This window comes from Psychromonas marina (genome assembly GCF_030161115.1).
In the GTDB taxonomy this organism is placed as follows: domain Bacteria; phylum Pseudomonadota; class Gammaproteobacteria; order Enterobacterales; family Psychromonadaceae; genus Psychromonas; species Psychromonas marina.
In genome coordinates this window covers 480003-537062 of the sequence record NZ_BSPQ01000002.1, presented here as the reverse complement: position 1 = coordinate 537062, position 57060 = coordinate 480003, and the positions used below count along the sequence as shown (strand labels likewise).

64 protein-coding genes and 1 pseudogene (1 of these 65 cut by a window edge) are annotated in these 57060 nt (G+C 38.9%); 23 read left to right on the top strand and 42 right to left on the bottom strand.

Going from position 1 to position 57060, the window contains the following annotated elements:
* Nucleotides 1–134 carry the final stretch of a MarC family protein gene (locus tag QQK09_RS06655; RefSeq protein ID WP_284203332.1) on the top strand. Its footprint begins 466 nt before the window's first position, so only the last 134 of its 600 coding nucleotides appear in the window; its start codon lies off the left edge, out of view; the stop codon is at nt 132–134.
* Between the two features lie 69 nt (nt 135–203).
* Here QQK09_RS06655 and QQK09_RS06650 read toward each other — a convergent pair whose 3' ends face one another.
* A complete protein-coding gene (locus QQK09_RS06650; RefSeq protein WP_284203331.1) occupies nt 204–1016 on the bottom strand; it encodes an SDR family NAD(P)-dependent oxidoreductase in 813 nt (270 codons plus the stop codon).
* 512 nt (nt 1017–1528) lie between these two features.
* On the opposite strand from QQK09_RS06650, the gene QQK09_RS06645 reads away from it, so the two are divergent.
* Nucleotides 1529–1894, top strand: a complete 366-nt coding sequence (locus tag QQK09_RS06645) for a hypothetical protein (RefSeq protein ID WP_284203330.1) — start codon at nt 1529–1531, stop codon at nt 1892–1894.
* A gap of 194 nt (nt 1895–2088) precedes the next feature.
* On the opposite strand, the gene QQK09_RS06640 is transcribed toward QQK09_RS06645, so the two are convergent.
* Nucleotides 2089–2748, bottom strand: a complete 660-nt coding sequence (locus QQK09_RS06640; protein ID WP_284203329.1) for a ThuA domain-containing protein — start codon at nt 2746–2748, stop codon at nt 2089–2091.
* A 358-nt stretch (nt 2749–3106) separates the two neighbouring features.
* Between QQK09_RS06640 and QQK09_RS06635 the strand changes: the two genes are divergently transcribed.
* Nucleotides 3107–3859, top strand: coding sequence for a copper homeostasis protein CutC (locus QQK09_RS06635; protein ID WP_284203328.1), 753 nt, complete (start codon nt 3107–3109; stop codon nt 3857–3859).
* 258 nt (nt 3860–4117) lie between these two features.
* Here QQK09_RS06635 and QQK09_RS06630 read toward each other — a convergent pair whose 3' ends face one another.
* Both QQK09_RS06630 and QQK09_RS06625 read right to left on the bottom strand, forming a co-directional pair.
* Complete coding sequence (locus QQK09_RS06630; protein WP_284203327.1) at nt 4118–4369, bottom strand: DUF2498 family protein; 252 nt, start codon at nt 4367–4369, stop codon at nt 4118–4120.
* 758 nt (nt 4370–5127) lie between these two features.
* Nucleotides 5128–5325, bottom strand: a complete 198-nt coding sequence (locus QQK09_RS06625) for a hypothetical protein (RefSeq protein ID WP_284203326.1) — start codon at nt 5323–5325, stop codon at nt 5128–5130.
* A gap of 439 nt (nt 5326–5764) precedes the next feature.
* On the opposite strand from QQK09_RS06625, the gene QQK09_RS06620 reads away from it, so the two are divergent.
* On the top strand, nt 5765–6019 hold the full coding sequence (locus QQK09_RS06620; RefSeq protein WP_284203325.1) for a hypothetical protein: 255 nt from the start codon (nt 5765–5767) through the stop codon (nt 6017–6019).
* Between the two features lie 212 nt (nt 6020–6231).
* Here QQK09_RS06620 and QQK09_RS06615 read toward each other — a convergent pair whose 3' ends face one another.
* Nucleotides 6232–7152 carry a LysR family transcriptional regulator gene (locus QQK09_RS06615; protein WP_284203324.1) on the bottom strand — a complete coding sequence of 307 codons (921 nt, stop codon included), beginning with the start codon at nt 7150–7152 and terminating at the stop codon, nt 6232–6234.
* A 110-nt stretch (nt 7153–7262) separates the two neighbouring features.
* On the opposite strand from QQK09_RS06615, the gene QQK09_RS06610 reads away from it, so the two are divergent.
* The 3 genes from QQK09_RS06610 to QQK09_RS06600 all read left to right on the top strand — a co-directional run bounded on the left by QQK09_RS06610 (nt 7263) and on the right by QQK09_RS06600 (nt 10410).
* Nucleotides 7263–8399 carry a DSD1 family PLP-dependent enzyme gene (locus QQK09_RS06610; protein WP_284203323.1) on the top strand — a complete coding sequence of 379 codons (1137 nt, stop codon included), beginning with the start codon at nt 7263–7265 and terminating at the stop codon, nt 8397–8399.
* A 104-nt stretch (nt 8400–8503) separates the two neighbouring features.
* Complete coding sequence (locus tag QQK09_RS06605; protein ID WP_284203322.1) at nt 8504–9448, top strand: ornithine cyclodeaminase family protein; 945 nt, start codon at nt 8504–8506, stop codon at nt 9446–9448.
* Between the two features lie 194 nt (nt 9449–9642).
* Nucleotides 9643–10410 carry a carbohydrate deacetylase gene (locus QQK09_RS06600; RefSeq protein ID WP_284203321.1) on the top strand — a complete coding sequence of 256 codons (768 nt, stop codon included), beginning with the start codon at nt 9643–9645 and terminating at the stop codon, nt 10408–10410.
* Between the two features lie 82 nt (nt 10411–10492).
* Here QQK09_RS06600 and QQK09_RS06595 read toward each other — a convergent pair whose 3' ends face one another.
* The 6 genes from QQK09_RS06595 to QQK09_RS06570 form a co-directional block, all read right to left on the bottom strand.
* On the bottom strand, nt 10493–11098 hold the full coding sequence (locus tag QQK09_RS06595; protein ID WP_284203320.1) for a hypothetical protein: 606 nt from the start codon (nt 11096–11098) through the stop codon (nt 10493–10495).
* An 80-nt stretch (nt 11099–11178) separates the two neighbouring features.
* The gene (locus tag QQK09_RS06590) at nt 11179–11475 is read right to left on the bottom strand and encodes a hypothetical protein (protein ID WP_284203319.1); all 297 of its coding nucleotides are present in this window, start codon (nt 11473–11475) and stop codon (nt 11179–11181) included.
* A gap of 180 nt (nt 11476–11655) precedes the next feature.
* Nucleotides 11656–12261 (bottom strand): hypothetical protein, encoded by a 606-nt coding sequence (locus QQK09_RS06585; RefSeq protein WP_284203318.1) that lies wholly within the window; start codon nt 12259–12261, stop codon nt 11656–11658.
* Between the two features lie 96 nt (nt 12262–12357).
* Nucleotides 12358–13017, bottom strand: a complete 660-nt coding sequence (locus tag QQK09_RS06580) for a LysE family transporter (RefSeq protein WP_284203317.1) — start codon at nt 13015–13017, stop codon at nt 12358–12360.
* 97 nt (nt 13018–13114) lie between these two features.
* Complete coding sequence (locus QQK09_RS06575; protein ID WP_284203316.1) at nt 13115–13360, bottom strand: Rho-binding antiterminator; 246 nt, start codon at nt 13358–13360, stop codon at nt 13115–13117.
* 162 nt (nt 13361–13522) lie between these two features.
* On the bottom strand, nt 13523–14050 hold the full coding sequence (locus tag QQK09_RS06570) for a hypothetical protein (protein ID WP_284203315.1): 528 nt from the start codon (nt 14048–14050) through the stop codon (nt 13523–13525).
* A gap of 173 nt (nt 14051–14223) precedes the next feature.
* Between QQK09_RS06570 and QQK09_RS06565 the strand changes: the two genes are divergently transcribed.
* The gene (locus QQK09_RS06565) at nt 14224–14550 is read left to right on the top strand and encodes a winged helix-turn-helix transcriptional regulator (protein ID WP_284203314.1); all 327 of its coding nucleotides are present in this window, start codon (nt 14224–14226) and stop codon (nt 14548–14550) included.
* Between the two features lie 160 nt (nt 14551–14710).
* On the opposite strand, the gene QQK09_RS06560 is transcribed toward QQK09_RS06565, so the two are convergent.
* Together QQK09_RS06560 and QQK09_RS06555 are read right to left on the bottom strand one after the other, a co-directional pair.
* Nucleotides 14711–14857: a hypothetical protein gene (locus tag QQK09_RS06560; RefSeq protein WP_284203313.1), complete on the bottom strand. Its 147-nt coding sequence runs from the start codon at nt 14855–14857 to the stop codon at nt 14711–14713.
* Between the two features lie 175 nt (nt 14858–15032).
* Complete coding sequence (locus QQK09_RS06555; protein ID WP_284203312.1) at nt 15033–15317, bottom strand: hypothetical protein; 285 nt, start codon at nt 15315–15317, stop codon at nt 15033–15035.
* A gap of 120 nt (nt 15318–15437) precedes the next feature.
* On the opposite strand from QQK09_RS06555, the pseudogene QQK09_RS06550 reads away from it, so the two are divergent.
* Nucleotides 15438–15566 (top strand): annotated as a pseudogene (locus QQK09_RS06550) (IS110 family transposase); the annotation flags it as partial.
* A 210-nt stretch (nt 15567–15776) separates the two neighbouring features.
* Here QQK09_RS06550 and QQK09_RS06545 read toward each other — a convergent pair.
* From QQK09_RS06545 to QQK09_RS06500, 10 genes are all read right to left on the bottom strand, one after another.
* Complete coding sequence (locus QQK09_RS06545) at nt 15777–16193, bottom strand: GFA family protein (RefSeq protein ID WP_284203311.1); 417 nt, start codon at nt 16191–16193, stop codon at nt 15777–15779.
* Between the two features lie 122 nt (nt 16194–16315).
* Nucleotides 16316–16804: a GNAT family N-acetyltransferase gene (locus QQK09_RS06540; protein ID WP_284203310.1), complete on the bottom strand. Its 489-nt coding sequence runs from the start codon at nt 16802–16804 to the stop codon at nt 16316–16318.
* 151 nt (nt 16805–16955) lie between these two features.
* Nucleotides 16956–17441: a GNAT family N-acetyltransferase gene (locus tag QQK09_RS06535; RefSeq protein WP_284203309.1), complete on the bottom strand. Its 486-nt coding sequence runs from the start codon at nt 17439–17441 to the stop codon at nt 16956–16958.
* 117 nt (nt 17442–17558) lie between these two features.
* Complete coding sequence (locus QQK09_RS19360; RefSeq protein WP_284203308.1) at nt 17559–17849, bottom strand: excalibur calcium-binding domain-containing protein; 291 nt, start codon at nt 17847–17849, stop codon at nt 17559–17561.
* A 125-nt stretch (nt 17850–17974) separates the two neighbouring features.
* Nucleotides 17975–18436: a hypothetical protein gene (locus QQK09_RS06525; protein WP_284203307.1), complete on the bottom strand. Its 462-nt coding sequence runs from the start codon at nt 18434–18436 to the stop codon at nt 17975–17977.
* A 366-nt stretch (nt 18437–18802) separates the two neighbouring features.
* Entirely contained in the window at nt 18803–19159 is a 357-nt protein-coding gene (locus tag QQK09_RS06520; RefSeq protein WP_284203306.1) for a hypothetical protein, read from the bottom strand.
* A 341-nt stretch (nt 19160–19500) separates the two neighbouring features.
* Nucleotides 19501–20097, bottom strand: coding sequence for a hypothetical protein (locus QQK09_RS06515; RefSeq protein ID WP_284203305.1), 597 nt, complete (start codon nt 20095–20097; stop codon nt 19501–19503).
* 964 nt (nt 20098–21061) lie between these two features.
* Nucleotides 21062–22198 (bottom strand): DUF4238 domain-containing protein, encoded by a 1137-nt coding sequence (locus QQK09_RS06510; RefSeq protein WP_284203304.1) that lies wholly within the window; start codon nt 22196–22198, stop codon nt 21062–21064.
* 1004 nt (nt 22199–23202) lie between these two features.
* On the bottom strand, nt 23203–23781 hold the full coding sequence (locus QQK09_RS06505) for an ankyrin repeat domain-containing protein (protein WP_284203303.1): 579 nt from the start codon (nt 23779–23781) through the stop codon (nt 23203–23205).
* Between the two features lie 875 nt (nt 23782–24656).
* Nucleotides 24657–25439, bottom strand: coding sequence for a hypothetical protein (locus QQK09_RS06500; protein ID WP_284203302.1), 783 nt, complete (start codon nt 25437–25439; stop codon nt 24657–24659).
* 368 nt (nt 25440–25807) lie between these two features.
* Between QQK09_RS06500 and QQK09_RS06495 the strand changes: the two genes are divergently transcribed.
* Complete coding sequence (locus QQK09_RS06495) at nt 25808–26911, top strand: OmpP1/FadL family transporter (protein WP_284203301.1); 1104 nt, start codon at nt 25808–25810, stop codon at nt 26909–26911.
* 29 nt (nt 26912–26940) lie between these two features.
* On the opposite strand, the gene QQK09_RS06490 is transcribed toward QQK09_RS06495, so the two are convergent.
* Entirely contained in the window at nt 26941–27846 is a 906-nt protein-coding gene (locus tag QQK09_RS06490) for a LysR family transcriptional regulator (protein WP_284203300.1), read from the bottom strand.
* Nucleotides 27847–27977: 131 nt separating this feature from the next.
* On the opposite strand from QQK09_RS06490, the gene gntH reads away from it, so the two are divergent.
* The 3 genes from gntH to QQK09_RS06475 all read left to right on the top strand — a co-directional run bounded on the left by gntH (nt 27978) and on the right by QQK09_RS06475 (nt 30800).
* Nucleotides 27978–29603 (top strand): guanitoxin biosynthesis MBL fold metallo-hydrolase GntH, encoded by a 1626-nt coding sequence (gene gntH / locus QQK09_RS06485; protein ID WP_284203299.1) that lies wholly within the window; start codon nt 27978–27980, stop codon nt 29601–29603.
* A gap of 101 nt (nt 29604–29704) precedes the next feature.
* A complete protein-coding gene (locus tag QQK09_RS06480) occupies nt 29705–30232 on the top strand; it encodes a hypothetical protein (protein WP_284203298.1) in 528 nt (175 codons plus the stop codon).
* A gap of 82 nt (nt 30233–30314) precedes the next feature.
* A complete protein-coding gene (locus QQK09_RS06475; RefSeq protein ID WP_284203297.1) occupies nt 30315–30800 on the top strand; it encodes a hypothetical protein in 486 nt (161 codons plus the stop codon).
* Nucleotides 30801–30869: 69 nt separating this feature from the next.
* On the opposite strand, the gene QQK09_RS06470 is transcribed toward QQK09_RS06475, so the two are convergent.
* From QQK09_RS06470 to kduD (QQK09_RS06430), 9 genes are all read right to left on the bottom strand, one after another.
* Complete coding sequence (locus QQK09_RS06470) at nt 30870–30992, bottom strand: hypothetical protein (RefSeq protein ID WP_284203296.1); 123 nt, start codon at nt 30990–30992, stop codon at nt 30870–30872.
* 21 nt (nt 30993–31013) lie between these two features.
* Nucleotides 31014–31505, bottom strand: coding sequence for a hypothetical protein (locus tag QQK09_RS06465; protein ID WP_284203295.1), 492 nt, complete (start codon nt 31503–31505; stop codon nt 31014–31016).
* A gap of 489 nt (nt 31506–31994) precedes the next feature.
* Entirely contained in the window at nt 31995–33995 is a 2001-nt protein-coding gene (locus tag QQK09_RS06460) for a heparinase II/III domain-containing protein (RefSeq protein WP_284203294.1), read from the bottom strand.
* Nucleotides 33996–34008: 13 nt separating this feature from the next.
* On the bottom strand, nt 34009–35430 hold the full coding sequence (uxaC, locus tag QQK09_RS06455) for a glucuronate isomerase (RefSeq protein WP_284203293.1): 1422 nt from the start codon (nt 35428–35430) through the stop codon (nt 34009–34011).
* A 196-nt stretch (nt 35431–35626) separates the two neighbouring features.
* The gene (locus tag QQK09_RS06450; protein WP_284203292.1) at nt 35627–37399 is read right to left on the bottom strand and encodes a sodium:solute symporter family protein; all 1773 of its coding nucleotides are present in this window, start codon (nt 37397–37399) and stop codon (nt 35627–35629) included.
* Nucleotides 37400–38053: 654 nt separating this feature from the next.
* Nucleotides 38054–38695, bottom strand: coding sequence for an RpiB/LacA/LacB family sugar-phosphate isomerase (locus QQK09_RS06445; protein WP_284203291.1), 642 nt, complete (start codon nt 38693–38695; stop codon nt 38054–38056).
* Nucleotides 38696–38757: 62 nt separating this feature from the next.
* Nucleotides 38758–39078, bottom strand: a complete 321-nt coding sequence (locus tag QQK09_RS06440; protein WP_284203290.1) for a cupin domain-containing protein — start codon at nt 39076–39078, stop codon at nt 38758–38760.
* 21 nt (nt 39079–39099) lie between these two features.
* Nucleotides 39100–39621 carry a YgjV family protein gene (locus QQK09_RS06435; RefSeq protein WP_284203289.1) on the bottom strand — a complete coding sequence of 174 codons (522 nt, stop codon included), beginning with the start codon at nt 39619–39621 and terminating at the stop codon, nt 39100–39102.
* A 28-nt stretch (nt 39622–39649) separates the two neighbouring features.
* Nucleotides 39650–40411 (bottom strand): 2-dehydro-3-deoxy-D-gluconate 5-dehydrogenase KduD, encoded by a 762-nt coding sequence (gene kduD, locus QQK09_RS06430; RefSeq protein ID WP_284203288.1) that lies wholly within the window; start codon nt 40409–40411, stop codon nt 39650–39652.
* A 257-nt stretch (nt 40412–40668) separates the two neighbouring features.
* On the opposite strand from kduD (QQK09_RS06430), the gene kdgR reads away from it, so the two are divergent.
* On the top strand, nt 40669–41466 hold the full coding sequence (gene kdgR, locus QQK09_RS06425) for a DNA-binding transcriptional regulator KdgR (RefSeq protein ID WP_284203287.1): 798 nt from the start codon (nt 40669–40671) through the stop codon (nt 41464–41466).
* A 179-nt stretch (nt 41467–41645) separates the two neighbouring features.
* Here the strand turns inward: kdgR and QQK09_RS06420 are convergent, their stop codons facing one another.
* From QQK09_RS06420 to kduD (QQK09_RS06410), 3 genes are all read right to left on the bottom strand, one after another.
* Nucleotides 41646–42269 carry a bifunctional 4-hydroxy-2-oxoglutarate aldolase/2-dehydro-3-deoxy-phosphogluconate aldolase gene (locus QQK09_RS06420; protein WP_284203286.1) on the bottom strand — a complete coding sequence of 208 codons (624 nt, stop codon included), beginning with the start codon at nt 42267–42269 and terminating at the stop codon, nt 41646–41648.
* A gap of 11 nt (nt 42270–42280) precedes the next feature.
* Nucleotides 42281–43210, bottom strand: a complete 930-nt coding sequence (gene kdgK, locus QQK09_RS06415; protein WP_284203285.1) for a 2-dehydro-3-deoxygluconokinase — start codon at nt 43208–43210, stop codon at nt 42281–42283.
* Between the two features lie 142 nt (nt 43211–43352).
* Entirely contained in the window at nt 43353–44111 is a 759-nt protein-coding gene (kduD, locus tag QQK09_RS06410; protein ID WP_431312583.1) for a 2-dehydro-3-deoxy-D-gluconate 5-dehydrogenase KduD, read from the bottom strand.
* Nucleotides 44112–44738: 627 nt separating this feature from the next.
* Between kduD (QQK09_RS06410) and QQK09_RS06405 the strand changes: the two genes are divergently transcribed.
* The 4 genes from QQK09_RS06405 (at nt 44739) to QQK09_RS06390 (ending at nt 49367) form a co-directional block, all read left to right on the top strand.
* Nucleotides 44739–45833, top strand: a complete 1095-nt coding sequence (locus tag QQK09_RS06405) for an ABC transporter ATP-binding protein (RefSeq protein WP_284203283.1) — start codon at nt 44739–44741, stop codon at nt 45831–45833.
* Nucleotides 45834–45846: 13 nt separating this feature from the next.
* On the top strand, nt 45847–46806 hold the full coding sequence (locus QQK09_RS06400; protein ID WP_284203282.1) for an ABC transporter permease: 960 nt from the start codon (nt 45847–45849) through the stop codon (nt 46804–46806).
* 9 nt (nt 46807–46815) lie between these two features.
* A complete protein-coding gene (locus QQK09_RS06395; RefSeq protein ID WP_284203281.1) occupies nt 46816–47706 on the top strand; it encodes a carbohydrate ABC transporter permease in 891 nt (296 codons plus the stop codon).
* Between the two features lie 104 nt (nt 47707–47810).
* A complete protein-coding gene (locus QQK09_RS06390) occupies nt 47811–49367 on the top strand; it encodes an extracellular solute-binding protein (protein WP_284203280.1) in 1557 nt (518 codons plus the stop codon).
* Between the two features lie 98 nt (nt 49368–49465).
* Here the strand turns inward: QQK09_RS06390 and dinB are convergent, their stop codons facing one another.
* Entirely contained in the window at nt 49466–50521 is a 1056-nt protein-coding gene (dinB, locus tag QQK09_RS06385; protein ID WP_284203486.1) for a DNA polymerase IV, read from the bottom strand.
* A 378-nt stretch (nt 50522–50899) separates the two neighbouring features.
* Between dinB and QQK09_RS06380 the strand changes: the two genes are divergently transcribed.
* From QQK09_RS06380 to QQK09_RS06365, 4 genes are all read left to right on the top strand, one after another.
* The gene (locus QQK09_RS06380; RefSeq protein WP_284203279.1) at nt 50900–51256 is read left to right on the top strand and encodes a DUF2750 domain-containing protein; all 357 of its coding nucleotides are present in this window, start codon (nt 50900–50902) and stop codon (nt 51254–51256) included.
* Between the two features lie 169 nt (nt 51257–51425).
* Complete coding sequence (locus QQK09_RS06375; RefSeq protein ID WP_284203278.1) at nt 51426–51947, top strand: RNA methyltransferase; 522 nt, start codon at nt 51426–51428, stop codon at nt 51945–51947.
* 234 nt (nt 51948–52181) lie between these two features.
* Complete coding sequence (locus QQK09_RS06370; RefSeq protein WP_284203277.1) at nt 52182–52487, top strand: DUF496 family protein; 306 nt, start codon at nt 52182–52184, stop codon at nt 52485–52487.
* 158 nt (nt 52488–52645) lie between these two features.
* Entirely contained in the window at nt 52646–53407 is a 762-nt protein-coding gene (locus tag QQK09_RS06365; RefSeq protein WP_284203276.1) for a 4'-phosphopantetheinyl transferase family protein, read from the top strand.
* Here QQK09_RS06365 and QQK09_RS06360 read toward each other — a convergent pair.
* The 5 genes from QQK09_RS06360 to QQK09_RS06340 all read right to left on the bottom strand — a co-directional run bounded on the left by QQK09_RS06360 (nt 53397) and on the right by QQK09_RS06340 (nt 55898).
* Complete coding sequence (locus QQK09_RS06360) at nt 53397–53963, bottom strand: glutathione S-transferase family protein (protein WP_284203275.1); 567 nt, start codon at nt 53961–53963, stop codon at nt 53397–53399. The genes QQK09_RS06365 and QQK09_RS06360 overlap by 11 nt on opposite strands.
* A gap of 121 nt (nt 53964–54084) precedes the next feature.
* Nucleotides 54085–54375, bottom strand: coding sequence for a PilZ domain-containing protein (locus QQK09_RS06355; RefSeq protein ID WP_284203274.1), 291 nt, complete (start codon nt 54373–54375; stop codon nt 54085–54087).
* Nucleotides 54376–54469: 94 nt separating this feature from the next.
* Entirely contained in the window at nt 54470–54880 is a 411-nt protein-coding gene (locus tag QQK09_RS06350; RefSeq protein ID WP_284203273.1) for a thioesterase family protein, read from the bottom strand.
* Complete coding sequence (locus QQK09_RS06345) at nt 54877–55344, bottom strand: low molecular weight protein-tyrosine-phosphatase (RefSeq protein ID WP_284203272.1); 468 nt, start codon at nt 55342–55344, stop codon at nt 54877–54879. Before QQK09_RS06345 ends, QQK09_RS06350 begins: the two co-directional genes overlap by 4 nt.
* A complete protein-coding gene (locus tag QQK09_RS06340; RefSeq protein WP_284203271.1) occupies nt 55341–55898 on the bottom strand; it encodes an elongation factor P hydroxylase in 558 nt (185 codons plus the stop codon). The genes QQK09_RS06345 and QQK09_RS06340 overlap by 4 nt, the downstream gene beginning before the upstream one ends.
* 80 nt (nt 55899–55978) lie before the next feature.
* Between QQK09_RS06340 and pdxH the strand changes: the two genes are divergently transcribed.
* Entirely contained in the window at nt 55979–56632 is a 654-nt protein-coding gene (pdxH, locus tag QQK09_RS06335; RefSeq protein WP_284203270.1) for a pyridoxamine 5'-phosphate oxidase, read from the top strand.
* Nucleotides 56633–57060 lie beyond the last annotated feature (428 nt).

Sequence of the window (57060 nt, the reverse complement as noted above, 5' to 3'; positions counted from 1 at the left end):
TTGTCTCTAAAAATCTGAAAAAAATAATTGGTAAAACTGGCGATGAGATTTTAAAGCGCTTTTTAGGGGTGATTCTAGCAGCGTTAGCGATTCAATTTATCTACGATGGTATCAGTAATTTGATGCTTAAATAGGAATGAAGAGTTAGTTATTAGTCTGATTTTTACTAATAACTAACGGCTAACAACTCATTACTTCTCCCCCTACTTCTGGATTTGATACGCTAGTTTTCGAGTAATAAATCGGGGTAGCAGCTTAACTGCTATCACCCCGATTTTGTTCATTAATCCCGGTATCACTATCGCTTTACCTCTCTTTTTTAATGCGTAACTGACGACTGCTTTTTTGTCCATCACACGCAGTTTAAACACCAACGAATTGGACATCCTGGCAACCTCTGCAAATTCCGTTTTTGTCGCACCAGGACAGAGCGCACTGACCTGTATTTTTCCCTTTAACTCTTCATGTAATGCTTCTGAGAATGATAATACAAACGCTTTGCTTGCATAATAAAGCGCTAAATTTGGCCCTGCTTGAAAGGCAGCTGTTGAAGCGACATTAATAATAAAAGGCACTGCTTGGACACCTTGGGAATGAGGAATTTTATTGTTATGAACAGCAATTGACGTAGCCGTTAAATGTGGGATAAATGCGTGGCTAAGCATCGTTAATGCGTTGATATTAACCTGCAGCAATTCACGCTGTCTATTTGCTGGCAGCGCATAAAATTCACCTCTAATACCAAAACCCGCATTATTGATCAGCCCTGTCAGCTCAATTTTTTGCAACGAGACAAAATTAACCAATGTTGCCAAAGCATCCGCTTCATTAAGATCAACACTCAGCACTAAACAGCTGACGGAGGGATATTTAATGCTTATATTACGTTGTACTGTGCTTAGTCTTTCAGTGCGCCTTGCCACCAGCAATAAATTAAAACCCTGTTCAGCGAGTTGCCAAGCAAACTCCTCACCTAAACCAGCACTTGCACCGGTTATTAATACCGTATTTTTCATCTCGTCATTTTCCATTATTGGGACTAAATATTTAGTTAATCTATCCGTAGCATAATACCTACAGAATGCTGATTTAAGTGGTTCTGTTTAGCGATACTTTTAACAATAAAGATTATCATTTTTCAATGTGATTTTGCCACACTCAACTAACACTTGTGCCCTTATTAAGCGTTAGGTGTCATAAAAATTGTTCAGCGATACCGTATGACCTTCATCATTAAATTAACCCGAATCACTTCCCCTACCCATTAAAAATCAAGGTAAAAAACTGACCCCGCAATTTTTAGAAAACCAAGCACAATACCTTTCAATTTCCCCATCAACAAGAAACGATCCTCACTTACAAATCATGATTACACAAACTTACACAAACACTCATTTACAGAGAAAAACAATTGTATATGATGCCGAAAACAAGCTAGCGACAAGTAATGCCCCTGTTACTCAACCATCATAAGAATCATTAAAAGCAACCCCATCAAATCAATCACAAAAGTTAAACAGGATTTAAAATGAAAGCAATATTGGGTGGAAGCCTTTTTTTTAGTGTGATCCTATTTAATAATTATTGGGATAATAATTTGGAAAAAGTCGATGGCTGGATTGACACCATTACTCGTACACCAGATCGATACTTGCTTGGGGTAAACATGAGTAATGTAAGCCAGGAATACGCAAAACTCGATTTGAGTTATACAGAAAGTAAAACTTTAAGACAGTGTAGATTAAAGCAGGGTCTTGCTTCATCAAAAAGAAGGATTATTATGCAGAATAAAATCTGTAAAGCAATGAAAGTGTCCGAAATGAGAGGTGACAACTTCAGTGCTCAATATATCAGAAATTCAATTAGAACATATACAATGATGAGCGAAAAATAGACATCGCAACGTTGGCGTTTATGTTGTGAACAAGAATTACTTAAGATCTTTATTTTTCACTAGCAGCATAAATGAAACTAGCGATTATGAGCTATAAACCTGCAACGATCAATTTAAGCTTTGAGAGATGAAAGCTTAACTTGTTTCATTGTTGGCTTGCGTAACAGCGCTAACCTGCCTGTTATATTCCACTTCTATTGTTTTTGTGATGTCCACTTTACGGCATTAATCACCATGCGCTGAAACTCAGTGCAACTTACTTCTTGTACATCATGCCCAAGGCCTAGGTAGCAGACGCGCCCTAGTCCATAAGGCTTTGACCAAGCTATCGGACGCTTAAACCCTTGGTAGTCACTGTATAATAAGACATCGTAGGGTGGGTATGTTTCCATCAAATAGAGCTCAGATCTGAGCGTAAAGTGATCAACACCTGTCATGATCGGATGATCAACATTTTCAACTTTATACATATAATCATCAGTGACGGGATGGATCAAAAACCTTCCGCCTAACATATTGAGGTAAGCGCGAGAGTTCAAGAAATTAGCGCTGGCACCATGAATACCAACAAACCCTTTTGGATCACCTGTTGTCCCCCATGGGTTGCCAATAATAGCCTCAAGCAGTGCAGTTTCATGTGCTTTACTCAGGGTAAAATTCATCGCATTAGAAATGATAACATCATAAGGTTTAAGTTTATCATCAAGTAAATCGTCCAGATTTTTAGTAATGGTAATTGAAATATTAACTTCACTAAGAAAATGTTTAAAAACAGCCGAAATGGCATCGAAATCGTGATGAGGATCCTCAATGCCAGTGAGGAATAAAACGTTTATTGGCGAGTCATTTTTCATTCGTATCGTTAACCTATAGGATTATGCTGCAAAGTCCTGTGGATTTAATCACAGGGATGTTTACGAGCAACAACATTTGTACATAAAAGCATAACCCGTATGGCTACACCAAAACCAAGCCCCACTCTAGACGATAAAAAAATGAAATACAGAACACAAAGGCTGACTTTAAACAGTCGTCACAGTTGCCATTCTTTTTTGTTATTTTGTGCAGCAAACATTAATGGGTCAGTATATGACCACTGATAAGGAAAAAAGACAAAGTGGAGGTTAGTGTTGAACATCAACAAGAATATGATGTACTCTAATTTTATACGAATACAACGTTGTTCATTAAAACGGTAAAAAGGGTAAAAAATTGGATATACAAATTGAAGTATCAATCGGCAATATCGAGTCACTACACAGTGCAATCGCAGGAGGAGCAACACGTATTGAGCTTTGCTCCGCACTCGCGCTGGGCGGATTAACCCCCTGTTATGGAATGATGAAACTTGCAGGTGAAATTTCATCTGTTCCGGTCTATGCAATCATTCGTCCGCGACAAGGAGACTTCCTCTATAGTGAGGAAGAGATACAAATCATGCTGTATAGCATCAAGGCAGCGAAAGACACCGGTCTTCAAGGTGTAGTCCTTGGAGCATTAGATGCGCAAGGAAACATAGACATGCCAAACTCAAAACGTCTTTGTGACTATGCACATCAACTCGACCTTCCCGTGACATATCACCGCGCATTTGACCAATGCAACGACGCCAAGCAAGGTTTGGAAGATATCATAGCGCTAGGTTGCGAACGTATCCTCACCTCAGGGCTTGCTCCATCAGCACCAGAAGGTGTAAAGGTGCTAGCAGAATTGGTTCAACAAGCTGGTGAGCGTATCGCTATTATGCCCGGCGCTGGAGTCAATGCCAGCAATGCAAAAGAGATTATAAATAAAACTAATGTGACTGAACTGCATCTATCAGGAAAAACCACGCGAAACAGTAAAATGACGTTCATTACCGATAAAAACAAGATGGGATCATCAGACGTTGATGACTATCAACTCCCTGTTACCGATAAAGAGGCTATTTCAGCGATATTACGTATCGTTAATGGATCTGTTTAGTAACCTAAAATCTGGATAAGAAAACCCATATAACGCCACTATTTCCCAAGCCTTGCAAGCGAGTAAGCTCGCTTGCAGCGCAATAATGAGTAGGGATTTTCACCCGTTTTACTCAGCAATAATAGTCATGTACAAGGTGTACTGACTGAAGGGAAGTACTTTGGCTGTTGCGATCAATAAAAAGTAATTGAAGTGTTTGCAATATTCATATATCAATCAATTACCCTGAATTAGGGGGTGTTTTTTTGAATGCTATTTTCAGTCAATTAACGTGTATTTATTTGAAAAATGGTGACAAAGCCATTTGTATAAGTTAAAAGCGATCATACTCTTTGCTGTAGGTAAGCCATCTTTATCTAAAAATGATTCACCTTTAAAAGTAATAACACCATGTTGTGCTGCAACCTTCTCTACCTTAACACCTTCGATAAAATCTTCATGCTCTGGTAACTGTGCATTTGCTAACGCGATTATGTCAGCACTATTGATCTCTTGCTTGTCGTTGCTCATCTATTCATTCCTTATCATCATAATAATTGAGCAATATATTATCCTGAGTCACAGATAAATCGCAAGTTAAAGGGGTAGATATGATAGAGAATTTATCCGCAGTGTACTTATACCTATTACAGTAAATAGCCGATCTATTTTACTGATTAAAAAAACTGACTTCTGCGTTGTAAGTTTCGCAAAGGGAACAACCATAAAGAATTAAAGTCATTTATTTAATTCTCCGATAGAGGATTAACGTAGTTAATCTCTCGAAAGGCGTCAACTTTCGTCTTGAATTTAGCTGTATTTCCTGCGCAAAATTAAGATCACAGACTTAATGTAATTGGAATTAACGTGTAAGGGGCTCACTTGGTTAGCTTTTATCGTTTTACAAAAACAAAAGATAACGGCAATATTTCCTTATCTCGACCTGCTTTATTCCTAACCACAGCAGCAGAACATGGTGCTTCCTATCGGCTTTAAAACTATCAGCTTTAAAAATAGGCTAAATTGACTTGGCAATGGCGAGGCTTGTGTCGGGTATTTTTAGGGGAGTATGATCTATGTGTTTTTTCAAAAAAACTATTGAGTCGAATGTATAACTGATTTTGGGGATAAGGTGGTATTGAATGGTATTAAATCGCAGATAAAAAGTGCTAAGGCGCTTCGTTTTCCTTTGCGCCTTAGGAAGTGTACTCACTTCGGTGCAAAAACGCCTTACAAATTATAATTTGTGGCTAATATTCTTAGCCACCATGTTCATAGAAAGCTTGTTGCTATGACATTGCTTGATTACGTTTATCAATAATCTTTTGCGCATGTGCTACCACACCTTCCATTGAAAGCTCAGTAGCTAGATATCTGATACGGTACAGAGATATTAGTGGTAAATCTTCAATAGGCTGATCGAGTAAGGCTTTAAGCTGGTTTTGATCACTGTTCGGGTTGCTATCTTGGTTGTTTAAACCTGACATATTAAGTTGGTTCCTTGTATTATTGAATAATTGCCCCGAAGATGGGGTATAACGCGTGCTTTAGAAATACGACGGTGAGGTTAAATAAAATAGTCCGATTACGCACTACTCTTTAATATTTCCTCATACATCGCTTGTACTACGTAGATGTATTAATGTAAAAATAAACACCGCGTGTATGTGACTTTTAAAATAGACTGTCACTTTCTCAGCCAATTTTAGCTTACTACTACGAATAATCATAGCACGTAGTTGTGCTATATCTTGAAGTGACAATATCCATTACCGTTCAGAGCACCAAAATCTGGATTATGACGGAGTGATACGCAGCATTAAAGTAACCTAACTATTCGAATTCTGTTAATATTGCGCCTCAAAATTTGTGCGATTATTAACATCAGTTAACGCCATTATAACAATAATATTTAAGGATATAAAAATGGGATACAGTGACTTTGCAAATATTTTTTCAGAAAAGACAACCTATAAACCAGTTGAAACCTTCGCCGCAGAGCATCGTATCGATTTAGTTGAACTTAAAGCGACAACAACAGCTGTATATAAAGAAAGTGGAAAGATACCTGCTATCAAACATGTAAATGCATTCTTCGGGTTGGGTCGTCCACTTCCATTGTTATCAACCAAAAATTACGTTGAGGAAATCGAGTTATCTATTAGTGAGCAAGTCGAATAACATTGATCGATGCTTTAGCGAAAAATGTGTCGAGGAGTTCACTACAATAAGTTACGCCTAATTTTTGAGGGCATTTTGTGCCCCTTTTCCTTTGAGTCACTTAAAAACCCCTTCACACTCATTTTAGAGTACAACCATGCCAAGATAACTCAAGTGAAAGTATCCCGCTCAATGAGTATTGAATACGGGTCTCATCACAGCATTTGTTGAAATTAAACGTCTGACTTTAACCACGGTTGCGCTGCAAAACGATCTTTTAATAGCTGCAAAAAATGCGCGGTTCTTGCTGAACGAGAACGTACATCGGTCCCTAATAACGCCACAATATCAGCACTTGGCAATCGATATTCAGGCAACAATCGTACCAGTGCCCCACTGTCTAATTCAGGTTGAACGTCCCATTCAGAACGCATAATGATACCGTGCCCTGCCATTGCCCAACTTTTGACAATGCTGCCTTCGTTACTGGTGAATGTAGGGGTGATACGTACTGACGCTTGCTCTTCACTGGTATTATGTGTGAAGCGCCATAACGTCACATCTTCACTATTCTCGCGCAAGGAAATACAAACATGTTTTTTCAAATCACGTGGTGATGTGGGTGTCCCATGCCGCTTTAGATAATCAGGAGAAGCACAAAGAAAACGCTGGTTAGGTGCAAGCACAGAAAGTGTTAATGTTGAGTCGCGTAATTTACCAATGTAGATAATAAGATCCCACTGATGGCTTTCAGCCCAGCTAGGTTTATCTGACAGTTCCAACTCAACACATAAATTCGGGTGCAGCTGTTGAAACTCAGCCACTAAAGGCGCAATGTAATCATTACCGAATCCTAAAGGTGCAAGTACTTTCAATGTTCCATTGATCAGGCTCTTTTTGCTAGCCATCAAGGCCTCTATCTGATTCATCTCCTCAATAATAAACTGTGCTTTACGCTGTAATAAGTAACCTTCTTCTGTCAGCCCTATTCCCCTTGCTTGGCGCTGCACCAACTTAACGTTCACTTTTGATTCGAGAGCTTGCAGGCGCAGTGTTACTGAAGGTGGCGTTACATTCAATTTACGCGCAGCCGCTGTTAACGAGGGTTGAGTCGAAATAGTATAAAAAAATCGTAAATCTTCGCTGGTAAGCATTAAGTTCAAACCTAATATGATAGTTAGTAATGGTTAATATAACTTTAAACCTCTGTATTGCACAATAGTGTAATAACCAAGTAGGCAACGCAATACAAGGAGATATTATTATGTCAATCAGCACCTGTTTAACAAAAATAGACACCCCATTTTTGTTCGTGGATAAAACGAAATTTGATCGCAATGTATTGGCTCTCAGAGAAAAATTAGCAATGCATGATGTAGTATTAAGGCCGCATTTAAAAACCGTAAAATCAATTGCAGGAGCCAAACACCTGTTAGTTGATTTCGATTCGCCCGCGACAGTATCAACAGTGAAAGAGGCAGAGGTATTTGCAGGCGCAGGTTATACCAACCTGATTTATGCCGTCGGTATTGCACCACAGAAATTACCGCGTATTCAAACACTGCTTAATAACGGCATAAATATCAGCATATTGTTAGATAGTGTCGCACAAGCGAAAGCTGTCGTTGCATTTTGTCAGGCTCAACACATCAACATCCCTACCTTATTAGAAATTGACTGTGATGGTCATCGTGGAGGCATTCAACCTGATGATGCACAGTTAATAGAGATAGCAAATACCCTCCATCAAGGCGGCGCTGAATTACGTGGCGTTCTCACTCATGCAGGCGAGTCCTATGATTGCAGCAGTGAACAAGCACTCATAGCAGCAGCTGAAGGTGAACGTTTGGCAGCCGTGATAGCAGCAACACGACTAATTGAAAGTGGACTTCCTTGTCCTGTTGTCAGTGTCGGCTCTACACCAACAGCCCATTTCGCCAAGAACTTAGCCGGCGTGACGGAAGTCAGAGCGGGTGTTTACACCTTTTTTGATTTAGTGATGGCAGGTATCGGTGTGTGTCAACCTGAAGATATTGCATTGTCGGTGGTGACCAGTGTGATCGGACATAATGAAAAGAAAGAGTGGTTATTTATTGATGCAGGCTGGATGTCATTATCACAAGATCGTGGCACGCGTACACAACGTAAAGATTGTGATTATGGTTTAGTCTGCGATAGCAATGGCGATATTATTCCTGGCCTACAAGTGATCGGCACTAATCAAGAACACGGTATTATTGCCACTGTTGATGGCAGTAAATTACCAACCATAGCAGTTGGTACACAATTACGAATTTTGCCTAATCATGCCTGTGCGACAGCTGCGATGCATGCGGGTTATTACGTGGGACACTCTGATCAAATTGAGCTTGATTATTGGCAACGAATTCAAGGTTGGTAGATTAATGCGTGCTAAAGGCGCGAGCTAAAACAGCGACGTTAAATAGACAATTTACGTGGCGAAATCTAAAAATAATCGTCTATGAATAGGAAAATGAACAGATTATGAAATATATAAATGAAGCGTTATCGAGTCAACTCATTACCCCTGAACTCGCGTTTAACGCAATATCAGCAGCGCTTATCGCGGCAAGTGAGCAAGCTCAATTATTCCCGGTTGTTATTGCAGAAGGTCACTCTGAAAATAGTATTTTTTCACTCAAATCTGCCAATACGGCACAATTAGTGGGATGGAAAACTGGCAGCTATTGGCCGGCTAATACAGCAAAAAATATCCCCTGCCACGCTTCAACTATTTTTTTATTAGATCCAGCAACAGGTCATCTTGATGCCGTTATTGAGGGCAGCACCGTTAATGCCTACCGAACGGCCGCCGCCGATGCGGTTGCAGTCTCGCAATTGGCCCGTGAAGATGCGCGTTGTTTAACTATATTAGGTACGGGTCATCAAGCATTCTATGAATGTATTGCGGTGTGCCTTGTTCGTGATATCCATACCGTATTGGTTGTGGGTCGCAATGATGATAAGGCTCAAGCACTGGTTAACAAATTAGCAGATGCTGGCATTCATGCCCAAGTTAAAGCAGCAGAGCAAGCCTGCCGAGCCGCCGACATTATCATTACCGCCACCACCGCTAGCGAACCTTTATTTTCAGCTGATTGGGTAAAAGCAGGCACCCATATTTCTGCGATGGGTGCTGATAGCAAAGGTAAGCAAGAACTCCCGACGGCACTCTTTGATCATGCGGATTTATTTTGTGACTTTACTTCACAGTCGGTGGTGATTGGCGAATACCAACATATTCATAAAAATACACAGGCAGATAAATTGACCATGATGGGTGAGGTATTATCAGGGCGAGCACAGGGGCGTAAAAACAGAACCGATATTACTATTTTTGATAGTTCCGGCATTGCAGTTCAAGATCTTTTTATCGGTCAGTATTTATTGGAGGCAGCGATTGGTGCAGGCCACTCTATTAAGTGCTAATGCTGAATATAAAGTGACTCAGTGAGTTCGGCCATTTTTCTCGATCAAAAAGGGTTTTGTAACTCACATTGTACCTTTGCGATGGATAAAGTACTTGGTACTTTCCGATTGCAGGCAGTATCATCAAAAACAACTTATTAACTCAAGTAACTTTTTATAGTCACCCGCTTAGGGTGACATTTTAGGAAATATCCATGAAATTAATTTTCAACGCAGATGATTTTGGGTTATCGGAAAGTGTCAATAATGGCATCGTGCAGTGCTTTAAAGCAGGTGTGGTTAAATCAACAACAGTGATGATGAATCAACCCGGCGTAAAAAATGCAGCAGACATATATCAGCAAGGTTTAATTCCAGAAGTCGGTTTACACTTTACTGTTACCGCAGGAAAACCACTCTCTCCTGCGCATCAAGTGCCGAGCTTAATCGATGATAATGGAGACTTCTTCGGTCGTGCTGCGTTGATGCAGAAACAGGATATTAATCAAGATCACGTCTACAACGAATTAATGGCGCAGTATCAAGCCGCGATTGCTGCTGGTTTTGAAATTAATCATCTTGACAGTCATCATTTTGCTGGTGTTTATCCGCCTTTAAAAGAGGCGTTTATTCGCTTTGCTAATGACATTAATTTACCCGTGCGCCGCATTGATAATATCGTTGCAGGACAAACAGGATTAAAGGTTGCAACACCCGATGCTTTTGACATGCGCTTTTTTGATCAAGGAGTCTCATTAGCGCAGTTAAAGACACTACTGCTCAGTTACCAAAAGACCATGCCCGATGGTATTTTAGAGTTAATGTGCCATCCCAGCACAGAGGATAATGCAGACCTAATTGGCTTAACGGGGTATATTGAAACACGTAACATTGAACGAGATATTTTAACCTCTAACGAACTGTGCCAGTGGTTAAAAGCGCAAAATATTGAATGTATTGGATTCGATGAGGTCACCTCATAATAGATGCATCAACAGTCATAAAATCAACGTTAAAAGCACACAGAAAACAGGTTAAGTGAGTCGATTAACTTAGTGACTAACTTTATGACAATGCAGTAGCGAGGTCGATTATATACTTAACGGATATTGGTCCCTTGATAGTATTTGTTTGATAGGTACAAAATTGAATGTTGTCGACCTTCAAATGCTCAAGCGTGGCTAAATCAACATCCTCGCCCCCCATAGGTACTTTCTCGAGAGACAAAGCCGTTGCATAATACCCAAGCGTAATATGTGCATCAAAAACACTCGAATCATCCCCAGTAGAAATTAAATGAAGTGAGTCCCTTAATTTCGATAAACCATTATCTGGAGAAATAACACTGACAATTGGAGAGTGCACATACGAAGAGAGACCTTCCCAACACACATTAAATTTTTCACAATTCAAACGTCGTAATAACTTAACTTGACGCTCAACAACTTGCCAACGTTCAGCATCCATCAACCCAACCGTTGCAATGGTGACATGATGAAAACGTTGATAACCAGTTTGAAGGTAGGGATGAAAAATAGACCTCACCCTGTTCAAACGATCGACCCAAGCATCATCCTCGATTTTAATACACCAGAATCCATAAAGTTGAATGCCACCATGCCAGTCAACAAAATCAATATCTGCTGGCACTTCGGTTGTGATAGGAAACATGCATTATTCCATTTGTAGAATTACCAATTTGATAAATTGCTTTATGTACCATAAGAGAAAATCCCTAACACCCAGTATACCTAAGCCACATCAACGAAATGACCGTAGTAAACCTTTTCACCGACAAGAGACATTAACGCTTTCGTACTGGGTAAATTTGGCCACTTTTCAGTATTTAATTGCGCGGCCTCTTTGTTAATCCAAGTTAGGTGCCAGCATAGTTCTTCTTCATTATCTGTTTTTTGCAATATATTATGAGAAGTGATAACTGTTTCATTGGCGTTAATTTCATCAATAATTAATAGACTTAATGCGATGACCTTTGGAATATTTTCTTTCGATACTTTAAATATGGTTAACTCTGAACAACTACTCATAAAATCCCTTTTGCTATAACGACCTGTTAACGTATTAGATTTGCGACTGGAATATCCTTAGCAATTACCAACAGTATTCGCGCTTTATGTAAGTTTTTTTACACCCGGTTTTCTTGATATTAAAATGAAGAAGTCCTAAAGCAGGTTCTCACTTCATCAACGCCTCATTCTGAGTAACATTCAATTCATTTTAATCGTCCGAGTGTCCATCGTATCAAGAGGCGACTTACCATTAATGATTTTACCCATTAAGTAAGTTTCCTCTCCGGTACTAAACTTTACGCCTAAAGATCTTCCGATGTAATTTTCATGAACATCCATATATATACTAACGGGCGAATAAGGGAAACTTATTGTCAGTTCAATACCGTCTGTGGACATTCCCAACGTCACGTTCCAGTCCACTTTTAGAACCATTTCTTTATCACTACAATAAACAAAAGTAAGCTCTTCTTTTTCACTGCAGTCATAATCAGAAAAATCAAAACTCATCGCCCTTGCTTCTCCTTTGATAATGCCACCGTACAGGCCATCGGATATTTTATTATCGATGGTCATTGTTCCTTGTAATTCACTCGCATTATCTGCATTTATTTGCCGTGTAAATACCTGCCATTCTCCCATCATATATTGATCAGTTTCAGTGATAGATGATGATGTTATCCCTTCGGGACAATCAGGAGGGCAACTAGCCGGTTCATGCTTATCTGTGCAACCAGAGATAACCGAAATAAGCAGTGAAAAAACAACTAGATTTTTAATTAAATAGATAAAGTTAGCGCTCATTGAAATCCTTTAAACTTTGGGGGATGTTGTTATATAAACCATGCAAACGATGAAATATATGGCGTTTTACTTACCAACTGAGCAGCTTGTTCTATTTTACACCGTTGACTTGGTTAACGCGGTCTTCACAATGGTAAAGCCTACCAAACCTAAAATAGCGCCCGTTACTTTATCAATGTAATAAGCCAGCTTCGAAAATCTGCGTCTCACTTTATCGCCAGATAAAATAAACACAATTGCAGAGTCCCAAATAAAGACTAATGATGTCATCCAAATACCCAGTAGAATTTTAAATGTAAGGCTGACATCTTTGGTTAATACAACGGTAAATAGGCTTAAATAAAATAGCACATTTTTAGGGTTTAAAATCCCAGACATAAAGCCAACAATAAACTCTTTAAAAAAGGTAGTCTCATTATTTTCACTCTGACTTACTTGAGCGGATAGACTTTCATAATCGCTTTTTTTCGCACGAAGCGCTTGGATTGCTAGATACAGTAGAAATAACCCACCAGAAATTTTTAACCCAATCATTATAAACACAGAGCTTGCTAATAATGAGCCTACTCCGATTAAGCATAATGCGATATATAAAGCATTTGCAATTGAGATACCCAGTGCAACGCCAATCGCTTTTTTACTTTCATTTTTCACGGCACTTTTTACTAGAATGACAAAGTCGGGGCCAGGGCTAATGAGGGCCAAGAAATGAGCAAAAGCGACCGTTGCAAAAATACCAATTAAACTTATTTCCATATTAATGTTATCCCTTAAAAATTAAATGCCAAAAACTCACAATAAAACAAACGCCCACATCAATCACGATTGATAACACAGACTCACTGGCTCATTATCATTTAAAGATAATCTCCGTAAAATGTGGATTATCAATTAAGACGGCGAGTTTAGATATTCCATCCAATTCAACCAGCATATCTGTTTCGTTAATATTAAGCTTGATGCACTCATTACGAGCCGTATTACGCAATGTATCAAGAGCAACACCTGTTATAGACTCACCCGCTTTCATGGTTAATTTAACCGGATAGTGGAACAAACAGACAATTTCAATATAATCGTATTCACTGCAACTTATCATCAGACTCACCTCTGAAAATGGATTACTTACTGTAAGACTGAATAACCGTTATTGCAAACACTGACACAATGCACACTTAAGTGGGCAAAATGGCTGCCTACTATTATGGAGGGAAACACTACATAGCCAACTTTTTTGCTGCGTTTAATGTTTTTGTTATCTTTAGTTGGCGTGAATCTTACTTTTTTTAGTCATTAATGCAATAACATAAACAACAGCAATTGGAACTGCAGCCCATTTCAACGCGGCAATGACAGAATGTAAAAAGAATAATGAGTCAGGGAAAGCAGACGGGTTATATAAAAACAACAACTCCATCGTATTTTCAACCCAGTCGAATACACAAGCCGCAAATGCCAACACAACAACCCATGTATATTTGAGTGATTTAGTTTTTCCCTTTTGCACAATCAGTAACGATAATAAAGATGCAAAAAAGGCAGAATATGAGGCAGCATAAATATAATCTACAAATATCCATCGCTTAAAATGCGCTATGCCAGACTCCCCCCAACTTTCGATTATTTCTATGCCGATATCTTTGTCAAAAGACAATTGCAATTTGATCACACCCATTCCATTTATCCCATCAATTTGAGGGTTTATAAAAAACATTACGATGCTAAACATAATTAACATCAATATAAACGAAGTCAGTAATACATTTTTCTTACCTAATAAATGCAACAACGTTATCTCCTTTGATCTTTTTGATCGTAAAAATTAGAAGGAAACATCATATACATTTCGGTATCATGTTGATAGAAGGTACCTGAAAGTGGTGTAGGCACCTATAAGTAACCAACGGAAGCTATTGATTTATGGATGATTGCACGGTTTACAATAAAGACTGCCCGATAAGAATGGTACTTGATAGAATTGCAGATAAATGGACTATTTTAATCGTTGGCTCACTGATGTATGAAACAAAACGATTCGGAGTGTTACGTAGAGAAATTGAGGGCGTTTCTCAGAAAATGCTTACTCAAACATTGCGCGGAATGGAACGGGATGGCTTAATTAACAGAAAAATTTATCCAACAATTCCACCCAAGGTTGAATATTCACTAACAGATTCAGGGCAATCATTAATAAAAATATTATTAGATATTCAGGATTGGACCAAAGATAACACCAATAACATATTAGCGTCACGAAAAGCATATGATGCAAGCCTAGACGAACAATAGCCAATTTTAGTTTCGTTAAAATATCGAGCAAAAGGAATCAATGGGGTCAAGATAAATAGAGTCAGATCTTTCATTTTGTAGTGAGAAGTAAGCACTGTAAATGACTAATAAACAAAATGAAAGACCAGATCTCGCGTGTTCATGTGTTGGTGAATATGACTTATGTCTCGTCGTTTTCAGATAATGGTTGAACATCCTGATGCTCTGTCTCGGCTGTACCTAATTTCTTCAAACGCTTCTCTTCTTTCTTTTTCTTTTTAGCGATCTCTTTCTGACGTTTTTCAAAAGAGTAATTTTGCTTAGCCATTCCTGTTTTCCTTTATATATCTTCAAGATTGAAGCTTTAAGAATACGGCATTTCCCATCCGATTACTGTTTTCATTGCACCTAACGTTCTACTTTCGCAACAATCAACAGAACAACAACCTAAGCACCTGTTTAGTTGCGTTGAAATAACTTGTTATATGTCTGGCTTGCTAGGCTTATTTGATAATTGAAACACCTTCAACTTCTAATACTGTTTTTGCACCAGCCAGCTCGATAACTTTTAATAATGTAGTTTGAATAGTTTGGTCTTTTCTTACATCCTCTTTACTGGAAAACGTCTGTTCCTGAACAGGCATTCCCTCTTCTGAGGTAAAACCTACCACGACTTCGGTTGCGACATTAGCTGACGCACCAAAATATGAGAGTGAAATTTGAGGATAACCCTGAAAACCTTTTTTAACTCTTTTTGAGATACGCTTTGTCGATTTATCCAAATTCATAATAAATATCCAATAGAAATAGAGAAATAATGACTCCCACGAAGACGCTAGCCTCTACCGTGGGTTAGTTTTTCAACCAGCGCCATAATATATCTATTAACAAGATAATGTCAGGCTAGCATGGATAAACATAACATACTTTTCATCGCGTTAGATACTCACAAAAGCTTTACTGATGTCGCATATATAGAAGATGCACGTGGTGCAAAGCCCATTCATCTCAATCGGATACTCAGTAACAAATCCGCAGCAACGCTGTAATTACTTGCTTCATTCTGTACGTTAATTATCTTAATAACAGAGAAAACATGAAGCAGCTAAAGATATAAAAATGGAAAAGTAATATTTAGATTGATGCAAAAAGTCATTCAAACGCATCACTAAGCGGATAAAATTAGTTGGCTAAAGTCACGATGCGATGGCCAACGGTTAATTTTAAATAATTTGCTATTTTTGGGGCTACATTTTAGAGGTAAAATAAGCCATTATCTTAGCTGTTGTCATCTCTTTGGTTTCATTTGAAAAGCAATAATAGCTAGGTCGCATGTCACTAAAGTACTGCATATCCATTTCTAAATCGTTCAATGTTGAAAACAAACCAACGGGCATATTATATTCACCTGTTGCTTTGAGCTTATAAAATAAATGAGTACCACACTCCATGCAAAAACCTCGAGAGGCCCAAGCTGATGACTCGTACATTTTCACCTTATCGCCACCTTCAATTTTTACTTTCGTTCCACATTGAACAGCAAAAAATGGTGCACCGCCCCATGTCCTACAAGACTGACAATGACACACTGTGAATTTAGGGTTAATTTCCTCTGCGATAATATTAACAGCACCACAAAGGCAATTTGTTTCTGAACTCAACATATCTATGACACCTTAATTAAACGACAACGTCCGCTTAAGCAGACAAAAATAGTGGGCTAAAATGGGTAACGAAGCAAAACCAAAGCCACTGTTTTAGTTTCCTTTAAGCACTTTGTCACGGGCTAAACCTCAAACGACAAGAAATGCATGAGTAAATCGACATCAATGCTTTTAGTCTGCTCATAGTGTTCACCAACAATATTTGCAACGGCCGATTGCCAAAATATTAACGCACCATCATTTTCGATTAAAACGCGAATCTGCCACTTTCCAGGAAATAGACCAACAACAAGCTCTAAACTCTTTTTACCTACGCCCTTCCCTTTAAATTTTCTAAGCACAAAAAACTGAGCGATATCGTAGACTGACTCATTTTCTGGATATTTTCTAATCAGTACAAAACCTGCTAACTCCTCACCCACATAGATAAAGAAGGGAAAATGATCACTTCTATTCCAATAGAGGTCAAGGCTATCTGCGTTGTAAGTAAATAGCCCACTTTCACTCGGAGCCCATCCCATATATTCAGACATATCATAAATATAATAAGGAAAAAGGTTCTCAAGTACATGGCGAGACTCTAATTTAATCTCATTTAACGAAACTTCCATCGTAAACCTTACCAGTTAGCACTTACATTAAGCAGGCTAAAATTGTTCTGTATTTTTGCAGTCTTTTTGAAAAAACCATGCACTGTTTTAGCTCCCTTTAAACGTCTTATCATGTGCATATTAATAGCCACCAGCTGTTTATTGTTATTAATTAAAAGGTTAACAACATGTCATTCCACTGTACCCCGCCATGGCTTGAGTCTGATATTCCCTGATGAACAAATCCAAAGCTCTGGTAGAATTTAATCAGGTGATCTTTGCAAGTCAGCACCATCCCTTTATGCTCACTATTTTGACTAAACGCGATAAAGTAGTGAGTAAGTGCCGACGCATAGCCTTTATTTTGGTATTGAGGATCAACAGCCAACCCAAATACGGTTTGGTATCCACCTTGAGGGCAGTGAAGTCTTGCATCTGAGTACAGCGCATCAGGCAGTTCAGGTGCATCGAATATGCAACCGTTAATATGACCAACGACAACACCATCGCTCTCTAACACAAAAAAACATTCTGGAAATACTGCAAATCGCTGTTGAAATGATGCTAACGATGCGGCTTCAGTTTCGGAAAAGCAAATTTCTTCTATTTTTGCCATACGACTGATGTCTTCTGTGATAGCTTGACGGATTTTGTACATTTAAGCTCCTTTTTAGATATTACGACACGTCATGGTAATGAGACCAGAGCATCAACGCCTGTTAAGCGAAACGTAATCCGCTGTTTTAGTTCCGTTTAAACGCCTAGTAGAATTGGCTTAGGAACAATGCTGTCTTTCGCAAGGGATGCCATCATGGTCTCCATCCATTTTTGTATTTGGACAGTTTTGAATAAAATACTTAGCCTCTTCGCAGGAAGTCATTTGGCTACAATGCTGACGTCCATCGCAAGAATAACTTGCTTCATAAACGGGCGGTGAATCGCTTACAAATTCAGTTGGTTCATTTAATAATTGAAGGTCTGCATTCGTTATAACCGGAACACTTTGCTCCGCATATATTTGCCATCCAGCTAAAGCCACTAATACTAATAAAACAATTTTTTTCATTTACCCTACTCTACGAAATAATTCTAACACTGTGTTAAGCGGGCTAAAATAGTGAGTTAAAATGTGTAGCACAGCGAAACGTAACCCAATATTTTAGTGCCCTTTAAACGCCTAACGCTAGTTTGTTATCCGCTTATTTTGGCTAATTTAACCATTAGGTTTAGAGCTTCTTTTAATTCATCCAACTCTCCCCCTGACGGTACGGCTTGTTTTGCACAATTATTTACAGCAATTGCATGATCCATGAATAAGCGATTTTGTGGGTAGCGTGTTTCAAGCTGTTTAACTAAGGTATTTTTATAGGTATCTACTTGTGTTTGCATTTGATTCGCTTTGTCTTTATCACCACCATTAAATTCCAACAAACCTGGTGAAACTATTTGGCGCTGAATGTATTGATCATACGTTCCAAGTCCTTTACGCACTTTTTGTACATCCTCCTGATCATAATTTGATGGAGCGACAGCAAGTTTATTATCAATAAACTCGATAAGCGCTTGGCAAGATTGCATTTCATTTATCAAGCCAGCCGCTAAAGATGATTTAGAAACAACCAACAACAGACCTATAATTAATATTTTTTTCAATTTATTACTCCTGAAATGATTATAATGAGCCTAAATAGTTAACCCCAATCAACTGGATAAAGGTTCCAATATCTTTTTTCAGCATCCGGAGTCACTATTATACCTGCGTTATTTACTATAGCATTCAAAGCATCATTAGCGACGTCTGCAACTAAAGTCGCGTGAATAGGAGCCTGTATATCAGCACTTTCACCTAAAATAGGTTTCGCCAAAATTTGGATACGAATGGTCGTGGACAAATAACAGAAGCATTAATCCCTTTAGGCGCCAACTCAATACGCAAGCTCTTACTACAGCATATTTTTAGTGTTATAAGGCGCTTGAGCAAGCACAGGTACTTATCTTCCATATCTTTAATTTAAAAGATTAAACAACCGCTAGTATTAAAGCCCCAACGGTAAGTGCACCTTTGAGATATTGACCTGCAGTGTAACTTCCGTCTTTTTCCTCCTCAACCTCATCAGGATGTTCCATTCCTAATGCGCCATAAGCAAAAGATTCAACGTCATCGGAAAGGTTTCGGTCTTTAACACCTTTTTCAGATTGATCTGCGTTAACTGAAGCAGCTTGAAGCAATTTTGCCTCTTCGGAAATATTAACTTGTTCTTTATTCGCTTCCACACCTGCTGGAGTTTCTTTATTTACATTGGCTTTATTTTGTAAATCCACAGGCTGCGTTAATTGCTTTGATGCAACATAATTATTCATTATTACTGATGTCATAAATAGCCTCAATTAATACAATGTCTTAAACAAGTAATCGGCAACAACAAGAAAAAGTAACTATTTTGCCGTTCTTTTGAAAGAATTAAATACGATATAAAGAAGCAATAAATATACCAATAATAAAGAGATTCATTTAGCATCATGAATGACTGTCTATATAGTGGATAGTCTTACTTTGATTGGCTTAACATTCGCCAAAAATCAAATAACATAGGTGAAGTGGCATAAAAATTAGATCAATAACATGGGATAGTCTTTTAATCGGGGCAAACACAATCATCAAACGGCACTAATTTTCCGTTTGTATGTGAGCATCTTGCCGCACTTCAAACTTGGTACTAAGTGGTGGCTTCTTCAATAATCAAAGGAATTGCTACCCCCCCCTTGAAAGAAGTCCTAGCGGGTAAAATACGAAGTAATGCTTTAACTTCAAAATTAACAGCTTCCACGACAACCCCGGCAAGTCCGATTATCTGTGACACATTAGATGAAAAATATTCTTCGCTCGCAATCAATGGAAAGCTATTTCCATTAATATCACGGATACAAAAATACTGTTCTTCACCTTTTATTTTAGGTTCACCAACTTTATCTGTTTTTACACCAGAAGTACCAATGGTTACATTTTCGGTTTGCGTAGACCGTGTCGTTTTTTCAACAGTCATTTTTCCTGTTACCCAGAAATACTGAGAGTTATAACCGAGCTCCGTATTAATTAAAAAGTCTAAATGATTATATTTAACTAACTCCTCTTTCAGGTCTTTAACCATTTTTGACGTGGATATTTGATAATTTTTACTTTCAGTTGAAGTGACACTTGCGCTCATAAACAAAGCTTTCACACCGGCGTTACCGCCTTCAGATTTTGTGATATTCACTGATGGAGAGTTTCCAGTACTTTCTTCATATAGCTCTGATATGAATTCTTTGTCCAAATATAATACTCTATGAAATGACATGATAGAAACTCCGCAGCCAGTTAACGCCTGCTTAAGCGGATAAAAATGGTTGGCTATAATTGTGGAGCGAAGCGGAACGTAGCCAACTGTTTTTATTCCGTTTAAAGATCTTGTTATATGCTCGCAAGTAATTTAATAAAAGACTAAATTAACCAGTAAATAACCTAAAAACTACGTAAATAAAGAGCAATAAATTAAAACATAAAAGAAATGTGATATGAAATTTCTTGATCCCCTTCCATTCTAAGGGGTTTAAATAAAACAGTGATGTTCTCAAGTGATGATCCGAATTATTTTTAAGGAAAGCACCTTCAAATACTCGATCTACTATCTCTTTATTATGCTTTTTGATTTGTAAATATATGAACATTTGAAGAACAAAATAGATAATTCCCAATACAATAATATTTACCATACCCGTTGTACCTTACATTATTAATTAACTACAGCTCACAAAGAACAGCATATATCGCCCATATTAACTGGAGAAAAATGGTGGGTTAAAATCGCGTAGCGATGACCCGCCGTTTTTCTTCCAGTTGAATTGCTTGTTATAAGGTCAAACAATGAAACCTACAATTGGAAACCACATTTCGATGTGATTTACCCTTTTCAATTTAAGATTAATTCTCAGCGAGGCGTATTGACGAGCGACGCTAAAAACCAATTTTAAATCGACAACTGAAAGTCGGTTTTGGTCTCTCAAACACGCTACCGCACTTGAAGTGAATTACACAGCAAGTAACGACGTTTAGGCTTTGTAAAACCAGCCAATTTTAGCAAATTTAAAACGAAGTTATTAATGCAAACTTCGCAAAAAAAGTACTGATTCGGGCTTCATAAAACCCACATTAAAATTCTAAATGAACAGCCTTATAACGCCTCATTCAGAGGCAAATAATTGTTGGCTAAAATAGCGACGCAGGAGCAAAGCCAACTGTTATTTGTCCTGCTGAAATGACTTGTTAGATTTTTCTTTAGCTAATAACTTCATAACATGCTCTTGCATGGCTTTAGCTTGTTTTTCTTTCTCTAACCATTCTTCTTTAGATTTAGGCTTACGACCAAATTCATCTTGAGTCGCGATTAACTTACCATCTTTACCGCCAATAAATGTTTCTCTGTTAGTGCCAAAAAGCTTAGTACTATTGGAAACAAATACAGAGTCAAGTGATCTCCAATCTGTTTTTTTTAGGTAGTTTTCAGGAAATAACCAATCTTTCTTAGCCGCCGCAATATATTTAGTAGCTCGTTTTTTAAGAATATAGTTGATCGAGAGTACTTGTTGCTCAGTTAACTCCCGCTCCCTAATGATATCGCTATAGTTAATGATTGTTTCATCAAAATATCGCGGGTTTGTTCTTGGTTTAGGGGCTTTTAACTTACCTGGACTTCTCGCGTACTCAACGTTTGTTAAAATTGCACAATGATTCATATCTAAGGGAAAAATTGTTCTAGTACCCTTTAAGTAAATTTCTGGATCAGATGGGAATACGCATTTAGCATTGGCAGGGTAAAATACAGAGTTATAAAATGTTACGGGTGTATCACTTACAATAAATTTAGTACCTGAGTTATTTGCGCTCACAACCTCCATTGATGCTTCTGCCCACATAGTGCAATGCATCCTTCTGACTTCCTGCATCTTCATTAAAAGATCATTGTAACTTTTTGGTTTAGTCTCTTTTACGAGCCAGTTTAGACCTTTAGGTGTTCTTAACCTTTGAGCATCTAAATATTCAAAATACTTTAATATGTGAGGGTGAATTAAGCGCATCCAATCAGGAGAAGCCATTGCAGAAATAGCGGCTGCTCCCTCAGTATCTATTTTGCCAAAGAGGTGGCGCTCGATATCATCATTTTTATGCCCAAAATAATTAGTCGTATATAGATCAATTTCATAAAAAAATTTTCCCGGACCTTTAGTCAGGATTTCTCCTTTTTTTATAATTTTACCGTCGGGTCTTTTGATGATTTCAGGAAAGAGATCAAGTCTGAAATAAGCCTTCTGCTCTTCAAACATGAATCTTTTTTGGTACCACTCTGGTACATAATGATGTTTATGTGAAAGCTTCACAAATCTTCCTTGAAAAATCTAACGCCGCATTAAGCGGATAAAAATAGTTGGTTATAATGTTGAGGCACGAAACATAACCAACTGTTTTTATTCCGTTTAAATGCCTTGTTAATTGATGCCGATAATAGAACTTTAAACACCAATTATTCTAGTGACCATTTCGATATTGAGAAACCAAATACCAAACGGAAACTACACACCTTTTTAGCAAAATTACACGTTCAATATGGCGCGAAAACTAGGCAAAAAATGAAGCCACTATTTACTAAAAACTAAGCTAATGAGTTTTATGCTTTTGGTTTTTATAAAAGCAAAACTCTATTAGCGAAAATACCTTAATCTGGCTGAATGTGCAGATTAAAAGTCACATTCGAGACAACTTATTTGAGCGTATTTCATCAATTAGTTGGTATTAAAACACTTAAATTTGAAAACATATCCCAAATAATTTTAAGGCCAATTAACGCCCACTTAAGCGGACAAAAATGGTTGGCTATAATGTGGAGCGAAGCGGAACGTAGCCAACTGTTTTTGTTCCGTTTAAAGTGCTTGTTAGTTGCCGTCTTGGACAGCTTTACAACCACATATTTAATGATAACTCATGACGCAACTTTAACGTTTATACCGCGAAGAAACCAGAATAAATCATTAAAACATAAACCTACAACGCAATTCTTTTGCAAAAACTAAAAACAGAATGACGCATAAAACTGCAATCGTCGATAATGGAGCGAGTTCTGATTCACTCCGATATTAAACTTTACCGCTGGCGACTATTAGCAGCTAGACACAAACAACGGAATGACCTACTTTCACAAAACCCACAACGCAATAATTGACGAACAGAGCAAAACACTCTGAAACACTAAACACAATTCAGAGACTCAATACGAGCAAAAGGTTTAAGGCGAACTAACGCCCGCTTAAGCGGACAAAAATTGTTGGTTATAATGTGGAGCGAAGCGGAACCTAACCAACTGTTTTTGTTCCGTTTAAAGCGCTTGTTATGCGCCAACCCCCAAGCCAATAAGGTATTTTTTTATTTCTATTGTTTGTGCGTTTTCAAAAGCAGTATATTCCTCGCCATAGTCTCTGTATGTAGCATGAATATTACAGCCATTTTTAACTAAAAGTTCGATAAGTTTGAGTGGTCCATAATTGCAAGCTTTCAAAAAAGGAGTCTGATCCATAAATCCCCTTCTTTCAATATCTGCGCCAGCAGATATTAGCAAAGAAACAATTTCACAATGCTTAGACTCCACCCCTTTAAGTAAAGGAGTTACCCCACAATCATCTCGTATATTGACATCTACTCCTGATGAGATTAATAAGGCAACAATTTCAATACATCCAGAATCTACAGCGCGAAGAATTGGAGTAGCCCCAAATTCATCTAGTTTATTTACATCTGCACCTTTAGATATAAAAAATGCCACATTTTCAATTTGAGAAAGCGAGCAAGCTTCATCTAACAAATAATTTCCACTTTTGTCAGGAAGATTCACATCCAATGTTGTCGGATACACTTCGATTATATCTTCGTGACTAAGCTCATTTAAGATTTCGAAGTATGAATCAATCATTGAAATAACGACTCCTTGCACTGGCGCATAACGCCCATATTAAGCGGACAAAAGTAGTTGGCTATACTTGTTGAGGTACGAAACAAAGCCAACTGTTTTTGTTCCGACTTAAATTGCTTGTTATAAAGTCAACCATTGAACCCTACAATTGAAAGGTACATTCCGATATAACTGCCCTTTTAAATTTAAGATTAATTCTCAGCGAAGCACGTTGACGAGCGAAGCTAAAAACCAATTTTAAATCGCTTGCTGAAAGTAGGTTTTGGACGCTCAAACAGGCTACCGCACTTGAAGTGCAAAACACAGCAAGTAACGACTTTTAGGCTTTGAAAACTAGCCAATTTGAGTAATGTTACAACGAAGTTAGTGATACCAACTTCGCAAAAAACTTTGCTGATTTTTGGACTTACAAAACCAACCTCAACACACTAAATGAACACTTTATAACAGAGTAACTAACCCGAACCATTCCACATTTAACAAAGGAAGCGCGGAATAATTTAATTTGTTAAAATATACGCTTTGTCCACATAAAAACAATACATTAAAGCAAACAATCAAATGAAAGTCATGGCAATTAATAGGGGAGTTCTGCATTATCAACAAAAATACGGATTAATGGCGCAAAGACTGAAAAATGAGGTAACTAAAAAAGAATGTGTGAAATATTAGTAAACCCACAGATTAAGTCTCCACGATAGTCCTCTCAATACAGGTTGCAGTAGTGCATTGGCGCACTAACATTCCCTATCTCACAACGCGCTCCACACTGAGATAGAAAACGAAGTCGTCATTTATTCTAACCAACAAATACTAAATACAAGATTCAATACCATATGCAAAAAAGAGGCTAGTTACTGCCATTGATGATGTGCCTATTGCTCAATAATCAATGGCGAAGCAAGTATAAAATCAAGTAACGAATTATCAGGCACTTCTATATCATTGCCTTGTGTTAGAATCGATGCGCCTACACCTACTTTAGCGCCATTCTTTGCTCCACTACTTCCATTTACTAAACCACCAATAGCGGTCGCGCGTGCTGTTTTTCCAGCCGTTTCTTTTGCCGTATTTTCTCCCTCACCAGTCAATGCATGGGTGGAAATAGAATGCAGCGTACCGGCAATGGAAAGCTCCGTTAATGTAAAACTTAACGATGCAGACCCTGCGATGCGGCCAGCTTTTTTCACTTCTGTGAGTACCCCATAAACTTCGCTGCCTTTAGGTGCGACAATGGCATTGCCTGACATTAAGTTACTTTCAAGTACCCCACTAAAACGTTGACCTGATTTGTGATGTCGACTATTAAAACCCTTACTGATTTTTACCATTAAGGTACTGCCGGTATTAACCGTGTGGCGATCCACTGTAAGTGCTACTGAAGCTTCTTCAGGAGCACTTACAGTCTCATTTTCTTGCTGCGTAGCACTCAATGGTGACTGCTCATGATGTTGCGCCATATCAATACTTTTAATATCTTCTGTCGGAAATATCATCTCTATTCCCTCAACATTGAATATCACCCTATCACTATGATGACTTTTTATCTCTCCATCAAAGCTACGACCATCTTTCAAAGTAAGCTGGGCTGCGCTAACTTGAAAAATTGTTAGTGAACCACAAAGTAGCCCGAGTAGCTTTTTTTTATTGAGTCTCATGTGATCACCTTATTATATTGTTGATTAATGTGGCGCTATCATGAAAGGAGTAATGCGATTAATAAATAATGTTTAATAGATATCTCTCATATGAATTATCGATGTATGAAATGGTGACTCTATCTGCAGATACACCTAGCCCTGATTAGCTATGCGTATATATACAGTTGCTCTGTTCGAATTTTGTATGATTAACGACATTACTCATCAGTATTCGTGATGCTATCTATAAGCCAAAGGGGCTGTATTAACAACCTTGTCACGCACATGATCTCCATTCACAACCGTCATTAGAAACTCATTTCTAATGGGGTCATTAATTTAATCGCTCTTCAATACAGAGTGAAATATTAAGAAATGGAGTCACAATGAAAAAATCAGTTTTATCCATCGCGTTAGCAGGTATCATTTTCTCAACGGGTAGCTTTGCTGCAGGGTTAGGTTTATCACAAATAGGGACGGCCGAAAGTGTTGCAACGGCGGGAGCTGCGGGGGTAACCAATAATCGTGACGCATCAGCAACGATCACTAATGCGGCCGGGTTAAGTGGTATCAGTGATAACAGCACAGTGATTGGTATTCAATATTTAAACGTCGGTAATGAATTTGAACGAGACAATGATGACGCGACGAGTAAGGGTGAATCAGATCTCTTTATGCCACACCTTTCTTATGCACAGCGTCTTAATGAAGAGTGGGTAGTTGGGATTTCTGCACATTCAGCAGGCGGCTTAGGCATGGAATACAGTAATGGTCTGACAGGAGGAGCGGGAAATAAGAGCTTAGTTGATAGCAATATGATCGCTATTATGAATTTAACGACTTCGGCGGCTTATCAAGTTAATGAGCAGTTATCACTTGGAGGCTCTTTAATTGCGCAATATGCCACAGTAAAATCTGAATTTTCTGGATTAAATAATCATGAAATAAAAGATGATAATTGGGCGCCCTCCTTTGCACTGTCTGCGATGTACCAATTAAACGAGACTACTCACTTGGGTATGACTTATAACTATGGCGCTAAACATGAATTAGATATGGATGGTTTTGGTATTGTTGATCTGAACTGGCCGCAAATGGTAGAAATTGGTGTGCAACACCAGTTAACCGATGATTTGGCTATTATGGCTAATGCGAACTGGCAACAGTGGAGTCGCTTTGGGGATGATTATAAAGATACTTATGGTGTTGGTGTAGCATTAAGTTATCAACTACAGGATTGGACATTACAGACAGGGGCAAGTATTGACTCAAGTCCATTAGACGCGAATAACCGCGGTCATGCTCTGCCACTGGATCAGCAATGGCGAGTTGGTTTTGGTGGTCATAAAACATTAAGCAACGGCATGGTTTTAGGCCTAGCTTATCAGTATCAATCATTGGGGAATGCTGAAATAACTAACCATGGGTTAACAGACGGTTATTATGAAAATAACCGTGTGCACTTTATTACCGGATCATTAAGCTTTTAATATTATAAAGGGGCCTTACGAGGCCTCTCTTATTTTTTTGTCGCAAGTAAAGTACATAATTTATCACGCAACCATTGTTGCGCTTCACTTTTATTATTACGTTTATGCCAAATCATATAATGCTCTAATGGATGTGTTGCAAAAGGTAATGCCAGTTGTTGTAAGTTAAACAGTGGCGCGTAAACCGCTGCCATACTTTTTGTCGATAAACAAACAATGTTACTTTGAGAAGCAAGAGCAAGCCCTGACATAATAGAATCACAATCAGCCATTACATTACGCGCCTCAAGAGGTACTTTGCTTAGTGCGTTAACCCCATCAACGCCTGTACGACGCATTTTTAAACGCACATGATCCACAGCATAGTACTGATCTAAAGTAAGTCGTCCTTGCACAACAGGATGATTTTTGCTGCAAGTCGCTATTAGCTGGTCGCGATGAAACAACGCTATTTTATAAGAAGGGTGATTAAACTGCCCAAAATCGATGGCCAAATCTACTTGCTGTCTGCTTAGTTTATCTAATAACTTTTCATCTGAGGAGGGAGATAGCTGAAAATTAATCGAACAGCCTCCCATGCTCTTATCGGCATCGACTAAGGGCTGTAACAGCAACATCATCGGCTCAGTGACATAAACATTGAAAGTACGAGGATGATTAATATCGAATGCTTGTAGGTTATTTAACGCATTATTAATGCCTACAAATAACGGCTCAATCTCTTTCGCTAATTGTACGGCGATATTAGTCGGTGCAATCCCACGCCCTTCTCGCACAAAAAGTTGCTGCCCTAATTGCTCTGTCAGGCGCTTTAAAATACCACTCACCGCGGGCTGTGTTGTCTCGAGTGCTTGCGCCGCTAAGGTAATTGAATTTAAGCGGTACACTTCTAAAAATACTTTTAACAGGTTCAGGTCAACTCGATTTAATTCCATTACATATCTCATATTGTGATGTGTTACATATAAAACACATTATATATTTACATCTTTAATTCATCAATAATCACCTCATCGAAACAAGATATGCAGCACAAATGAGTCAACTCACACATAAGGTGGAATTTATGACAACATTGGTAAAATTATCAACAATCACAACGGCGCTTATATTTAGCTCCTCGGTATTTGCATCCGACCCGATGATGCAATACAACACTAAACAAACACAAACTGATTTTAAAAACATGCAAAAGTTTGAGTATCACGAAGGTGAAACGTTAGATAAATACATCGAAAGCCAACCTGAGGGAAAATTATATTCTTCAGAAAAAGAGGTCTTAGATGTGCTGATGGGCGGTGTAAATAATGGCGAATACCGTAGCCAAACTAAGACAGGTTGGAAGGAAGGTTTGATGTTTGAAGGCATCGCACCTTACGGCGATCACATGGTGTCTGGCGCAAACTGGTACCCACGTACTGAAGAAGTACAGCCCGATGAGATGCGTGTGACCTTTATGGGAACATCACCAATGATCCGCCCTGGACAAGCAAACACCTCGATTTATGTTGAACTCGGTAACGGTTCAAATTTCGTCTTTGATTTAGGTGAAGCGTCTATCGCTAACTATGTAGCGGCGGGTGTGGCAATGAATGAATTAGATCATATCTTCATTACACATTTACACGTCGACCACTATGGGTCGCTACCTTACCTATACCAATTTGGTGGATGGAATGGTCGTTGGGAAAAACCTTTGAACATCTATGGTCCAAGTGGTGCAACACCTGAGTACGGTACACGCCACATGGTTGAAGGCATGCAACAGATGCTTAATTGGCATACGGATGCATTTGATGTTTTCCCCTCGGGTAACGATATTGTGGTGCATGAATTTGATTTTCGTGATGACGGTGGTGTGATTTACGAGCAAGACAATGTTGAAGTGATTCATTGGCGTCGCAGCCACGCAAAAGATGGCGCTTCTGGTTATCGTTTGAATTGGACGCAAGAAGATGGTCGCGTGTTATCGGTCGTTTGGACAGGTGATGGTCGTCCGACAGAACTTGATTTGAAATATGCAAAAGGTGCTGATCTCTTCATTACTGAGTTGCAAACAGAAACCTTTGGTGTTTCTTCAATCATACAAGGTGTACCGCCTTTCTTAGCGCGTTATACGGTTGATACACACCATACACCAGCGTATGCAGCAGGTTATGTCGCAAATGAAGTACAACCTCGTTTGTTTATGACAACACATATGACATTTGACCCGTATTTAAACGAAGAAACAGTGGCTGAAGTTCGCCATCACTGGAAAGGCCCATACCACTTTGGAGCACCAGATGGCATTGTTGTTAACATGACAAAAGATAATGCATGGGTGCGTGAAGGTATTTTACCGGACTTCCCTAATGCACGAGCGCCACAATTTGATATGGCAGATGGCTCTGATTTTCGCATTCCAATGCCAAAAAATAGCCGAGAGGATATTCAAGAGCAAGAGATTCGTGATTTAGAGATAGACCCAAAACTGTACTACCCAGAGGGTTACATGCCTGAATTAATGACCGAGTGGCCAGTGGACAGAGATATTGTTATTCCGGCAGAACAAGTGCCTGAAGCAATGAAAAAAGGTATGAACAGTAAGCAGGAGTATATGGACAGAGTACGTGAACATCATAACTTAGATCGTAAATCAGTGAGCCGTCCAACAGAGCCTGGCGAAGGTGCTGGAACAGATAAAAAATAGCGCAGTATCAATGTAGGGGATGCACCTTATCCCCTAACAAAATTTAAGAGTCGCACTTAGTTTATTACTTAATCGTGTTTACTCGACATTTGGAGTTAATTATGAAAAATTCAATTATAGCAACCATATTACTCAGCCTTATTTCAGGCTCTGTTTTTGCAAAAAATAACAACCAGTCTAATGCATATGACTATCAACCTGGCGCAACCAATAACCAACAACGTCTTGCGGATATAGACCCAAATTATCAACTGACCTATCCATCAGAGAAAAAGGGGTACACGCAGTACGATAATAAATTTATGTCCGAGGCCGGTATGTACACGACCTATGAAAAACCGAACCCGGGTGACGCGATGCATGTCGCAGATAAAGGCTCGTTAAAAATCACCCATGGACAAGGCGGTGTGATCATGACGGATTACACCACTAAAAATGGAGCTAATCGCTTTAGTGTAATGTGCGGTTATACATCAGGTCCTTCTTACTGGGCAGATAGTAAACCCGCTAACGTTTGTCAAGATGCACAAGCGTTAGCGGTTGCACTGGAGGCAAAGGGTCAGTGGGAAATGAAGCCGATGACTTACACCTTGCCACCAGCAACAATCACTATCAACCCAGCTTCTTAAGATGCCTTTAAAGCAATAAAAAGGCTTGTTAAGTGTGATTTACAAGCCTTTGTAGAACCCAATATAAATAGGTGGAACTATTATGAACACAGTAACAACATCAATTATCAGTATTTTTATTTTATTACCAAGCTTAGTGAATGCTACAGAGCACAACCACAACCATAATCACTTTAATCCTGCACTTGAAGCATTAGGCAATGACATTATTAGCCTTACAGTCTGTTACAACAATGGTCACTTATCAGAAGAAGACCAAGAACCAGCATTTATCAACCTTATCAATCATGCAAACGTTGATGGTGAGGAGTTAGGCATGTATTACATGAATAGTTTGGGCACAAAAGCTGAAGAAATAATGGCGAGTGAACAAGGTCAACTATTATGGAATGAAACGTTTTGTAATGAATTAACCTTAACTTATTTAGATGTTGAAAAGTTAAAAGAGAAAGAAACGCATAATACTGCTCAACATGGACATGATCATCGTAATGAAGAGCACAGCATATTGTCTACGGATATAGTTGAACAAGATATTGAACGCGGTAGATTATTATATATTAATTAACGATTCCACCTAATGGGGGTAGAGTTTCGGCTCTATTCCTATTTCCCTTCAGCCTCGAAATATTCTTTATTAATAAGATAAGCAGCCTATTTTAACTGCTGTGAAGCCGTTATTCTGATGACTCGATGAATAGTCTTTACGAATTTTTGATAGGTTGGCAATGAGTGATACGTGGATACTTGTTTCACTCATATTACTCTCCCTTAGTATTGTTTAAATTTTACAGCTGGCTAAATCTGCTGTGAGATCTCCCGTATATTGACGATCTAATTTTTCAAGTTCATCAGCACTCAATATGATTGATGCAGGGGCGATACATCGTTCGTTGTTAATTTGATTCGTTGTCGATGTGACTTCTAAGTTTTGTTGTACCTTACAAAACTGTCCCTTCGAAAAATTGACCGCTCTTAAATAATCACGAAAAGCAGTGACACTGCTGTTTGTATAACAGTTAATAATAACGTCAAGATCAGGGTTATCGATGTTGTCGTTAACCTCATTGATTATATTTGCCGTGACGCCCTCACCCTTTGAAAAGCCCCCTAACTCACCTATCGATTCATAAACCCGGTGCTGCGCGGTGTTGCTCTCGACTTTATTCTTATCTTCAGAAGTAAAATCGACACCCAAAACAAGTACAATGATAAAACAACCAAAAATAAGCAATGCACTGCCAAACACTTTCATGGTTTTAATATTTTTCAAAATATATTTACCCCTCTTAACTATGCTGTTTTTAATTTTATGATAGATCTGTTTAATTTCCTCTATTTTTCTCACATATACAACCCTCTTTACCTAGAAAACAGCAACACGCAGGGTTAAAATTTAAAAGCCGTTATAATTGTAGCTGCAGAATGATTTAAAGAGGAAATTAGCTTATTTAATAAGGTGATATGAAAATTTTTAAAAAATAAATATTGTTCAGTGGTGTCGAGCAAATGTTTAACCTAGCCGATGCTTTGCTGAGCACCTGCTTGCTTATGCCAAAAGCATTAAATATTGAAGATCTAATAACCTCTTCTCCCTATTTTCAAGGAGCAGTATTATCGTATTGGAAGTATTAACAGAAAATAAAATGAGTTGGTATGGGTATAACGATAACTTGTAGCGAGATGAAGTCCCCTAATCGACAAGTTAACGTTATATTGAAGAAACATTGACGCCGCTAAGCGTCAACTAATTTATTTGTAATTACGAAAAGCACACCTCGCCATTATCGTAGCTAATATCAACATGTTGTACTTGCTGATCACGTTTTAAATCAAAACTTAGCCCTGTTTCAAGCCACGCTAAATTTGAAACACTGACCACGGAACCAGAAGTTAAATTGTGTACGACCGCTACCTGTAAGTGCTTTTCTTCAGAACGCACAATCGAATAAGCTAAGTTACGTACTGCAGGGTTATCAGGCGCATAACCACGTAATAGCTGCACATCCTGATTAACCAACATTTGCTGATGAAAATCACTATCGTTTTCAATATGATAATCAAGTGACAAACTGTCATTAATCACTCTGCCATGACACCCTATCATGCGTGCAAGTGGTCCGGTCATTGGGTTCACACATTGATTGTCTTCATCTAACCCTGCGTGCATACCGCGTATGTGCCAGACTAGATCTAAGGGTTTATTATGTGGGTTATGCACATGGTTAAATTCAATCGCAATATCACCTAGCCATAAAAGTTGACGGCGAAAACGTACGTCTTTATAGGCATCAGTATCCCACTGAACAATCGTATGGCTATCGACTTCTGGCTGTTCACCACACCAATCTGTTTGCACATCCAACCAAGTGAAATTATCTTGCTGATTGTAGTGATTCACAGAGGGCGTTGCTGGCGGTTGATTTTCTTGGTCAACGGCTAAGGTATTATGTGTCAGCGTATTTTTATAATAACCATAATGTAACTCTGCACCGTAACCGGTGGTGCCTAAGTCAGGTAAAATCTCTTTGCCATTTCGGCTTAAAATCAGCCCTAAACGATCATAATGGTCATGCTCTCCGCCATAGGGTGAATGCTTAACTAATAGCATATTATCGCCACTTTCTTGGTACATAATGGTGATACCAGATTGTTCAGCATGGAAAGATTGGCAACTAAGTAAAGGCGCATCAGGCAAGGTATCGACGCCGTATAAGAGTGCTTCTATATTATTACGCTCTTTGCTCAGGTAGATGTTTTTTAGTGCCGAGGCAAAAAGCGGATCCTTAAATTGGTTATAAGCAAATTCGAAAAGGTGATGGTGGTTAAGCTTTTCCTGACCAGCAATACAGTCATTCAAACGCGGAAAGTCACCCGTATTTATCAACAATTTCAGCGGAAATGCCAGCATAGTATGAAAGTTTGGATGTGATTTTAATGAATACTGTGTTTTGTGTGCCAATTTTTCAAAGTTAAGCAGTGCTTGCAATGCATAATAATGATAATGAATCGAGCCTTCAAACCATAACCCTTCTCCCTTCATGCCATGCTCTAACTGATAAGTTAAGCCATAGGGTGTATTGACAGCAAAGTCGATGAAACGTGGCTCATTAATAATTAAACCAATCACCCCAATCGTTGCTGAAATTTTCATTTCATGGTTATGCAGTTGATCACTGCGATGTTGCATTAAAAACTCTGCGCCCTCTCTTAATAGGCGTTGCTCAATATACTCGCGTTGTTTAGCGGTTAGATTATCTTTAATAAAATCATAGCCTCTTGCAAAATCAATATTACAATTAGCTTCACAAAGGGTTTGTGAATTTGCTTTGCCAGGACCGTTATATGGAATGCCACCATGCTCTTCATAACCGGGATAAAACTCAGCATAACCCAGTAAAATTTCTTTTACTTTGGTCAAATAAGTTCGTTGTTGAGTTATCTGCCATAACAAACCAAGATCATTACATGCTTTGGCATTCAAACCATTTAGACCACGCCACCAAGCACCATCGTAGGGTTCGCCAGTTAATATTTCCCCATCTACCGCACAAAGGTGCTCAGTGGGTTTGTATCTATCCCATGTTAAGCGCACACCATGATTAGGACAAAAATAGTATAGATTCCACGTAGCGCGAGCATCGGGTGGCACTAAGGTCTCTGAATTTAAGATCACTTTATTTTCCTCAATAATCTGAGAAATTAGCGCGGGGCTAGTTTTTTGACGAATTTTAACCATTTCTTTTGGCGTAAATTGCAACATTATAGAGGTACCTTTATAAAATTTGTGAATGATGAAAGTTGAAATAGTTTTTAGCATTCCGATAGCAGATGTTTTCTACGGTTTGTAAAAGAAGGTGTGGATCATTTGGGATTTCGCCAGTGTCTACCCACTGACCCAGTAAGTTACACAGTATTCGGCGAAAGTAATCATGACGAGAAATCGACAAGACACTGCGTGAATCGGTCAACATACCAATAAAGCGCCCTAATGCGCCGAGATTCGCTAAGTCTTGAAGCTGCTGCTCCATCCCTAATTTATGATCATTAAACCACCAAGCAGCGCCTAACTGTATTTTCCCAGGCGCGGCATCGCTGTCCTGAAATGCGCCTAATATGGCACCTAATACATGGCTGTCTTTGGGGTTGACGCTATACAGAATTGTTTGTGGTAACGCGCGTATTTCATCTAACGAATTCAATAAATGGCAGAGATTAGTGGCAATGGCATTGTCGTTAGCCACACTAAAACCACTGCCCGCGCCGAGACTGTGCAGACGGCGTTTATTCACATTAGCAAGCACACCAATATGAACCTGCATAGACCAACCATGTAAGTCATAGGATTCACCAAGGACTTTAAATACAGCACTCTGAAATTGTGTAATTTCTAGTACAGAAAGGGATAATCGATTAAGTACTTTGAACATGATGTCGTCTAACACATCACTGCAAGCGTATGCGTACTCAACCACTTTGAGGCCCAAATCGGATAAGTTGCAATGATGCTCTGCAAAATACTCAACCCGACTCACCATCGCTTCGGCATAGCTACTAAAATCGACAATGTCGATATTGGTGAGCATCGTCAGTTGCTTAAGCATCACATTAAATTTTTCTACATCTTCAATAGCGAATAGTCCATCCGCTCGGAACGTTGGCAACACTTTGATAGGAAAATCAGACTGGGCAATTTTACGATGATAACGAAGATCACTAAGCGGATCATCGGTGGTACACAGCGTATCAACATTACGACGCATCAATAGCTGACGCATTGAAAATTCCGGTGTTTTTAATAAGGCATTACAGTGCTCCCATATAGCAGCACAGTTTTCACTATTGATTAATAAATCAAGATTGAAATAGATTTTTAACTCGAGATGGCACCAATGATAAATGGGATTACCAATCAAATAAGGCATGATTTCACACCATTTTTGAAATTTTTCATACTCATAGGCATTGCCGGTAATAAAGTGCTCATTAACACCATTACTTCTTAATGCTCGCCACATATAATGGTCACTGCTTAACCAAGCTTCCGTCATCGATACATAATGAATATCGTTATAAATATCTTTGGCATCTAAGTGGTTGTGGTAATCAATAATTGGCATCTCGGATGCACATTGATGATACAAATTTTTTGCTATATCACCCTGTAGCAAAAAGTCTTTATCTATAAACGTTGCCATAACAAAGCTCTTCCTAAATGAATACGTTGGTGATCACTGTTGATAAAGACACGCCGTTAATAAAGGTATAATCGACTACTACTGTACTTTATTACGTCGCGATGAGACTCAGTGAACAACCATTAGGTATTAATATTTACCCAATATCTGCATCAGTATTCACCTTGAATGAGATGCAGATAATGGGTACGAACGCCTAGCTAGACGTACGAGGGTTTAACGTTGTAACCGTTGTTTTTCTTGCACTTTTTAATAACAGCGCGCCAACAGAAACAATCACCGCACCACAGAAAACGAACGCCATACGGCCCCAGAATTCATTAGGGATAAGTACCATTAAGGTCACTAGCGCGCCAAAGATAAGAATTAACTTACCCAACATGTCACGTTGCTGGCGATCCATTTCATCTTGACCAGGGCCTGAGATAACAGGTGTTTCAACATCATCCCAGAATTCAGTTAGCTCTTTACTACGTTCGCCCACTGGCGCTTTGTAGAAACGTGTTGTTAAGCAGAAGAAACCACCAGTAATAACCAGATGACCTACAATACCTAACAAGACTTTTAAGTCTTTCGCTTCACGACCCGTAAACGGAGCATCAAGACTTAACCAGCTATTAACCACTTCAGCTGTAATAACAAAACTCACCATGTAAGAGACAACAGCACCGACTAATAGCGTTGCCCAACCTGCCCAGTCCGGTGTTTTCTTAATGAAAATACCAAAGAAAAGTGGCACTAAAATTGGCATTTGTAGCAACGTACTAACATACATCATTGCATCAAACAGACTTAAGCCACGTAACGAGTTGATAAACAATGCGACACCGATGATCAATACACCAAAGACGACGGTTACAAACTGACTCACACGCATTAACTTCTTGTCATCTGCCTTTTTATTAATAATTGGCAAATAGAAATTGCGCACAAAAACACCAGAGTTACGATTCAGACCAGAGTCCATTGAAGACATTGTTGCTGCGAATACAGCTGACATTAACAAGCCAACCATGCCAACAGGCATCGCCTTCTCAACAAAAACAAGGTAAACAGCATCAGCCGCTTTACCACCTAACTCTGCAGCATGCGCTGTTGCAGCATCAGGGTAGATAACCGCAGTTACCCAAGGAGGTAGGAACCAAATAGCCGGACCCACTAACATCAGAACAAACGCAAGTAATGCCGCTTTTCTCGCATTAACCGAGTCTTTTGCTGTTAGGAAACGATAAGAATCTTGCATGTTATTGATGTTTTGCAATTGCTTAACAAACATGAAGATAAACCAAGAGATAAACAGTAATGGGTAATTCATCCCAGAGCCCATAATGCTTTCAGCAGGGAACTGCTCGATAAGATTAGATGGGCCACCGATTTTAACTAACGCTGCAATAGCACAAACGACGGTCACCGCCATGATAACAACCATCTGTACAAAATCGGATGCAACAACGCCCCAAGCCCCACCAAGTACAGAAATAAACAGTACGATTAAACCGGTCGCGACAATGGTCGTTTCGATATCGATTTTAAATACCGCACTTACAAATAGCGCAAGACCGTTTAACCAAATACCCGTGTAAACAATACTGGTTGGCATCGTTGCCCAAGTAAATACTTGCTCATTTGTTGCACCAAAACGGCGACGAACACCTTCAATCGGCGTAACAACACGCATTTGACGGAAACGGTACGAGAAATATAACCAAGACAGCAGGAATCCAAACGCATTGGCCATAAATACAACCATGATTGGAAAGCCATCAGTAAATGCTTTACCAGCTGCCCCGGTAAACGTCCAAGCACTGAACTGTGTCATGAAGGCAGTTGAACCTACCATCCACCACAACATCTTACCGCCGCCACGAAAGTAATCACTTGTCGATGTACCCGCAAAACGTTTAAAAATGACACCTATCGCTATCATAAAGATAAAATAGACGCCCACTACCACCATATCAATATTCATTCTTACACCTTCCTTGTTTTTAGTTTTATAATACAATTCAAATTAATTAATTGAAATACTGTTTCATTATTATTCAAAATGAGATTTTATAAAGGAGTAGAGCCCCTACACGTGACTTATATCTCAGAAAAAAAAAGGTTCTGATAACGCGCTCACATTTATATTAAGGCAAAGGCAATGAAGCTCAATTGAAGGTGGAACTCATGGGGATGGTGTAGAGTGCCTTTTTAGACTAGAGAACGCATGAGTAAGCGACGTTTAATTGAGGAAAATATTTGAACAACAATATTAGCGTTGAAGGAATGGTACGCCACTCGACAGCAATATCACGTAAGCAACTGTTCTACATGACTGCATAAAAGTAACCTAGGGTAGAATCAAAACAAGCAGTTAGCGCTCACTCATGGCACACTACATTTTATATGACCTTTATTTAACAAATATTAACCTCGATTTTGCACAAGATGGGGTGAAAAATCGGTTAGCTTTTTAACAAATAATCGAAGTGAAAGTAATGCTGAAGGTATGATGGAATGAGAAAAGGATTGGTCCAATAGGAAGACGATAACCTGCAATGATTCGATGACAGATTATCGTCTTATTCTTGCTTTATCTGCAGGGATAATACCCAGCTAACAAAGACTTGTTATAACGTTATGCTAATAATGATTGTACGTATTCTTTAATCACTTCATCTTGGCAGTTTTCAAAGAAACAAGCTTGGAAACGTTCGCCTGATACCGCTGTTTTAACTAACTCTTGATCGATAGCACGTAACGAATCTAGGTAGTTATCTTTTGTAACCGCTGCTTTAACTTGGTTTAAAATACCCGCGTTTGCTTGCTGAGGTACAACACGCTCAAGTGGATAACCTTGGCCACGTTCACCCGTTGTGAATGCTTTTTCGAAAATATAACGAACATTAAGTTCAGCGCCCCAACCAAAACCTTTAGCAAATGCTAATGCAAGTGCATTACCATTATTGATTTGGTTGAATAAAAATGCGTCTGACGGATCTAAACAATAGCCACAAACGATACCAGGATGAATATTTAAAGACATCATCGCGCCTTGGCCCGTACCACAGCCTGCCACAACAAAATCAACAGCTTTAGCATTAACCAAAATACTCGCCATAATACCTAAGTGGATATAAGTTAAGTGGTGATCGTTTTCATCACTCATGCCCACGTTATAAACAGGGTAACCTAAAGGACCGACAACAGTTTGTAGTTCATTTAATACCGTTGCATTTTTACCCGCTTGGCTATTTTCCATCATTAGAGCTATTTTCATTTTTTTCTCCTACAGCTGTGGCTGCATTTAAATTAAAGTTACATTAAACAAATTTTATTGAGTTAAACAAAGTCTTTACGCATCGGGGTGAAGTTATCAATAAGTACCCCTGCTTCTAAGCACACACAACCGTGTTCAATATTTGGTTCTTTATACATAGTGTCACCCGCTTTCACGATTTTCACTTGCTCACCAATGGTGAATTCAAACGCACCAGAAAGCACGTAAGTTAACTGTTCATGCGGATGAGAGTGCATTGGACCTATCGCTTCTTTTTCAAAATGCACTTCAACGGCCATCATATTTTCGCTATGTGCTAACACTTTACGTGAGACACCGGCACCGAGATCTTCTAATTTAATATCGTTGTTATATATAAACATGAGCTACCTACCTAAATTTAATTAATGACTACTATTTTCAATTAAAATACGTTCTTCACGCAACATGCGTAAAACGGTTATGCTATTGATGACGATGACGGTCGCTTCTAATAAAGTACCACCGATTGAACCGACTAAAATATTATTGATTAACCAACAAACAGAGCCCATTAGGAACGCAATTCTCATCGCTATGCCTTTCAACACAAAGATAGAATAAGTGCCAATTACCATGCCTAAAATGGGCAGCAAATCCCAAACAGAATCCGCTAAAAACACCCCAATCACCAAGCCAACGGCAATGAAAGCACTCGCAACTAACTTTGATGAAACATAGATTGATGTTGCTGTTCTAAGCGCAGAAACCAAGGCGCTTAATGCAGACACTAATGTTCCTAATAATAAAAAGTGAACCACATGGTTAAGGTTAAATATCAGCATCAAGATCTTCAACTTTCTATCATCTTTTTGATAGAAGGTTGAAACGCCTAATATAAAGCTGATAAAACCAAATATTTGAGCAATTAATAGCTGATCTAGCATGGTTTTACCACCGTCATATGCATATTATTTAGCGTGCTAACCAACCACCATCTACAGCGATGGTATAACCGTTGATGTAATTAGCCGCATTAGAAGCTAAGAAAACACATGGGCCCGCGACATCTTCAGGAGTACCCCAACGATCAGCTGGAATACGTTCAAGTATTGCCGCATTACGCGCTTCATCGGCACGCAGTGCTTCTGTATTGTTGGTCGCCATATAACCGGGCGCAATCGCATTAACATTAATATTATGTTTTGCCCACTCATTCGCCATCGCACGTGTAATACCCATTACCGCACTTTTTGATGCCGTATAAGAAGGTACGCGGATGCCACCTTGGAAAGAAAGCATAGAAGCGATATTAATAATTTTACCGCCATGGCCTTGTGCCATAAACTGCTTGGCAACGGCTTGAGACATGAAAAATACGGTTTTAGAATTGATGTTCATTACGTCATCCCAATTCTGTTCAGAGAAATCAACCGCATCTTCACGACGAATAATGCCGGCGTTATTCACCAACACATCAATTTTTCCAAACTTAGCAATCGTTTCTTCGATAATGCGAGGAATATCATCTTGCTTAAGAAGATTGGCACGAACATCTAAAAAGGTATGACCTGCTTCATTCATCTTTTCAATTGTTTCTGTTGGTTCAATGTAGTTAACACCAACAACCTGACAGCCAGCTTGTGCTAAACCTAGCGCCATACCTTGCCCTAAACCAGTATCACAACCGGTTACAATTGCGACTTTACCTTTTAAACTTAATGCGTCAATAATCATACTATATCCTCAACAGAGTCCATTTCTGTAAACAATTCATCCTGCTCACTACGAGCCACTTAATATACACAAATAAATTTAAGACATCAAATTATTTATGAACCAATGTTTCAATAATTAGATCCCGCTATTTTACTTGCCTTGCACCCTTTCATGTCTAATGTTTTTAAAAAACACTTCATAAAAACACTATAAAATTTGTTTCGCAAGGGATAATGTGCATAATTGTAATACAATACAACATAATAGAGTGAAATATGGGAAGTATGATAGGAAAAGTAAATCAGCCTGAATCGGTCTCTTCAGTACTAAAAGTGTTCAGTATTCTTCAAGCATTAGGCGATCAAAAAGAGATCGGTGTCTCTGAGTTGTCACAACGTTTAATGATGTCAAAGGCAACAACATACCGATTTCTACAAACAATGAAGACACTGGGTTATGTCGCACAAGAAGATGAAGCGGATAGGTATTCATTAACATTAAAGTTGTTCGAATTAGGCGCACAATCACTTGAGTACGCAGACCTAATTAGTTTGGCGGATAAAGAGATGCAGGCTATTTCTGAACAAACCAATGAAGCATTACATCTAGGTGCATTAGATCACGAGTCGATTATCTATATTCATAAAATAGACTCTAACTATAACTTAAGAATGCAATCAAAAATCGGACGTCGTAACCCACTTTATAGTACCGCTATTGGTAAAGTATTATTAGCAGAGCGAGATGAAGCCTTTATTCGCACGACATTATCAAAGGTAGAATTTATTAGGCACACAGAGAAGACGCTTGAAAATACCGAGCAATTACTTTCTGAGCTTAAAATGGTCAATACACAGCATTATGCAGAAGATAATCAGGAACAGGAACCAGGCTTACGTTGTCTTGCGGCGCCCATTTATGACAAGTTTGGTGTTGTTATCGCAGGTGTATCAATCTCATTTCCTACGATTCGCTTTGATGAAAAACGCCTACCTTATTATGTAAACCTTTTACACCAAGCAGGTAAAAATATTTCATCTCAATTGGGATACCCGCATTATCCAGTAAGCTAATTTAGATGATCTAGCTTGTGATAAAGTCGAATTACGCCGTGTGCACTGTTTTATTGGGCTCGATTAAATAAGATCGTTAGCCCCTTTATCCCCTTCAACAATAAACAGCCTTTAGAAGCCACTGATTTTTTCAGTTGAAGTTTTATGCAAAGCAACTTAAAAGTTCAATGGCTCTCACATCATGCAATAATGCTTGCTACTTCACGAATTAAAATAGCCAGTTCATCCCACTGTTCATTATCAATCAGATCATTCGGTATCATCCAAGTCCCACCACAGGCAAGCACACTAGGGATAGATAAATAATCATTCACATTGCTTGGATTAATTCCACCCGTTGGCATAAAACTAACTGGGTAAACGGCAGCCAATGATTTTAGCATTGCTGTGCCACCAGAGGGTTCCGCAGGAAAGAATTTAACCGTATCTAGCCCCATTTTAATTGCTTGCTCAACAAGACTTGGGTTATTGATACCGGGAATAATCGTAATATTACGTTGTTGACAGTATTTAACTGTCGTTGGGTTAAACCCAGGACTAACAACAAAATCAACCCCAGCTTCGATTGATTGATCAACCTGCGCAGTGGTTAACACTGTTCCCGATCCGATTAACATATCAGGAAAAGCACGACGCATCGCTTTAATGGCATCGGCAGCTTGCTCTGTTCTAAACGTAACTTCTGCACAGGGTAAACCATTTTCACATAAGACTTCGGCTAACTTAGCCGCTTTGGCAGCATCTTTAATCGCAATAACAGGTACAATTTTTATTTCAGATAATCTTTGGTTCAAGGTTTTCATTTTAATCTCCATTAAATAGTCGGCATTTTATCAACTGAAATCACCGCGCCACGATGTTGTATCACAGTGCCAGCTAAAGTATGCCCGGCCAATGCTGATGCTTCAGGTGTTCCACCTAATAGCCTTTTCGCTAAATACCCAGCACTGAAAGAGTCACCTGCGGCTGTTGTATCAACAACATTATCAATATAATGCGGTGCAACGCTGATCATCGAATCTGCCATCACGACATAACAATCTTGCTCGCCGCGTTTAATGACAATCTCTTTTACACCAAGTGCTTGTGTACGTTCGATCGCTTGCTGCTCGTTATCATCACCATAGAGCATTTGTTCATCATCAAAGGTCAGAAATGCAATATCAGTAATCGCTAAAATTTGTTGATAACAGGTTTGGGCTGCTTCGATACTTTCCCATAATGCCGGGCGGTAGTTATTATCAAACACTATTTTCACGCCACTTTTTCGACAAATGGTGAGCATGTTAATTAATACTTCTCGACACGTATAAGACAAAATTGCGAAACTAATACCACTAAGGTAGATCATGCCATAGTCACGCAACTGTTGTGTTAAGGCGACAAGATCACGCTCTTTTAGCCAATACTTTGCAGCCGAATCATTACGCCAATAAAAAAAGCTTCGTTCACCATCTTCAGCAGTTTCAATCGCATACATACCAGGTAGCTTATGTTCTGAGAGCTTCACTAAATCAGTGTCTATCCCCTCTTCATTCCACGCACGCAACATTTCAGCACTGAAGGGATCATGCCCTAATGCGCTGATATAAGAAGTAGATATCCCTTGTTGCTGGGTCAGCCTCGATAAATAGACAGCCGTATTTAACGTATCGCCGCCGAAACTCTGCTCTAGCGCATTCAAATTTTTATTTAATTCAACCATGCATTCGCCAATCACAGCGATACGGGTTACAGAAGTCATAAAATTACCCTTTTACTTCGTTTCATTAAGATCGGAAAAACAAACCGATAACAATGACATTTAAAATAAGTCTTGATATGAAAGAAATGAACATCGCCATGATTTAATGGAGTGTTCATCCTTATCATATTACGCCAAATTTTTAGCGAGCTAGCCAACCACCATCTACTGCAATTGTGTAACCATTAATATAATCAGCAGCATTTGACGCTAAGAAAACACAAGGTCCGGCAACATCAGCAGGCGTGCCCCAGCGATTAGCAGGGATACGTTCAAGAATCGCAGCATTACGATCAGCATCAGCGCGCAACGCTTCTGTATTGTTGGTTGCCATATAACCAGGGGCAATGGCATTAACATTGATATTATGTTTTGCCCACTCATTAGCCATCGCACGAGTGATGCCCATCACCGCACTTTTTGATGCAGTATAAGAAGGTACGCGGATACCACCTTGGAAAGAGAGCATAGAAGCAATATTAATAATTTTACCGCCATTGCCCTGTGCAATAAATTGTTTTGCAACAGCCTGTGACATAAAGAATACCGTTTTAGAATTGATATTCATTACGTCATCCCAATTTTGTTCAGAGAATTCTAACGCATCCTCACGACGAATAATGCCGGCATTATTTACTAAAATATCTACTTTACCGAAGGCAGCAAGTGTTTCTTCAATGATACGCGGGATATCATCTTGCTTAAGCAAGTTTGCACGCACATCTAAAAAGGTATGCCCTGCCGTATTCATTTTTTCAATCGTTTCCGCTGGTTCAATATAGTTGATTCCAACTACCTGACAGCCAGCTTCCGCTAAACCAATTGCCATTCCTTGACCCAAACCAGTATCACAGCCAGTCACAATAGCGACTTTACCTTGCAAATTTAATGCGTTATTCATCATTTACATTTCTCCTCATTAGAGAATTAGTTAATTATTTTCAATGTAATTATTAGCGATACGTCAAATATACACAACAATTACAAAAACTCAACCTTTTTATGAAACGCCGTTTCATAAAACAGCGCAATTATTATAAAAACAGGTTAAACCCTCTTAGCACTTCAACGTAATGAACAACGACTATCGACTGAAACAGTGGCTAGGCACCAGCATAAGCGAGTAATTAACGGCTTAGCCGTTTTTATAATAGGTAATAAAAACACAACAAAAAACGACCTGTACCCTTTAACTTTCTATGGAATAACAATAAAGCCTAATGTGGCTTTAGGCGGCAACACTCACATCGCACAATCGCCGCCACCTAATATTTTGAAAAGACCTTAAGTAATGACTAGCCCTTCTTTGATTACAAAAATAAATATCATAAAGATAATTTACAAAACAGAGACCAACACCACAAAAAATACCACAATAAAAATGAAACAGTGATTCAGTTTACACAAAAGGCCCGTTGCAGTTTACTTTTTATACTCTGTTAGCGTTTAATAAATGCATATTATTAGCGATAAATATTTAAAACCTAAAAACTAAACCTTTCCAATCTTTGATGGAGTAGAGATAAATATGTCAACAGTGAAACTTAAAAACCTGGTGAAAAGTTACGGAGACGTAACTGTTGTTCAAGGTATAAACCTAGAAGTTAAACCAAAAGAGTTCGTTGTACTTGTTGGGCCTTCTGGTTGTGGCAAGTCCACAACGCTTAGAATGCTTGCTGGACTAGAGGAGATTAGTGGTGGAGAAGTAAGTATCGCAGAGCGCGTTATTAATGATGTTGCACCAAAAGACAGAGACGTCGCGATGGTGTTTCAAAATTATGCACTTTACCCACACCTAACGGTCGCTGATAACATCGCATTTGGTTTACGTATTCGTAAAGTGCCAAAAGATGAGATTCGTAAAATAGTGACAGAGGTAGCTGAAACGCTTGAGCTAACACCGCTTCTTGAGCGACGCCCAGCAGATCTTTCTGGTGGTCAACGTCAACGTGTTGCCATGGGCCGTGCAATCGTACGCCATCCAAAAGTATTTTTATTCGATGAACCCCTCTCTAACTTAGATGCAAAACTAAGAACGCAAATGCGTGCTGAAATCAAACAGCTTCATAAACGTCTTGGCGTGACCAGTGTTTACGTTACCCATGACCAAGTAGAAGCAATGACATTGGCAGACCGTATTGTGGTCATGAGCAACGGTAAAATAGAGCAAGTGGGTACGCCGATGGAGCTATTTAATAGCCCGGCAAATACGTTTGTTGCCACATTTATCGGTTCACCACCCATGAACTTAATCGAAGCGACGGCAGAAGTTAGTGACGCCGGTTGTTATGCATTGTTTGAAGGTCAACGTTGTTTACTACCAACTCTTAGCCAATTGAGCAATGGAGAGGAGATTATCATTGGTATTCGCCCTGAGTATATCGATATTGAGCCAACTGAAAATGCTTCTGCTATCAATGTCAGCATTGACTTAGTAGAAACACTCGGCTCAGAAGCGTTGTTGCATTGTAAGTTCTTAGGTAAGCCATTTGTGATTAAGGTTGAAACACATGGTCAACTGACTCATTTAGAGAGCTTAAATAAACTTTATTTCCGTCAAAATGCCATCACCGTGTTTGATAAAAAAACAACAAACGCAATGATTGCAGCCGATAACAAATAGGTTAGAGAATATTATGGAAGATATAAATCATTCACTAAGCACACCAGAGCCCATGCTATTGGTCAAATCAAGAAGAGTTGTTAAACACTTAAGAAAAGAGTGGCAACTTTATCTGATGTTATTACCGACCATTATTTGGTTTATCGTGTTTCTTTATAAGCCGATGTACGGCTTACAAATTGCTTTTAAAGACTACAGCGTTTTTAAAGGTATTACGTCTAGCCCTTGGGTAGGTCTTGAACATTTTTATACCTTGTTCAATAACGACCAATTCATTCGTGCGATTCAAAACACGGTCATGATAAGTGGAGCGAGCCTGATTTTTGGTTTCCCAATACCCATTATCTTAGCGTTAATGTTTAACGAAATAATCAACCCTAAGTTTAAGAAAACAGCCCAAACGATTGTTTACTTACCGCATTTTATTTCGGCAGTAATCATTGCAGGTATTGTTATTACCGCGTTTGCCCCTTCCACCGGTGTTATCAACTTGATGCTAAATGCAATGGGTTTTGACTCGGTCTATTTCTTAACTAAGCCTGAATGGTTCCGCACTATCTTCGTCGGCACCGGTATTTGGCAAGAAGCAGGTTTTGGTTCAATTGTATTCTTAGCGGCAGTGGCAGGCGTTAGCCCATCACTTTATGAATCAGCGGTGGTTGACGGCGCTTCACGTTTTCAAATGATGTACAAAATAACCATTCCTTGCATATTACCGACCATTTTAATCATGTTGATTATTAAGATTGGTAACATTCTTGAGGTCGGTTTTGAGATGATTATCATGCTCTATCAACCAGCAACCTACGAGACGGCAGACGTAATAAGTACCTTTATTTATCGTCAAGGTCTACAAGCTGCACAATATGATTTAGCCGCTGCAGCAGGGTTATTCAACGCTGTTATTGCATTTTTACTTGTGATTACTGCTAACACAATCAGTAAGCGCGTTTCTAAAACGTCTCTTTGGTAAGGAAATATTATGAGTTTTAAAGAAAATATGAACTTGTATTCAAAAGGCGATAAAGCGTTTGTCTATTTGAATATGTTCTTAATCGCGATGTTTACAGCAAGTACGCTCTACCCGTTTATCTACGTTGCCTCTTTGTCTTTCAGTTTAGGCGATGCGGTAACAGCCGGTAAAGTTTTCCTTACTCCGGTAGATTTTACCGTGGCGGCCTATGAAATGGTGGTGTTTGATCCCGCATTCTGGACATCATACAGAAATACATTCATCTATACCGTTGGCGGAACATTAACCAGCCTACTGTTCATTATTCCATGTGCTTACGCACTATCTCGACCGCAGTTAGCGGGCCGTAAATATTGGAATATGATGATTGCTTTCACCATGTGGTTCAATGCCGGCATGATCCCATTTTTCTTGAACATGAGAGATTTAGGATTACTCGATAGCTACTTCGGTATCATTATCGGCTTTGCCTGTAACGCGTTCAATATCATCCTGTTAAGAAACTTCTTTGAAGCTGTACCGGCTTCATTTGAAGAGGCTGCTCGTATGGATGGCGCCAATGATTTCCAAGTGTTATGGCAAGTATTCATTCCACTGGCGAAACCGGCTATTGCCACCATTACCCTGTTTTGTATCGTTTCACGCTGGAACGGTTTCTTCTGGGCAATGATCTTATTAAGAGATGAAGAAAAAATCCCTTTGCAAGTGTATTTACGTCAAATAATCACTCAGTTAAGTGATGATGATACCTTTGCAAGCTCGTTAATAACCTCTGCGTACTCATTTGAAACAGTGAGCTCAGCAATTATGGTGCTGTCAATTATTCCAGTATTGCTTGTTTATCCGTGGGTACAAAAATCGTTTAACAAAGGGATCATGTTGGGGGGCGTAAAAGAATAGAACACTTACAACACTTAACACTTACAACACATAACAATCACCACCAATGCCTATACGGGAGTGTATAGGCTACACAATGTATGAACACAAAATGGAGAAGTATTATGCGAATGGTAAAAAACCTAGTAACGTCAATTATTCTAAGTTCTGCTGTTATTGCAGTACCTGCAATAGCGACATCAGCTGACGGTGCTTATAAAGTATCAGAGAAACCACTGAAACTTGATATTCATTTTCACACTAAAAAATTCGTTTACGATAATAACTGGTTAGTAGAAAAAGAGGCGGCGAGGTTAACCAACGTACAATTAAATAATGTTGCTTCAATGACAACAACAAAAAGTGAAGAAGCATTTAACTTACTTATTGCAGGTGGTGATTTGCCTGATATCGTGGGTGGTGATTTTATTAGAGATAATGTAAATCGTTATGGTCCTGAAGGTGCATTCGTTCCAATGAATGATCTAATCGATAAATATGCGCCTAATATTAAGGCTTTCTTCGATAAAAACCCAGATATTAGAAGCTCCATTTTAGCTTCAGATGGCAACATTTATTACATTCCATATCTGCCTGACGGTAAATATGGTAAAGGTTACTTTATCCGTACTGACTGGCTTAAGAAGCTAAATCTTAAATCACCTGAAAACGTGGATGAGCTATACAAAGTATTAACGGCTTTTCGTGATAACGATCCAAACGGCAACGGTAAAAAAGATGAAGTGCCAGTATTTATGCGTAACTGGGAAGAACTCATTCGTATGGTAACCCTGTGGGATGGTCGTACATCTGGCTCAGATGTGTTCCATGATTTCCACGTTGTTGAAGGTGAGCTTCGTCACGGCTATGTGGGTGAAGGTTACCGAACTGGTATCCGTAACCTAGCTAAATGGTATAAAGAAGGCTTGATCGATGCTGAAGTATTTACACGCGGAAGCCGTTCACGTGAATTTTTACTGTCGAATGACTTAGGTGGTATGACACACGATTGGTTTGCGTCAACGACCGGTTATAATGATTCACTGAAAGATAAAGTAGAGGGCTTTGAGTTTAAAGCACTAGCTCCACCAGCTAGCATTTCAGGTGTACGTGTTGAAGAACATCGTCGTGCTAAAGTTAAGAATCAAGGTTGGGCAATTTCATATACTAATGAAAACCAGATTGAGACAATGAAGTACTTTGACTTCTTCTTTACCGAAGAGGGTCGTCGTTTAGCTAACTTTGGAATCGAAGGCAAACAGTATGACATGATCGATGGCAAGCCAATTTTCAAAAAAGAGATACTTGAAAATAGTGCACCTGTTGTTGCTCAGCTTTGGGAAGTGGGTGCACAGGTTCAGCGTGGATTCTACCAAGACTATTCATATGAGCTACAGTGGTCAAATAAATACGCACTTGAAGCTATCGCGTTATATGACCAAGGTGACTACCTACTTAAGCCATTCTTAGGTGTTGCTTTAAATGAAAAAGAGAAAGCCGTCTTCGATAAACGTTGGATAACTATTCGAGATTACATGTTGGAAATGCAACAAGCTTGGGTACTTGGTTCACGTGATATCGATGAAGATTGGGATACTTACATCGCTCAAATCGATAGAATGGGTTACGACAGTGTTGTTAAAGTAATGCAATCTGCTTATGACCGTGCTTACAAAAAATAATTAACCATTAAATTGCGTTAATTATCTGTATTAATAGGGCAATAGTGAAAACTGTTGCCTTCTTTTTTTGTCCATTTTCTGCTTATGCAGAAACTGATTTATAAATCTAAATTAAGCTGTTTAACCTGTTCCTCCGGCTTTAACATCACACTTACCCCTAGCAATCTTATCTCTCTCCCTTGCTGTCTTTGCAAAATTTCCTGTAATAGCTCACGAAAATACGCCAGTTCAAGCTCACTGTGTATATGCTCTATTGTGGTGAGCTGAAAATCAGCAAATTTAATCTTGATGCCCTGCTTGATGATCGCTTTCTCAGATGAAACACGTGCAAGGCGTTTATCGAGTTCTGGATAAAGCTTCTCTTCAATATACTGCCAACATTCATCAAAGGTATTAATGTTAACTGCAAAGGTACGCTCTACACCGACAGATTTACGTTCCCTTTCTGTAATTACTTCACGCTCATCGATACCATGACTAAAGTTCCAGAGTGATCCGCCCATGCGGCCAAATTGTCTCAGTAATTCATGATAATCACTGTTTTTTATATCTTCGCAGAGATAAAACCCGGCATGATGCAACTTTTCCAAACTGACTTTACCCACCCCCGGTATTTTCTCCAGAGGCAGCGTATCAATAACCCCTTGAACATCACTCGGCGGAATGACAAATTGCCCATCGGGTTTATTCATATCGGAAGCCACTTTGGCTAAAAACTTAAGCGGCGCAACCCCTGCTGAGGCCGTCAGGTTTAACTCTCGGTGAATATCTTCTCTTATTGCTTGCGCAATCAATGTCGCAGAGCCATGGTGCTGGGGACAATCAGTCACATCAAGAAAAGCTTCATCTAAAGATAATGGCTCTATCAAGTTCGTATAACGTTCAAAAATAGCGCGGATTTGTACTGAGATTTCTTTATAAACCTGCATACGCCCTGGCACTACCTTTAAATGAGGGCACAATTTCAACGCATGTGCCGTTGGCATTGCAGAACGCACACCATATTTGCGCGCTTCATAATTTGACGTACTAATCACGCCACGTTGTTTTTCATTTCCCCCCACCGCGAGAGGAATGTCCCTGTAGCTAGGTTCGTCGCGCATCTCTACCGAGGCAAAAAATGAGTCCATATCGATATGAATTAACTTCTTCATTTTTTTAGCCATTGGCAATATTAGTTCATTTTTTTCAATCATATTAGGTACTTGCCATCTTGCTACACGCTCACTTTGAACAACATTTTTGCTATAACAATATATTAATGTCTTGTTTTACACATAATAATGCAGCTCACCCTCGTTGCTATTAAACCTTAATGTATAACAATAACTGTTTATAAAGACAGTCATATTGTCTGTCATTTTTGCGAAAATGCAACTTTTTATCTTTACTCATGAAAAGTTGTACCGCTGTACTTTATATCAGCAACAAAATGCTTTTTTTTTAATCAATATTATAATAAAGCGATAGCCCCCCCTGTCGAAATAGGTATACTACGCCAATAATCGCAGTCACCAAATAAGAGAAATATTATGAACACTTTAGAAGCACTAAGCGCATTTTCAAACGATGTAAAACCAACGCAAACATTATGGGCACTGCAAGATGCAAAAAGTGAAGATTGGGTAGTACTGGATTCACTGCAGTTCGAAGAAACAGAAGTGATGCCACTATGGTCTACACAAGCACTTGCACAAGTGCACTGTGTTGAAGAGTGGAAAGATTATGTTGCAACAGCAATCACACTTGCTGATTGGTTTGAATTTTGGGTTGATGATCTATTAGAAGACAATGTTGTAATTGGCTTAAACTGGGGTGATGAAGGTAATGATCTTGAAGTTGATCTTGCTGAATTAACACAAGTGCTAACAGAGATCGAAGCACTTTAATTCACCACATTGCAGTATTAAAAACTGATTGAGAAGACAATTAATGTTGTGCTTCTCATTATCAAATCCCCTTCTTCGCGCACCACCACGATAAAATCCCCTTGAAAATTTTGCTTAAGCAGATATCTATCGTTAGAATATCGCAACTTTAATTAGCATAAGAATGAAAATGTCTGAAAACAGTGTAACCATTGGATTAAGTGATCCTAAAAGTGCAACAAATGTAGGCGCGGTGATGCGTGCAGCGGGCTGTTATCAAGTCGACAATGTTATCTATACCGGCACACGCTATGATCGTGCAGTTAAACTTAATACTGACACAAAAAAAATGCGTACATTGATTCCGCTCAGCCAGCAACAACACCTACTTGATAATAAACCAGACGATGTAAAAGTAGTGTGTGTTGACCTTGTTGAAGGCGCAATCCCCTTACCTAACTTTAGTCATCCAGAAAAAGCGCTGTATCTGTTTGGACCTGAAGATGGCACCCTGAATCAAAAGATAATAAATCAAGCTGATGCTGTTGTTTATGTACCCACGATTGGTTGTATGAACCTTGCTGCGACAGTTAATGTTCTTTTGTATGATCGGTTATCAAAATCATCGCAATTTGTTACTGATAATGAATTAATCAAAAAAAGCCGTGATAACAACAACCGAGTTAAAGTAAAAAACCCTGCAAATAAATAGTCATTGGTGGTAAATAACCACCAGTCATTATTTAGAGCTCATGGTAGATAAAATAAATATCTCAGTAACATATTAATAACAAAAGAAAATCCCATTAAAACATTGATACACCACAATTTTATTGCGAATAACTGATTTTATTTTTAAAATACAACAGCGTTATGCTTATCAATAGGTATAATAGACTTCTGATGAGTAAGATTATTAAATATACAATGATAAAAGGTATAATAAATGTCGAATGTACTTGAACTAGTAAAAAATGCACGTCGTAAAAATAAATTAAAACGCGAAATTCTAGATAATACTAAAAAAATTCGTGATAACCGTAAACGAGTTGAATTACTAGGTAACTTAACAGATTACATCACAGCTGACATGGATCAGAATGATATTAAAGCGATCATTAAAAACATGTTATGTGATTATGAAGACCGTGTTGATGACTACATCATCATTGGTGCAGAGCTTTCTAAAGAACGCCGCGAAGTGAATAAAAAAATTAATTCATTTAAACCAGTTGCACCTATTAAAAAATAAATTAATAGCCTAATGTTATTAATAATAAAGGGGGGATTTATCCTCCTTTTTGCTATCTATAATTCCAATATTCCCCATCAAATGAGCAAATATGCGTATAAAAATGAATGGGTACTGATAGCAATCCTACAAATGACTAAAATTAGGCAGTAAATGATATGTTAAGTAATATCTCCTCGGTTGCACTTGCTGATAACGAGATTCATATATGGGCAGTCAATCCCAAACAGATATCCGAACACCCTTCATTAAGAGCACTACTGTCTGATTCAGAATGTCAAAAAATTGATCGCTATCGCTTAAGTAGCGCTAAGCACACCGCCTTGATCACGCGTTCTTTTATCCGCTTACTACTCTCTCAATATGCGCCTGTCGCACCGAAATCGTGGCAATTCAGCGTCGGAGAATTAGGTAAGCCAGAAATCACAAACGCCCCACTCCCGCTACGATTTAATTTAAGCCACAATGATGAATTAATTATTTGTGCAGTTTGTTTAAATAAGGATATTGGTTGTGATATTGAAAATTTATCACGAAAGATCAGTGTTAATGCTATTGCAGATCGTTTTTTTTCCAGTGATGAAGCGCAACGAGTAAAAGCCTCACCAAAGCAATTTTTTGAGTATTGGACGTTAAAAGAATCTTTCGTGAAAGCAACCGGCCTTGGTATTAGCCAAGGATTGGAGACATTTAGCTTTGCAGTAAATGCCTCAACAACGGCTAACTTCAACGATAATATAGTGTTAACCTTTAATGAAAAGTGTAAGCAGCAGTCTCCGCAACATTGGTATCAAGCACTATTATTCCCCGACAATAAACACTGTATTGCTGTGTCGATAAATAATAATAAAACGCTAGAAAACAAACCTGCTATCCAGCTATTTTCAATGGAGCAAGGTGCATCACTGTTTAACCGTTAAAGGGTGGCACTGTTTTGATGAAGTGTTTATCGGTACGCGCGATATCTAATAAACGCGTCAGAGTCGTTAGTTTTTTAAGGTCAATACGATCGCGGTAAACTCCCCAATCTAAAAAACAAGCAAGACGAATGAGCCCATCAGATAATGGAAGCTGCGCCTCGATAGGTGATTCGTTTAATGCGATCAATCCTGATAAGACACGTTCGTTTTGACGTGTTAAATAGCTACTTTGCTCAATCGTTATTTCGTCCATCTTCTCCAAAAAGAAGACATTAACACACGCATCCATTACCGTATTGGTCATATTGAAAAGATCAAAGTCAACAATGTCGTCCATATAAGCCACACCCGATTTTTCACGTAGGTAACGTAAAATAGAGCTCGAGTCGGTTAACGTGATATCGCCATCAACCAGTAAAGGAACCTTTTTCGTGGGTGATATCTCAGCACTTTGGGTTGCGTCTGTTTCAATAAATTCACACTCAATATCCGCTTGTAATAATGCAATACGACAATGGCGCACGAAGGGAGAAGTATAACTTCCATAAATTTTCATATCGTTCCTTTTTAACTTCATCATCAACATACTCCCCCTGATATAAAAACACGCTTAATTGAAGACAGGAGTGAGTTAGCTATAACAATGCCAAGCGAATACTTGGCATCTCAATCGGATTTTATTTCATGCTAATAAACTGTACCGCAGCCATAAATCCCTGATCCGTTTTTTCAACCCGTAATAATGTTGCATCTGCGTCTAAAGGGGGGAAACGATCATCTGCCGTATCGAGTTTAATATGTACTTTATCACCCTGCTTAAAATTCACATCAGTAAAGGTGATTGACATGCCTGTGCTACTTAAATCTTTACAGACTCCTTGAGCAACTGCAGTGTCTTTTGTTATTTCAATCCCGACATCCAATTCCATACGTCGAAATGAACGTTTATCTTCTTTGGCAAAAAACATAACCTCTCCAAATTATTAGCTTATATCAAGTAAAATGGATTAAATGGATTCATCCTGCAAGTCTATTATTACTCTTTTTCAGTACTTTGAGAGCTTAAACATTATTTTGGGTTAGGTAGTCCAAAATCTCTACAGGTAAAGGTTGCAAACGTTTCTCTTTATCCAAACACACCATTTCAATATCACCAATCACAGCAGGTTTAGTTGCACCAGGACGCCATACTTCTTGACGCCATAGGGTTTTATATTTGCCATCTAATTTGAAACTGGTGCGAATATCACAGACTTCTGCAAACTCGACGCCATCTTGAAAAGTCATGTTGGCTTTATAAACAGCAAAACCTAACCCTTTTTCACGCCATAGTTTGTCTAAACGATCACTATCGATCACATGCTCACGAGCACGCTCAAAATATTTTAAAAAATTAGGGTGATAAACAACACCAGAGTGGTCTGTATCTTCATAATAAATCTGTACTGGGTGATGAAACACTTTACTCGTCACAGTGTGCCCTTTTGGTTAATAATGTTTAATAGCTGTGTTGATGCATCTTCAAGTAGATCAAGTACCAATTCGAAACCGGCATCACCACCATAATAGGGGTCAGGGATTTGATCAGTCTCTGCTTGTGCGTAACTAAGGAAAAGTGCAATTTTATACTGTAAATGGCTTGGACAAATCGCCTTCAGATCAGCAATGTTACTGTTATCCGCTGCGAGAATGAGATCAAAATACTCAAAATCATGCGCCGTCACCGGTCTTGATGTGATGCCTTTAAAGCTATAACCACGTGCTTCACCCGCAGCCATAGAGCGCTTATCAGGTTGGTTGCCTTGGTGGTTATTAATTGTGCCCGCAGAATCAATCTCGATATCAATGGCCATTTTTTGGGCCGTCGCACGTAATACCGTTTCTGCTGTGGGCGAACGACAAATGTTACCTAAACAAACGACTAATATTTTTTTCATTTATTCATTCCTGTATTCATGCCAATATAATTAAACATTGAGGGTGTTAAAGGTTGCGTATTATAAAACTCAGCACAAGCATCAAGTAGCGCAGCAGTACGAGCCGAAAAACCCTTTTCTAAATAACCTAATAATTGTGCATGTACTTTATGTTTAAACCCAAGGCGATCAATCTCAATCCCACTTAAGTTATCTGCACTAACATCAAATTTAAAACCACAACTCATCGCAACGGCCCACTCTATTGCTTGAGGCACGATCTCGACTTTTTCAAACTCTGCTTGCTGACATGCTGTTCTTCCATCGGGTTCATACCAGTAACCGTAATCTTCAAGTAAGCGACGTTTTTCACCTGCCACTAACCAATGGGCTATTTCATGTAGTGCGCTGGCATAAAAACCATGTGCAAAAACAATACGATGAAATGGGTGCTGTGAATCTTCAGGCAGGTAGATAGGCTCATCGTTGCCACAAATAAGTTTAGTATTATATGTATTGAAAAAAGTAGATTCAAAAATATGAATCAAATCTTGATAGTAAAATGTTTTAGACAAAATGATTAACCGATTAAAAGTTTGTATTATTTTCTTTAAATTATACACTTAGGGTAATTTAATTTATATAAGAAGATCTTATGTCACTGTTAAGCAAAATCCGCTGCGCATTCACCCTTGGACAAGGGCTATTAATCGAAAATAAAGCGCTACAAGAAACCGATGATCCAATCGCTTTTTTCAAAGATTGGCTAAAAGAAGCAGAAAATAGTGGCATCATCCTACCTGAGTCTATGTCTGTTTCTAGTTGTACGGCAGAAGGTCGTCCCTCTTCGCGCATGGTATTGCTTAAAGAGGTTGATGATAAAGGTTTTGTTTTCTTCACTAATTACAACAGCCGCAAAGCAGGCGAGCTAGAAGAAAACCCTTTTGCAGCGCTACTATTTCACTGGAATATGTTACAGCGTCAGGTGCGTATTGAAGGTCGCATAGAGCGTATTAGCGAGCAGGAATCAGCTGATTACTTCCATAGTCGTGGACGCGGAAGCCAAATTGGCGCATGGGCTTCTCATCAAAGTGATCTACTTGAAAGCCGTGACGTGTTAGCCGAGCGCGTAAAAATGTTTGAAGAGAAGTTTAAAGGACAACAGATTCCACTGCCTGAGTTTTGGGGCGGTTATCGTGTCGTACCTGACAGAATTGAGTTTTGGCAAGGTAAAGCAGACAGATTACATGATCGATTTATCTATCAACCAACGAAAAATGGTTGGGATATTACGCGTTTGAATCCTTAAAACATAGCCGTCAGCGTTTAGCTGTCAGCTATCAGTCAAAAATTAGTTCCCATGTTTCTCGTGGGAGTTTCATGTCTAATGAACATAATGGATGCAACGTTTGTTGGTTTGTCGGCATAAACACCGACCTACAGGTGGATCAGAATAAACCGTAGGTCGTGGCTTTAGCCCGACAGTTTTCTAGCTCCAGTTTGCGAATGATTAGCGTTGGAAACACAAAGTATCAGCGTTAGCTTGTCGGCATAAATACCGACCTACAGGTGGATCAGAATAAACCGTAGTTCGTGGCTTTAGCCCGACGGTTTTCTTGCTCCAGTTTGCGAATGATTAGCGTTGGAAACACAAAGTATCAGCGTTAGCTTGTCGGCATAAATACCGACCTACAGGTGGATCAGAATAAACCGTAGTTCGTGGCTTTAGCCCGACGG

What these genes read in the sequence shown, in the direction of transcription:
- QQK09_RS06355 (WP_284203274.1), bottom strand. Translation starts at nt 54,375, where the DNA reads ATGTTTTTTGCCAAAGAAGATAAACGTTCATTTCGACGTATGGAATTG.
- QQK09_RS06460 (WP_284203294.1), bottom strand. Translation starts at nt 33,995, where the DNA reads ATGTTGCAATTTACGCCAAAAGAAATGGTTAAAATTCGTCAAAAAACT.
- QQK09_RS06625 (WP_284203326.1), bottom strand. Translation starts at nt 5,325, where the DNA reads ATGTCAGGTTTAAACAACCAAGATAGCAACCCGAACAGTGATCAAAAC.
- QQK09_RS06535 (WP_284203309.1), bottom strand. Translation starts at nt 17,441, where the DNA reads ATGTACAAAATCCGTCAAGCTATCACAGAAGACATCAGTCGTATGGCA.
- QQK09_RS06640 (WP_284203329.1), bottom strand. Translation starts at nt 2,748, where the DNA reads ATGAAAAATGACTCGCCAATAAACGTTTTATTCCTCACTGGCATTGAG.
- QQK09_RS06610 (WP_284203323.1), top strand. Translation starts at nt 7,263, where the DNA reads ATGTCAATCAGCACCTGTTTAACAAAAATAGACACCCCATTTTTGTTC.
- kduD (WP_284203288.1), bottom strand. Translation starts at nt 40,411, where the DNA reads ATGATTATTGACGCATTAAGTTTAAAAGGTAAAGTCGCAATTGTAACC.
- QQK09_RS06545 (WP_284203311.1), bottom strand. Translation starts at nt 16,193, where the DNA reads ATGTTGAGTTCAGAAACAAATTGCCTTTGTGGTGCTGTTAATATTATC.
- kdgR (WP_284203287.1), top strand. Translation starts at nt 40,669, where the DNA reads ATGGGAAGTATGATAGGAAAAGTAAATCAGCCTGAATCGGTCTCTTCA.
- QQK09_RS06555 (WP_284203312.1), bottom strand. Translation starts at nt 15,317, where the DNA reads ATGAATTTGGATAAATCGACAAAGCGTATCTCAAAAAGAGTTAAAAAA.
- QQK09_RS06395 (WP_284203281.1), top strand. Translation starts at nt 46,816, where the DNA reads ATGAGTTTTAAAGAAAATATGAACTTGTATTCAAAAGGCGATAAAGCG.
- QQK09_RS06370 (WP_284203277.1), top strand. Translation starts at nt 52,182, where the DNA reads ATGTCGAATGTACTTGAACTAGTAAAAAATGCACGTCGTAAAAATAAA.
- QQK09_RS06480 (WP_284203298.1), top strand. Translation starts at nt 29,705, where the DNA reads ATGAAAAATTCAATTATAGCAACCATATTACTCAGCCTTATTTCAGGC.
- QQK09_RS06495 (WP_284203301.1), top strand. Translation starts at nt 25,808, where the DNA reads ATGAAAAAATCAGTTTTATCCATCGCGTTAGCAGGTATCATTTTCTCA.
- kduD (WP_431312583.1), bottom strand. Translation starts at nt 44,111, where the DNA reads ATGAATAACGCATTAAATTTGCAAGGTAAAGTCGCTATTGTGACTGGC.
- QQK09_RS06345 (WP_284203272.1), bottom strand. Translation starts at nt 55,344, where the DNA reads ATGAAAAAAATATTAGTCGTTTGTTTAGGTAACATTTGTCGTTCGCCC.
- dinB (WP_284203486.1), bottom strand. Translation starts at nt 50,521, where the DNA reads ATGAAGAAGTTAATTCATATCGATATGGACTCATTTTTTGCCTCGGTA.
- QQK09_RS06405 (WP_284203283.1), top strand. Translation starts at nt 44,739, where the DNA reads ATGTCAACAGTGAAACTTAAAAACCTGGTGAAAAGTTACGGAGACGTA.
- QQK09_RS06505 (WP_284203303.1), bottom strand. Translation starts at nt 23,781, where the DNA reads ATGATTGATTCATACTTCGAAATCTTAAATGAGCTTAGTCACGAAGAT.
- QQK09_RS06380 (WP_284203279.1), top strand. Translation starts at nt 50,900, where the DNA reads ATGAACACTTTAGAAGCACTAAGCGCATTTTCAAACGATGTAAAACCA.
- QQK09_RS06360 (WP_284203275.1), bottom strand. Translation starts at nt 53,963, where the DNA reads ATGAAAATTTATGGAAGTTATACTTCTCCCTTCGTGCGCCATTGTCGT.
- QQK09_RS06590 (WP_284203319.1), bottom strand. Translation starts at nt 11,475, where the DNA reads ATGAGTAGTTGTTCAGAGTTAACCATATTTAAAGTATCGAAAGAAAAT.
- QQK09_RS06500 (WP_284203302.1), bottom strand. Translation starts at nt 25,439, where the DNA reads ATGAGACTCAATAAAAAAAAGCTACTCGGGCTACTTTGTGGTTCACTA.
- QQK09_RS06445 (WP_284203291.1), bottom strand. Translation starts at nt 38,695, where the DNA reads ATGAAAATAGCTCTAATGATGGAAAATAGCCAAGCGGGTAAAAATGCA.
- QQK09_RS06365 (WP_284203276.1), top strand. Translation starts at nt 52,646, where the DNA reads ATGTTAAGTAATATCTCCTCGGTTGCACTTGCTGATAACGAGATTCAT.
- QQK09_RS06520 (WP_284203306.1), bottom strand. Translation starts at nt 19,159, where the DNA reads ATGACATCAGTAATAATGAATAATTATGTTGCATCAAAGCAATTAACG.
- QQK09_RS06490 (WP_284203300.1), bottom strand. Translation starts at nt 27,846, where the DNA reads ATGGAATTAAATCGAGTTGACCTGAACCTGTTAAAAGTATTTTTAGAA.
- QQK09_RS06630 (WP_284203327.1), bottom strand. Translation starts at nt 4,369, where the DNA reads ATGAGCAACGACAAGCAAGAGATCAATAGTGCTGACATAATCGCGTTA.
- uxaC (WP_284203293.1), bottom strand. Translation starts at nt 35,430, where the DNA reads ATGGCAACGTTTATAGATAAAGACTTTTTGCTACAGGGTGATATAGCA.
- QQK09_RS06420 (WP_284203286.1), bottom strand. Translation starts at nt 42,269, where the DNA reads ATGAAAACCTTGAACCAAAGATTATCTGAAATAAAAATTGTACCTGTT.
- QQK09_RS06440 (WP_284203290.1), bottom strand. Translation starts at nt 39,078, where the DNA reads ATGTTTATATATAACAACGATATTAAATTAGAAGATCTCGGTGCCGGT.
- QQK09_RS06475 (WP_284203297.1), top strand. Translation starts at nt 30,315, where the DNA reads ATGAACACAGTAACAACATCAATTATCAGTATTTTTATTTTATTACCA.
- QQK09_RS06600 (WP_284203321.1), top strand. Translation starts at nt 9,643, where the DNA reads ATGAAATTAATTTTCAACGCAGATGATTTTGGGTTATCGGAAAGTGTC.
- QQK09_RS06585 (WP_284203318.1), bottom strand. Translation starts at nt 12,261, where the DNA reads ATGAGCGCTAACTTTATCTATTTAATTAAAAATCTAGTTGTTTTTTCA.
- QQK09_RS06605 (WP_284203322.1), top strand. Translation starts at nt 8,504, where the DNA reads ATGAAATATATAAATGAAGCGTTATCGAGTCAACTCATTACCCCTGAA.
- QQK09_RS19360 (WP_284203308.1), bottom strand. Translation starts at nt 17,849, where the DNA reads ATGAAAAAAATTGTTTTATTAGTATTAGTGGCTTTAGCTGGATGGCAA.
- QQK09_RS06450 (WP_284203292.1), bottom strand. Translation starts at nt 37,399, where the DNA reads ATGAATATTGATATGGTGGTAGTGGGCGTCTATTTTATCTTTATGATA.
- gntH (WP_284203299.1), top strand. Translation starts at nt 27,978, where the DNA reads ATGACAACATTGGTAAAATTATCAACAATCACAACGGCGCTTATATTT.
- QQK09_RS06375 (WP_284203278.1), top strand. Translation starts at nt 51,426, where the DNA reads ATGTCTGAAAACAGTGTAACCATTGGATTAAGTGATCCTAAAAGTGCA.
- QQK09_RS06435 (WP_284203289.1), bottom strand. Translation starts at nt 39,621, where the DNA reads ATGCTAGATCAGCTATTAATTGCTCAAATATTTGGTTTTATCAGCTTT.
- QQK09_RS06400 (WP_284203282.1), top strand. Translation starts at nt 45,847, where the DNA reads ATGGAAGATATAAATCATTCACTAAGCACACCAGAGCCCATGCTATTG.
- QQK09_RS06645 (WP_284203330.1), top strand. Translation starts at nt 1,529, where the DNA reads ATGAAAGCAATATTGGGTGGAAGCCTTTTTTTTAGTGTGATCCTATTT.
- QQK09_RS06650 (WP_284203331.1), bottom strand. Translation starts at nt 1,016, where the DNA reads ATGAAAAATACGGTATTAATAACCGGTGCAAGTGCTGGTTTAGGTGAG.
- QQK09_RS06580 (WP_284203317.1), bottom strand. Translation starts at nt 13,017, where the DNA reads ATGGAAATAAGTTTAATTGGTATTTTTGCAACGGTCGCTTTTGCTCAT.
- QQK09_RS06615 (WP_284203324.1), bottom strand. Translation starts at nt 7,152, where the DNA reads ATGCTTACCAGCGAAGATTTACGATTTTTTTATACTATTTCGACTCAA.
- pdxH (WP_284203270.1), top strand. Translation starts at nt 55,979, where the DNA reads ATGTCACTGTTAAGCAAAATCCGCTGCGCATTCACCCTTGGACAAGGG.
- kdgK (WP_284203285.1), bottom strand. Translation starts at nt 43,210, where the DNA reads ATGACTTCTGTAACCCGTATCGCTGTGATTGGCGAATGCATGGTTGAA.
- QQK09_RS06470 (WP_284203296.1), bottom strand. Translation starts at nt 30,992, where the DNA reads ATGAGTGAAACAAGTATCCACGTATCACTCATTGCCAACCTATCAAAA.
- QQK09_RS06620 (WP_284203325.1), top strand. Translation starts at nt 5,765, where the DNA reads ATGGGATACAGTGACTTTGCAAATATTTTTTCAGAAAAGACAACCTAT.
- QQK09_RS06595 (WP_284203320.1), bottom strand. Translation starts at nt 11,098, where the DNA reads ATGTTTCCTATCACAACCGAAGTGCCAGCAGATATTGATTTTGTTGAC.
- QQK09_RS06560 (WP_284203313.1), bottom strand. Translation starts at nt 14,857, where the DNA reads ATGGCTAAGCAAAATTACTCTTTTGAAAAACGTCAGAAAGAGATCGCT.
- QQK09_RS06565 (WP_284203314.1), top strand. Translation starts at nt 14,224, where the DNA reads ATGGTACTTGATAGAATTGCAGATAAATGGACTATTTTAATCGTTGGC.
- QQK09_RS06575 (WP_284203316.1), bottom strand. Translation starts at nt 13,360, where the DNA reads ATGATAAGTTGCAGTGAATACGATTATATTGAAATTGTCTGTTTGTTC.
- QQK09_RS06390 (WP_284203280.1), top strand. Translation starts at nt 47,811, where the DNA reads ATGCGAATGGTAAAAAACCTAGTAACGTCAATTATTCTAAGTTCTGCT.
- QQK09_RS06540 (WP_284203310.1), bottom strand. Translation starts at nt 16,804, where the DNA reads ATGGAAGTTTCGTTAAATGAGATTAAATTAGAGTCTCGCCATGTACTT.